This window comes from Streptomyces sp. NBC_01224, from assembly GCF_036002945.1.
Classification (GTDB): Bacteria; Actinomycetota; Actinomycetes; order Streptomycetales; family Streptomycetaceae; genus Streptomyces.
Genome location: NZ_CP108529.1, coordinates 6338623 through 6396293, shown reverse-complemented (window position 1 = coordinate 6396293; position 57671 = coordinate 6338623). Strand labels below are relative to the sequence as shown.

The window sequence follows — 57671 nt, the reverse complement described above, 5'->3', positions numbered from 1 at the left end:
AGTGACCAGATGCCCTCTTGCGGGTTGAGGTCAGGTGCGTAGGAGGGGAAGTGGAAGACGGCGCCTCGTCCTCGCAGACGATCCAGGCTCCGCGGACCGCCGCCGTGCCTTTACCTGCGGCCACACCTCCCTCTTCCACAACTCCACCGCGCTGTCGTCACGTTCGATCGCCCGCCGGGCCGGCTGCTGCCAGGACCAAACCATGACGCCTCAGCAGCCGCCATGCCCCCTCCACCGTGTAGCCGACGTGGAACAACCGCCCGATCAACGTCTTTACCCGCGCCAGCGTCCACCCCTGGCCCGCCCACCGTGAGCCAGCGGACCACGCTCCAACTCCCGCTCACGCTTCGCTATTTGGGCTACAGAAAGCCTCGGACGCCCTGGCGAACCCTTCGACCGGACATCCTCCTCACCCCGCTCCCGCCACTGACGGCGCCAGCGTTCCACCGACCGCTCACTCACCCGCAGCGCGGCTGCGATCTCCCTGTTCTTCGCGCCGCCCTCGAAACGAGCGACTGCCTCCAGCCGGACCCGCCCCCTCGCCGCCCTCTTGGCATCGCTCAAACCGCCGCCCTGTGCGCATCTAGTGTCCTGCGCCGGAGATCCGTCGGCAGAAGCGGGCGAGGGAGTCGAGGATCTCCTCGGCCGTCTTGGTCCAGATGAACGGTGTTGGGTTTTCGTTCCACTCCTTTACCCACGCACGGATGTCGGCTTCCAGGGAACGCACGCTTTTGTGGGAGCCGCGGCGGATCTTCTGGTCGGCGAGGAAGCCGAACCACCTCTCCACCTGGTTGATCCAGGACGAACTGGTAGGGGTGAAGTGCAGGTGGAATCGGGGGTGTTTGGCCAGCCATGCCTTGATGGCGGGCGTCTTGTGGGTGCCGTAGTTATCGCAGATCAGGTGGACCTGGAGGTGCCCGGGAACCTCCTTTTCGATCTTGATGAGGAACTTCTTGAACTCCGCTGCCCGGTGCCGACGGTGCAGCGAGGTGATGACTTCGCCGGTCGCGACGTCGAAGGCCGCGAAGAGGGTGGTCAGACCGTTGCGGACGTAGTCGTGGGTGCGACGCTCGGGCATGCCCGGCATCATCGGCAGCACCGGCTGAGACCGGTCCAGCGCCTGGATCTGCGACTTCTCGTCCACCGACAGCACCACCGCCCCTTCGGGCGGATTGAAGTACAGCCCGACCACGTCGTGGACCTTCTCCACGAACAAGGGGTCCGCCGACAGTTTGAAGGTGTCCGTCAGATGAGGCTTGAGATGGAACTTGCGCCAGATTCGGCCCACGGTCGACTTCGACAGCCCGCTGCGGTCGGCCATCGACTTGCGCGACCAGTGCGTGGCGTTCTTCGGCATCTCCTCCAACGTGCTGACCACGACGGCCTCCACCTGGTCGACGCTGATGGTGGGCGGTCGACCCGGCCGGGGCTCGTCCATCAACCCGTCCAGCCGGGCGGCCAGGAACCGCCGACGCCACTTGCGGACCGTATCCGCCGCTACCCGAAGATCCCGCGCCACCACAACAATCGGCGGAACGTCAGGGCCTGCACACGCCAGCACGATCCGCGCCCGTAACGCCACCGCCTGCGCAGACGTCGCCCGCCGGGCCCAACGCTCCAGCACCGCACGCTCGTCAACGGACAACAACAACGGTTCCAGCTTCGGACCACGACGCGGTGCGGGCACACCCGCAGAAACACTCATACAGGAACTAACGATAGATCTCCGGCGCAGGACACTAGCACCACACAACTACCGACCCGACTCAGCAGCTGTCAGGCGAACGGCCCGGCACCCAATCAAGTTCAGTATTCACATCACACGATATCAACTGCCGCTGCGCGCCATCCAGATCGCGCCTGCACCTGCAATGGCAGCACACAGGATAAGAGACGCGTCAGCGCTCCAGCACCGTGTCCAGCGGACCTGCGGAGCCGCTGCCTTCGGTTCGCTTACCGTACGGGCGGAATGCAGCCACGTACTAATCTTTCGCTCCGCCTCTTCGCTGGAACCTTTAAAGCGATCCACCAGAGATCCACCAAATGCAAAAACCGAGACGGCTCGGTTTTTTTTGAGATGCACCTCAAGTGTGCCGTCATCGGAGACTGAGACATCGCGAATCGCAACATTCGGAAGAATGTGACTACGCAGAGGGTTCACCACCACGAGTGCATCCTCAAGCAGGATAACTTTACAGTTGGCGATTCGCCCACAGATGCCCGCAAGCGCCAAGTAGATTGGCATTCCCTGCCAACCGGTCCGGAATCCATTCACCGAGGTGACCTTGCACACTGCCGCAAGCATTCCAACCCCGAGTCCCACAATTACAATGCCGCAAAGAATGGGCCAGGAACGCCGCCGGAGTACATCTTGCCTCATTGCGGATACCATTACTCTCCCGTTCCCGGCCGTTCACGCAATTCAGGCTATCAGGCCACCCTCAGCACCACACTGCAGAGTTCCCTGGGCTCGCAGCGCCCACTCCGCAAAATGTTCCTAGATTTTCGACATTGAGGCTTATGTTCGCTTGGGTGGCGCCCCGGTCAATGGTCTTCCGGTATCCGTAGATGGTGGCGTTCTCCATCTCAGACACAGACACAGTCATGACTCGTATGCGGCTCACGAAAGCCTACCCGCGCCAACTCCCCGCGAGACCTCTTGCCGCATACCCTCCCGCGAGGGTCCACGCCAAACTCTTGCCAGCAGCGGCGCTCCCGGATCCGCACACCCGCAGCGTCATGCGACGACCCACCTCCGCATCCGGCTCTCCAGTGGTGCTACTGCGTGTCCGGCCGCTGGTGGATGGTGCCATGGCAGCGGGTGCAGACGATCAGGGTCTTCCGTCGGCTGGTCCGCATGGCATTCACCCAGTCCGGGGCGGCCGTGGTGCTGTATCGGTTGAGGTCTGCGAGTCGTTTGACGTGGTGGACGGTGATCCCGTCAGGCGAATCGCACAACTCGCAGGTCCCAGCTGTCAGGCGGGCGATGAGCTGACGTCCGCGCCGGGTCGGCCAGGCCCCGTCGATCAGACGGGTGTGCTTGCGGCGACGCAGCGGGATGCCCTTGGCCATCACGGCCTTGAGGGCCTTGCGTGAGGGGTAGGTATAGACGTAGCACCGGTCGGTGCCCCGTTTGCGGTGACGCTGGATGTGCCACCCGAGGAAGTCCAACCCGTCGTTGATATAGGTGACCAGGGTCTTCTCCTGTGAGAGACGCAGGCCCATCCTGGTGGACAGGACCTCTGCGATCTCCTCCCGCAGCGCCTCCGCGTCGGCCCTGGTGCCCGAGACCATCAGGCACCAGTCGTCGGCGAAACGGACCAACTGGTGGTTCGGCTGCCCGTGACGGCGGCGCTTTGCGCGCTCCACCTGGCTGGACGCGGGACCTCCCGGGCCCTGGGCGATGTGCTCGTCCAGGACCGACAGGGCCACGTTGCTGGGGAGGGGCGACAGGGTCTAACCCTGAGGGGTTCCGGCGCTGTTCTCCCGCAGCACGCGGTCCTCGCCGAGGATGCCCGCCTTGACCCGATCGTTGATCTATCAGGTGGTCCCGTTGCGCTGTTCAGCAGGGCTTGACGTACAGCTCAAGGGCCAAACGCAACGGTGTTGATCCTGAAGTTTCCCCGTGATCACGGGGAAACTTCAGCTGGCCCTTTCTGACCGTGTCCGCACCGCAGAACCGTCACCTGCTTCCGGAACAGGCGGGGGCACAGCCCGGTGAACGAGGATATGGCGGTCACCGCGGCGCCCTGGCGGCCGCCCGGATTCTATCGCCCTCTACGCCCCGCAGCCATGAACGCCCCAACAGCGCAGAAGGCCGCTCCCCATGCAAACATCGAAACGGCGAGACTCTCCCCGAAGCTGGCCTTTGCCAGACCGAGCGCGACCAGCACTCCAGCAACCACCATCACGAACAAGCCCGCTAGGAGTGGAGCCAAGCTAATCCGGTCCCGTGCTGGCGATGGATGCGGACGGCGTGTCCGGCTGATTGCCAACGCGATGAAGGGACCGGAGACAAGAGCGACGCCGGCCATTTGCCAGGGAGGCCCCACCCAGAGTGATGTCGCCGTGGTTCCGCAAGCCCACCCTAGGAGCCCTGTCGTCAGAGTGCACTCGGACACAGCAGCCGATCGCTCAACATGTGCCATCAGTCTGCCCACCGCGTGCCGAATCCCATGTGATTCACGACCTTGCGGCCGTATTCACCACCCTTCCAGAAGGCCCCGCTGTTGTGAATAGCCGAGGACGTCATAGTTGACACCGTGTGATACGGGGCGCTGCCTGTCCTGCCCCCCCCCATGAGCATGGCGGCCTTGCCAACACCAGCAGCCAACCCGCCACTGCCTGCTCCTATGGCCGCTTGCGTCACATATCCACTCGTGGTGTGCTTCCCACCAGAGACGCCGTAGGTTGCAATCCCCTGTGCCGCGCCGATTGCGGCAGACATGATGATGCCTCCTGCCCCTGCGCACACTCCCGCTGTTGCGGCAGTGCACACGCCAATGGCAATTATTCCAACAATTATGATTCCCGCCTGAGCCAAGCCGCGCCAATGGTCCTCGAAAAATCCTCCGATGGCGCCTGCAGCGTCGGCAGCTCCTGACACGACCTTGCCGCCGGTGCTGTCCCAGGCCTTACCGAGGCCGCTCTTGATGCTGCCCCAGATGTCGTTCTGCTTGCGCTGCTGTTCAGCCTTGCGTCGCTGCTCAGCGAGCTTGGCCTGTGCCCGGTACTCCGCTGCCTTGTTCGCCCGCTGCTTCGCGTAGTAGTCGTTGATCAGGTAGCCGGTGGTGTTCTGGCGGTACGCGGCGTAGAGGAACTGGGACTCCGGGTGCTTCTTGGGAGTCTGGCGCCAGACCCACTTGCTGCCCTTCAGGGTGTAGCCGGCGTTCATGCCGCGGTCCCGTGCCCAGGCGTCGTCGTTGTATGAAGCGCCGCCGGCCGGGCCGTCCGGGCGGAGGCCGTCGGGGTCGGACTTGGTGAGGGGGCTGTTGTGGGCGTAGCTGTAGGCGTTCATCTGCGCCGGGTCGTTGATGTCGATAACGGGGTCGACGGAGAGGAAGCGGCCGAGGGTGAGGTCGTATTCGCGGGCGCCGAGGTGCGTGAGACCGGTGGGGTCGTTGGTGCCGCCGACGAAGCCTCGGGTGCCGAAGGCTGTCGACTGGGTGGTGCGGAGCTGTCCGAAGGGGAGTTGCTTGCGGCGGGTGAGGGCGAGAGTTCCGACCGTGATGGCGGTCATCGCCGTGCCCTGGTGGTCGCTGGCCGTGGCCGTCCGCACGGGGGCGACCAGGGTGCGGGCGCCGTCCACGTGGGGCACCTTTCTGCGTGCCTTCACCTGGGGCGCGTCCGCCAACTGGAGTCGGCGGCCCGCGTGTTCACCTGCCACCTGGCCGCGCACACCGGGTTCGTGCCGCAGGGCGACGAGGTGGTGTTCGTGGACATCGACTCCAAGGTCAAGCAGGTCTACGGCCCGGCCAAGCAGGGCGCCTCCTTCGGCTACACCAAGGTCCGGGTTCTCCACTTCCAGATCGTCACCGTCAAGACCGCCACCTGCACGCCGGTTATCGTCGCCACCCGCCTGTGTAAGGGTGCGGTCGGCTCGGGCAGGGCGCCGCCTCGCTGCTGCGGGAGGGGTTGGCCACGGTGTGGGCGATGGGCATCACCGCACAGATTGTCGTCCGCGCGGACTCCGCCTACTTCTCCCGCAAGGTCGCCGCCGCTTGCCGGAAGGCCAAAGCGCGCCTCGCTCTGGCCGTCGCGGTCACCAGGACCATCCGCACAGCGATCGAGACGATCGGGGCCGACGCCTGGACGCCGATCCAGTACACCGACACGATCTGGGACGACGAGGAACAGTGCTGGATCTCCGACGCAGAGATCGCCGAGGTGCCGTTCACCAGCAAGAAGAAGCAGTTCCACACCACCGTCCGGCTCATCGTGCGCCGCGTGAAACGGCTGAACCCGAAGTCGGTGCCCGAGAGGCAGAGCGAGCTGTTCGCCGTCTGGCACCACCACTCGATCTTCACCGACAGCACGCTTCCTCACCGACGCCGAGCCGATGCACCGTGCTCACGCCGCGGTGGAACAGGTCTTCGCCGACCTGGAGGACTCCGCCCTGGCCCACCTGCCCTCGGGCAAGTTCACCGCGAACGCCGCCTGGCTCACCCCGGCCGCCGTCACCTACAACCTCCCCCGCGCCACCGGAAAGCTCGCCCCCACCTTCCACGCGCGGGCCCGCCCCGCCACCAACGCGGCCACCGCCCGCAACCGCAGGGCCTCCTGCGCCGACGGCGACAGATGCCGCGCGTCCCCCACCAGATCACTCACACCCGTGCAACGACCCAGAACCCAAACCGTTTCGGATCAATAGGCAAAACCCATTCCGGGGCCCTGTATTAAGCGCAGAGCCCCGGAAACTATACGAGAATTCTATTTTTTGAATCCTGCCAGACGCTGGCGTCTACACCCAGACCGCCCCCCCGACGCCAAGCCTGCCAGCGCCCCTCCCAGACGAGTTGCCCCCGCAGCAGCCGACCTGCCGAGATAACTTGCCCCCCGAATGGCCCCCTTACTCACGACAGTCGCAGGTCTTGATCTGGTCTTGATCCAGGCTCAGGCCAGAACGGAACCCGTCACCTCGCGGCCCGCTGCCAGTACTCACGCAGCAAGGCCAATTTCGCTTCGAATTTATGGTCATACCGATTGCTCGTGAAGGCGCCCGGAACTGCCAAGTCTCGTCCATTCGCACGCACGAGACGCAGATCCCACCACTCACTACTTCGTGCAGTATGATGCCGCTTCTCAATTTCAGTAATTTCCGCCCACGGAATCGACCTCCTCCGGAATGGGCCCTTGAAGAAGATTCCATCAGGAGTGAGCAGCGCTCGACCATACCCCCGGCCGATTATGTAGGTCATCGAGACAAGCCACGTACAGGAAATCGCGACTCCCCACCAGAGTGAGCCGGGCCCCTCGGAGAGCGTCACTGCAACGACCATCCCGGCACAAATGATGGTGAAACACCCAGATACCCTCCAGTTCTTGCGCCGCTCTGCAGCATCCAGAGCAATCCAAACTTCAGCCACGACTGACTCCTAACGCAAGCCCAGCTGCGCATTTTAACCGAGGTCATCGGCTGGGATGTGCACGCTCATTCAAACTACCTCCGGCAATAGTGGCAGCCCCGGTCAAGCTTATGGAGACCCCATCACTCATTCGAGAAAGCCCTCGAGCTGCACCTGATATCGCTGCATGCATAAGTTGCTGCTTGAAGGGCAGCTCTGGAGAATTTGCCAGCTTCGCCGCCTCCTTAGCCTTGATCCACCGATCTGATGGCTGTGGATGACTCTTCGAGAAACAAGGAAGTGCCTTGTGACCTGCGATGATGGGAGTTCTTGAGGCTTCCAGCACGCACGATCGGCAAGGCACTTCCGAGATGCAAGTTTCCCATACTCCAGCGGCGGTCTCCGCTGCGTTCGATGACCCGAATCTGGTCGCGCATGCCGGGCTGGTTCCGGTGATGCGGCTGGCCGAACGGTGCGGGCTGTCGGGCCTGGTGGCGCAGAAGGTGAAGCTGAGCGGGACGAGGAACGGCGCGGGTGCGTCGGCGGACGTCAAGGTCAGCAGCATCGTGGCCGGCATGGCGGCGGGCGCGGACAGTATCGACGACCTCCATATCCTGCGGCACGGCGCGATGCCGGCCCTGTTCCGGGGGCCCGTGCGCCGTCCACGCTGGGCACCTTCCTCCGTTCGTTCACCCACGGTCACGCACTCCAACTCCACGCTGTCCACCGCAGGTTCCTCGGTCAACTGGCCGCGCACGCCCCGCTGCTGCCCGGTGCCGGCGACAAGGCGTTCATTGATATCGACTCCACCCACAAGCGGGTCTACGGCCGGGCCAAGCAGGGTGCCGAGTACGGCCGGTTCAAGGGCATCCGCACCCTGCACCCCCTGCTCGCCACGATCTGCACCCCGCACGCGCGGCCGGTGATCGCCACAGTACGGATGCGCCGCGGCAAGGCAGCCGATTCCCGTGGGGCCCCGAAGTTCGTCAGTGAGGCGCTGTCCACCGCCGTCGAGGCGGGCTGCACCGGCACCCGGATCCTGCGAGCGGACTCGCAGTTCTACAACGCCGGGGTGATCTCGGCCTGCCGCCGGGCCGGAGCCCACTTCTCGATTACCTGCGGGTTGAACCCCTCCATCAAACGGGCCGTCCTCGGCATTCCCGACCAGGCCTGGCAGCAGATCACATACCCGACCGCGGTGCCCGATCCTGCAACCGGTGAGCTCGTCTCGGACGCCGAAGTCGCCGAGATACCCGCCTACACCGCCTTCGCCAGCCGCACGAAAGCGGAGCGGGTCACCGCGCGGCTGATCGTGCGCCGGGTCCGTGACCTGGCCAAACCCGCCATTGTGGGTGAGCAGGGCGAGTTGTTTCCCGTCTGGCGCTACCACCCGTTCTTCACCGACCAGCCTGCACAAACCCTCCAGGCCGAACGCGAACACCGCCACCACGCGGTCATCGAGCAGGTCATCGCCGACAGCAAAGCCTCCGCCCTGGCCCACCTGCCCTCCGCACACTTCCACGCCAACGCAGCATGGCTCACCCTGTGGGCGATGACCTACAACCTGCTGCGGGCCACCGGCGCACAAGCCTCCGCCTTCCACGCCAGGGCCACCACCGCCACGATCCGCACCCACCTGGTCCATGTTCCGGCCCGGATCGCCCACTCCGCCCGCCGCATCACACTGCACCTACCGCACAACTGGCCCTGGCAGCACGCCTGGACACACCTGTTCTCCACGGCCCACGGACCGGCCGGCTGATACGAACAGCCCCTGCCCACCCCGCCCGCAAGGGCCCGACCGGAACCGAACCGTGGAAATGCTGGGCAGACCAGCGGAAACAACCTGCCCTCACCCGACCACCCGACCCCAAGCCGATCAAAAGACCACTCTCAAACCACCTCGGTGGATCAAGGCTTAGCTGCCCTTCCCAGCCCAACAGCGGCGCCTGCTCCGCCGAGGCTGATCACGCCAAAGGCACAGCTACCCCATTGTTTCGACGCGCACGCATCTGCTGTAGTTGCCCCAGCCGAGGCAAACCCGGCCAGCATCGCCCCTGTGACTACCCAGGCCACCGGGCTGAACATTGCAACTACGCCTAGCCCAACCCCGATCCAGCCCAACGCTGTACTGTGATCCTGTATGAAGTTGTGGGCCGCACTAACCACCTTGCCGCCGCTGGCATCCCAGGCCTTGCCGAGGCCGCTCTTGATGCTGCCCCAGATGTCGTTCTGCTTGCGCTGCTGTTCAGCCTTGCGTCGCTGCTCAGCGAGCTTGGCCTGTGCCCGGTACTCCGCCGCTTTGTTCGCCCGCTGCTTCGCGTAGTAGTCGTTGATCAGGTAGCCGGTGGTGTTCTGGCGGTACGCGGCGTAGAGGAACTGGGATTCCGGGTCCTTCTTGGGTGTCTGGTGCCAGACCCACTTGCTGCCCTTCAGGGTGTAGCCGGCGTTCATGCCGCGGTCCCGTGCCCAGGCATCGTCGTTGTACGAAGCACCTCCCGCCGGGCCGTCGGGGCGGAGACCATCCGGGTCGGACTTGGTGAGGGGGCTGTTGTGGGCGTAGCTGTACGCGTTCATCTGCGCCGGGTCGTTGATGTCGATGACGGGGTCGACGGAGAGGAAGCGGCCGAGGGTGGGGTCGTATTCACGGGCGCCGAGGTGGGTGAGGCCGGTGGGTTCGTTGGTGCCGCCGACGAAGCCTCGGGTTCCGAACACTGTCGACTGGTTGGTGCGGAGCTGTCCGAAGGGGAGTTGCTTGCGGCGGGTGAGGGCGAGAGTTCCGACCGTGATGGCGGTCATCGCCGTGCCCTGGTGGTCGCTGATGAGGTACGAGGTGGTCGCACCCGTGCGGACGGCTACGGTTTCGCCGTTGTGCGTGTAGTAGCGGGTGCCGGTCTTGGTGCCGTTGGCGGCGACGGTGAGTTCGTTGCCCTGGGGCAGCGTGAGGGTGCTGGAGCCGTCTGCGTTCTTGGCGATGAGCCGGTTGCCGTCGGCGTCGTAGACGTAACTGCTGGTCTTGCCGGCCTCGGTGAGGGTCGCGAGGTGGCCCTCGGCGTCCCACTTCAGGTCCTGGACATTTGAGCCGGTGGTGCGCTTGGTGGTGTTGCCGTTGTTGTCGTACTCGAAGGTGGTGGTCCGGCCGTTGTCGGGGCCACCGGTGACCTTGGTCTGCTGGACCGCGTGGGGGCGCTTGGAGCCGGGAGCGGGCTGGGTGTAGTCGGTCGTGACGTCTGTGCCCGTCGGGGTGGTGGCGTGGTCGGTCTGGCTGGTGCGGTTACCGAGCTTGTCGTAGCCGTAGCTCTGCCAGTACGCGTCGGGGCCACCGACCGTGGCCGCGGTCGGGCCGGTTGTGGGGTCACAGCCGGTCTTCGCTGTCCAGGCTTCGGTGAGTCGGCCCAGCAGGTCGGTGGTGAAGCACTGGGTGTCCACGGATTTCTGGGTGTCCTGGCCGCTGGCGGTGGTGACTCCGGTGACGTTGCCGGCCGCGTCGTACGCGTAGGTGGTGTCGTCCACGCGTTGCGGCGCCAGGTCACGGTCGGTGGTCTGCTGTACCACCCGGCCCGTGTGCTCGTCGTACACCAGGGACTTGTAGGCCTTCTTGCCCAGGGTTGCGCTGTACTCCAGACGGGTCGGGCGGCCGAACACGTCGTACAGGGTGTTGCCGACCAGAGCACCGATCTGCCCGCTGGTGCGGAACGGCTGGTCGTCACCGTTGTAGTTGGTGATGACCCGCTCCGAAGGAACGTTGCCGACCGCCGGGTTGAGCGTCCAGAGCAGGGCGCCCGTCTCGTCCTTGTAACCGTACGTCCAGGTGTACGCGCCAGCAGTGCTGCCGGCCTGTGACGGGACAGTGACGGTGGTGGAGGTGGGCTGGTAGCGGTCGTTGAACGCGTCGGTTGCCGTGGTGTAGGCGGCACCGTCGACGTAGCGCGTGCTGCTGGTCAACTGCCCCTTGGCGAGGGAGTCGTAGTCCCAGGAGGCAAGCACGGAGTCACCCTGCTTGACCTTCGCCTTGCGTCCGAGCTCGTCGTACTCCGTGGTCAGAGTGGTCTCACTGGCGTCGGTAACGGTGGTCGCCCTGCCGAGCTTGTCGTATGCGGTGCGGGTGATCCCGGCGTCGGGGTCGTCGACGACCGTCTTCTGGCCGCGGCTGTCGAACGTGTAGCGCCAGGTGTTGCCGTCCGGGTCGGTGACGGTGGTGGGCTCGTCGTACTTGCCGTAGCCGTACGTGGTGCTCTGCGAGGTGGTACGTGCGGCGTCGGTGTACTGGAGCAGTTCGGTGGTCCGCCGCGGGCGTCGCTCACGGTGGTCGTGGCCGTGCCGCCCTTCGGCGGAATGACCGTGGTGCGGTCACCGCCGTACACCGTGGTGGTGCGCCACTGCTCGTCGCCGAACTTGACGGACAGCGCGTCGGTGATCCGGCCGGTCCCGTCGTAGAGGTTCTGGGTCGCGGTGGGGACGGTGTTGACGGCGGCGGTTGTCAGTTTGGCCTCGGGCAGGCCGTTGGCGTAGTAGGCGGCGTACGACTGCCAGGCCCAGCCACGGGTGTCGTACATGGTTTCCGTCATGATCCGGTTCTGGGTACCGGTGGCCGGGGCCTGCGTCTGGCGCTCGCGCAGGAGCCTGTCGTACAGGCTGTAGGTGGTGCGGTAGTCGCCGTTCTGCTTCAGCGTCTTGGTGGTGACGGCGTTGTCGGCCGTCTTGGAGATGGTGTAGCTGTATTCGGCCGACGGCTTGCCCGCGTGGTCCGCCATGGCCCAGCCGGGCTGCCATACCTTGAGCAGTCTGCCGAGTCCGTCGTACACGGCGTCGGTGCGCTTGTTGTTCGGGTCGACCTCGGCGATGGCCACTCCGCGCGCCGGCTCATAGGTCGTGGTGGTGACGTGGCCACGCGGATTGGTGACCGTGACCGACGTCGGGGCCTCGACGGTGGTCGGTACGTAGTCGGTCTTCGTCGTCTTCAGGAGTGCGTCGGTCGAGGTCTTCTCACGGCCGTGCTGGTCGTAGGTGTGGGTGGCGGTGGTGAGATAGCCGGTGCCCTTGTCGTCCTGCTCGTCCAGCCGGGTCACATCACCCTTGACCGGCGCGGCGGTCAGGCTGGTCGCGTTGTCGTAGTAGTGACGTTCGGCCGAGACCAGGTCGTCGGGAAGCTTCGGGGCCGTACCGCAAGGCTTGGCCACGGTCCTGGTTTCGGCGACCAGGTTGAGGATGTTCTTGGCCGCATTGCGGGCGTAAGTGGTGGTGGTGCACTCCTCGTCGCCGCTCTTGGCCGTGTCGCCGAGATCGGACTCGGTCAGGACCTGGCCGACATCGTCGAAGGTTCGCTCGACCCTGGTGGTGCGCCAGCCCGATCCGACGGCGGTCCTGAGCTGTTCGCTCTTTCCACCAGTGGCATACGCCTTGCGGTCGGGCAGCTTCTCCGGCCGCTTCTCGGTGGCCGTTGCGGCGGACAGCCAAGGTTCGTAACTGGTGGTGGACTCCAGTTTCCCGCCGTCACCGTTGTACACCGCCAGCTCGCGGGTCATGCCGGCGAAGGGTTCCTTGTCGGTGACCGAGACACCTTCCTGGTCCTTGACCGAGGCGCCGTCGATGCCGCGGAAGTAGCGGTATTCCTGCAGGGTGCGCTTGTCGGGTGCGGCTCCGGTGCGTACCTGTACGCGGCCGTATCCCTTGCGGTCGCTGTAGGTGAGGTGCTTGGCCTGGGTGAACTCGTCGTCCTTGGACTTGGCCCAGGCCATACCGTCCAGGTAGGAGTAATCCGTCTGCTTGGCTACGGCGCCCGTGGTGTTCGGGTTCTCCAGGATCTGTGTGACCACATAGGAGTGGAACCAGTCGAGGTAGGGCTCGTACTCCGCGCCCGGAGCGTCCGGCGGCGACCACTTCACCGGGTAGCAGCGCCGAGTGTTGGACTCCGGGGTCGGCACGCTGCCTGCTTTGCAGTCCGTCGGCGAGTAGGTGATGCCGAGGGATCCGCCGCTCTCGGTGTCTATGCCGTAGATGCGGTAGCGCCACATGGAGGGTACGGGGTCGGGCTTGCCGCCGGTGGTGGCGCCCTCGACCCGGTTGGGGAGGGTGAGGCCCTTGAAGTTCACGGCCGGCAGGGTGACGTCGCCGGTTCCGGTGTGGCCGGTGCGGGTGACGGAGGTCAGCCACAGGGCCGGGTCGCTGCCGTCGCCGGTGGGGGGGAAGGAGTGGTCCAGCTTCCAGGTGTCGGCCGGTTTGTACGTCCCACCGGTCAGGACCGATGTGGCGATCGCCGTCAGTCGCTTACGGCTCCAGAAGGACGGGGAGTAGCGGTCCTTGCACTCTGTGCCCGAAGCGCAGTAACGGTCAAAGGGTACGTCCGGCCAGTTCTTCGCATGCGCCTTGTCGAAGGTTCCGCAGTCGCTCAGGCACCGTTCGGATTGGGTGAAGTCAACCTTGGCTGCCGCCTTGGCCGAGTACATGGTGTTGGAACGCAGCCCGTACTCGATGCGTTTGAGATATCCGCCCCGGTCGTAGGGGGTGGCGGTGGAAGCGCCCGTCGTAGGGTTCACGTTCCGGCCGTAGTAGTTGGGCTCCTTGTCCCAGTAGTAGACCATCGCGTCGTCGTGCGTGTCGATGACCACATCGAGGTTCCAGCGCCATGCCTGCTGACACCAGGAGTCCTTGAAGGCCGCGGCATGACAGGGCTCGTCGGCCTGGTTACCGAAAACGGGCACGGTCCAGGCGGAGTTGGTCTCGTCCTTGCCTGCGGCCCAGCCGTCGGGCCTGTTCTGGCCGAAGAAGTAGCGAGTGCCGTCCGGGGTGGTCACCTGCCAGTACTCACCGTCGTTGTCGCCGTTGGCGAGGGCGGTGTTCTTGAGCTTTACGATCTTGGTGCCGTCGTCGCTCTCCAGGCGCCACTCACCCGAAGTCGAGTCCTTGACCAGGGTGTTGGACTGCCCGCCGAGGTTGATGACCGCGTTGTCCGTCTTCCAGCACAGGTCACCAACCTTGGCGGTCGTGTTGCTGTTGGCGGTGTCGTCGGCGCACGAGATGTACTGGCGCTCGATGTATCCCGGCTCCATCGACCAGCCGTCGCCGATGCTGTTCGCCTGGTTGTTCGTGGCGGCGGTGCGTCCGTCGACCGACTGAGAGGAGTACCCGAGCTTCAGGTCGGGGGCCGTCCCTCCAGGGACCTTGGGGACGCCGATCGGGTAGTTCCAGGAGAAGGCGCCGTTCGAGCCGCCGGCGGCCCATGAGGCGGACGGTGCGAGGGAAGTCGCGCTGAAACTCCCCGAGGGGCCCGAGTCCGCAGCGGTGGCCGCCAGCAGCACGGTGCCCTCGGCGACGGCCGGCGTCGAAGCGAGGCGGACCGGAGTGTCGCCCGGGTCGGCGATCCGGAGCGACGCAGCCGCGGCAGGCAGGGAGACCTCGGCAGTGAGGGAGCCCGCCTTGGTGTCATTGCCCGTGGGCAATGCGCTGCCAGTGGTGCAGCCCTTATTACTCGGGGCGGTGAGGGCGCAGACCGGCAGTGTGCGCAAGGTCAGGCGGGAGGCCCAGTCACCGCCGTAGGCGTGGCGGAAGCCGGAGTAGTCGAGTTCCACGTTCACGGAGCCCGAGGCGCCGGCCGTCGGACGGACGGCGAGCAGGACCCCGTCGACACCGGCCTTCTCGGTCGTCGCACGGTCGAGCACCTGGATCTGAACTCGATCCGGTCCTGCCACACGGGGGGCGGCCTTGAGGCCCTGGACCTTCTTGGCACGGTCGGTTGTGCCCCTGCTGTCGGCGCTTTCCGGACGGCCGACGCGGATGGGCAGAGCGCCTACCTTGCCGGAGCCTGCGTCGGGGACGGCCGACGTCACGGTGCCGGGTTGAGGCCAGCTGACCCGTGGTTCCTTCCAGGGGTGCTTGACCGTCTGATCCGGCTTGGAGGCGGATCGTTTCTCCACAAGCGAGGTCTGAACGGGATCCGGCTTCTTGAGATTCAGCAGACTCAGCTCCGCAGCGGCCACGACGGGACCGGCAAGCAAACCTGCGAACAGGAACACGATCAAGGACACAGCGATCAGCCGCACCCGCCGCCCTATGCGTCCAGCACGGACGCGCCCACCCCACACCATATTCCCCATATGGGACATTATGAAAAAATAGGACGAAGGGCAGCGAATGGCGCTGTTGCTTCGACGGTACTCGCGCTCACGATTGCTCTTTCCATTCCGCAACATGCGCAGACCGCCACGGCCGCACCAAGCGCAGGTCCGCCCAGCAGCGGTCCGATCTCGGAGTCGTTCGAAGCGGAAGAAAACGCGCTCACCGAAGCGGCCGACACCGGGGAGCGAGTGGAGGTCCTGTCTCAGCGCACCGAGACGTCGCAGGTCTTCGCGAACCCTTCCGGGACATTCACTCGGGACAGTTACGCAATGCCCCAGTGGACCCGGCAGGGCCACAAGCTGGTCGACATTGATACCGGTCTTGCATTCGAAACGGGTGGACGAATAAGAACGAAGGCCACCACAGTCGGGGTGAGCTTCTCGGGCGGCGGTAACGGCCCATTGGTCACGGTGGTGCGTGACGGCCGGAGCCTGTCCCTGAACTGGCCCACGGAACTGCCAAAACCCACGGTTTCCGAGGACACAGCCACCTACCCCGAAGTGCTGCCCGGGGTGGACCTGAAGCTCAAGGCCGATAATTCCGGCTTCAGTCAGCTATTGGTCGTCAAGTCCGCCGAAGCGGCCGCCAATCCGGAGCTCAAGTCGATCGGGCTGAGAATAGCCGCCGACGGGCTGGACGTCACGACCGATGGTGACGGCAACCTGACTGCCGTCAATCCCGCCGACCAGAAGGTGTTCGTCGCCCCCGCGCCACGCATGTGGGACAGCAGTACGGCCACGCCTCCGGCCACTGTTCGCGCAGACACACCGCCGGACGGGGGGCCGGCACCGAGCGGCGAGTTCGAGCCCGGTCACGGTGCCCGCGAATCGGTCATACCCATCCAAGTCACCGGCGGCCGGATGACGCTGTCACCGGATCAGTCGCTGCTCACAGGTGGGGGAACGAAGTACCCCGTCTACATCGATCCGGCCGTCACCGGAGCGCGTGAGGCTTGGACAATCGCCTACAAGAAGACACCGACCACCGGATACTTCAACGGAGCGGGCTGGGACGGGGCAACAACGCCCACCGCACGTGTGGGATACGAGAATATGACCAATGGGCTGGCCCGCTCCATGTTCCGTATGGACACCAATAATCTCTGGAACACGAAAAAGCAGGTCATCAAGTCGACGTTCAGGGCAAACAATTCCTGGTCGTGGTCATGTACCAAGAAAACGGTAGAGGTTTGGCTTACGGGTTCCATCTCGGCATCCACCAACTGGAACAGCCAGAACAGCACATCGTTCTGGAAGAGAAAACTCGACGACGTAACCGACTCCAAGGGGTACAACTCGTCCTGCCCGGGCGGAAACCTCGCCTTCGACGTGACATCCGGAGTCACAGAGGCCGCAAGCAAGAAATGGCCCAACATCACGCTCGGCCTGCAGGCGACCAATGAGGCAGACGTGTACAGCTGGAAGAAGTTCGACGCCAAGTCGGCTGTGCTGTCCACCGAGTACAACACCGTGCCCAACGCCCCGACCAGCCTGGATACCAGCCCCAGTTCGGGCGGCTGCCTGACCTCGGCCCCGTTCGTCTCCATCGGCAACACGGACGTGACGCTCAACGCCAAGGTCAGCGACCCCGACGGTGGCACAGTGAAGGCCCGGTTCGACCTCTGGGCCACAGGCCATCACCCCAACGACGACCCCAACGGGGTCCTGATCGTGAGCACCAAGGTCTCAACGACCTCAGGCAAGGTCGCGACTCTCAAGGTGCCCAAAGCCACACTTCAGAAGTATCTCGCCACCGGCAACGGCAACTTCTCCTGGAAGGCCCGGGCAGAGGACGCCACGGCGGAGTCCGCATGGACACCGGCCGCCGGTCAGCCCGGCTGCCGGTTCGTCTTCGACCCGAACCGCCCGAGTACCCCGCCGACCATCACGTCGACCGACTTCCCCGATGGCTCGGACGGCTGGCCGCAGCAGACAGGAGAAGCCCGGAAGCCTGGCTCGTTCATCATCGGCAACGGTGGCGTCAATGACGTGACGTCATACGAGTACTGGACCGACTGGGACCTCACCGTCCGCACAGTCATACCCACGGCCGACCTGGACGGGGACGGGAAGAAGGACGGCAAAGTCACCCTGACTCCTCCTGCGGCCGGTTCTCAGAGGCTGTACGTGCGCAGCCTCGACGCGGCCAAGAACCGGTCCGACGGCGCGCACTACCTGTTCTATGCCAACAGCCCTGGCGTGCCGGACAAGCCCGGAGACCTCAACGGCGACGGCAGCGCCGACCTCTACGGTGTGCGAACCAATGGCGAACTATGGCTCTACCCAGGGCAGGGAAACGGCCGAGTCGGAACAGCCACCTCAGCAGGCAACACCGACTTCAGCGGAGCCTCCATCACCCACCGCGGCGACTGGACGGGCGACGGATACGAAGACCTGATCGCGGCGCTGCCCGGGGACGGGGGCAAAACGCTGTACGTGTTCCCCAACAATGGAGTGGGTTTCGCCTGCACAAGCCGTGACGAACAAGCGGACGGGCAGTCCCGGTCCTGTCAGATCGACGCACAGGAACTCCAGGCCCTGGACGAGGCCAACAACCACTGGGCGGCAGCCGATCAGATCCTCGCCATCGGGGATGTCGACGGGCCGCTCGACACCGACGGCGACGGCACCATCGACGTACCCGGCTACCCCGATCTCCTGGTCAAGGAGGGAAACCTGCTCTGGCTCTACTTCGGCTCCGAGTCCTTCTACCTCGACCAGAGCCGGGCCCCTGTCCTGGTCGGCGACGGATCATGGTCCAACTACGACCTTGCCGCACCAGGAGACCGCACCGGGAACGGCCACGTCGACCTGATCGCACGCCACAAGACCAGCGGCGAACTACGCCTCTACCAAGGCACGGGGAACTCCGGCGAAGGACTCGGTACCGGCCCCACGTCCGTCGCCATCGGGTCCGGTTGGGCCCGCGCCAACCGTCCGCTGATCACGGCTGTCCCCGATGCCGACGGCGACGCCAAGGCTGACATCTGGGCAACCGGAGGCGACGGACAGCTCTACTTCTACCCGAACATCTCGGGCAGCGGAGTCGCCGTGGGCACTTCGGGATGGCAGAACTTCCAGGCACTGAGCTGATCTCAGAGGTCGTTAAGCCCTCTCAGGAGTACGTGGAAGAGGTGGCCCGTACCGGTTTCGTTCCGGTACGGGCCACTCACGTGAGAGGTGGATGCGGCGCGCCCGGACCGGACCGCGCGGGAACCCGTACCGTTCCGTCCGCATCGCCCGAGGCGTCCGGGTACTGCGCCGGGCTCGGCACCCGTCAGGTGGTGGGCGGGAGCGCAGGACCTCTACTCCTCCGGTGGGAAGACGACCTCCCCCGATCCGATCAGCGTGATCGTGATCGCCTCGACCGGGCATCCCTCGGCCGCGGCGAGGACCTTCTCGTTGGCGTCGGTCTCCGGGACCGCCGGATGGGACTGCCGGGCGGAATCCAGCGCGAATCCGCCCGGGGCGTGGTTCACACACATCCCGGAGCCGATGCAGACCCCGCGGTCGACCTCCACGGCCCAGCGGTCCCCCATCACGCACCGCCCTGGTAGCCGGCCGGCAGGTGGATCATCTTGTGCTCGAAGTACTCGCCGTATCCCTCGGGCCCGAACTCCCGCCCCAGACCGGAGTTCTTGTAGCCGCCGAACGGACCGAGCATGTCGAGGCTGAAGGTGTTCACGCTGTACGTGCCCGTCCTGACCCGGCGGGCGATGTCGATGCCGCGTTCGGTGTCGGCGCTCCAGACGCTGCCGCTGAGCCCGTAGTCGGAGTCGTTGGCGATCCGTACGGCCTCGGCCTCGTCGCCGTACGGCAGGAGGCAGATGACGGGGCCGAAGATCTCCTCGCGGGCGATGCGCATGGAGTTGTCGACGTCACCGAAGAGGGTCGGCTCTACGTACCAGCCCCGTTCCTGGGACGCCGGACGACCGCCACCGGTAAGGATCTTGGCACCCTCGTCCTGGCCGATCCGGATGTAGTCGAGCGAGCGCCGCTGCTGGCGCTGCGCGACGAGGGGACCGAGTTCGGTGGCGGGGTCGAGCGGGTCGCCGACCTTCAACCCACCCGCCGCCGCGGCGAACGCCTCGGCCATCTCGTCATAGCGCGAGCGCGGAACGAGGATGCGGGTCTGGGCCACGCACGCCTGGCCGTTGATCATCCAGGCGAAGGGAACGATGCCCGCGACGGCCGCGTCCAGATCCGCGTCCGGGAGAATCACGGCGGCGGACTTCCCACCCAGCTCCAGCGTGACCCGCGTGAGGTTGCGGGAGGCGACCTCCATCACCCGGCGCCCCGCGGCCACGGACCCGGTGAACGACACCTTGTCGACGCCCGGATGCCCGACCAGGTACTCGCTGACCTCACGGTCGGCCGGAAGGATCGAGAGCACTCCCTCCGGCAGCCCGGCCTCGGCGGCGATCTCGGCCAGGATGTAGGCGTCCAGCGGCGATTCGGGCGAGACCTTGAGCACGGCGGAGCAGCCGGCCAGCAGCGCGGGCGCGAGCTTGGCGGCGGCGGTGAACTGCGGAACGTTCCACGGCACCACGGCCGCGACCACCCCGACCGGCTCCCGGCGCACCAGCAGCGGCCCGAGCACCCCGTCCCGCCGCTCCTCGTACGGGAAGGTGCGGGCGACGGTGATCGCCGCGTCCCACACCATCATCGCGGCGAGCGCCTGGACCATGATGCTGGACGTGTACGGGGTGCCGTTCTCCGAGCTGATGACCCGGGCGATCTCCTCGTACCGCACGGCGAACGCGTCCTTGATCCGGGTGATCACCTCGATCCGCTCATCGAGGGACGCCCGCGGCCAGGGCCCCTCGTCGAAGGCCCGCCGGGCGGCGGCGACGGCCCGGTCCACATCCCCCTCGCAGGCGTGCGGCACCCGGCCGATGACCTGTTCGGTGTGCGGGGAGATGACCTCGATGACATCCCGGCCCAGTGGATCGACCAACTCCCCGCCGATGAACAGTTTTCCGTGTTCGACAAGCTCGGTCATGGCTGCTGCCTCCCGCGGCCCGGCGCGTCAGACCGACCGGCACATGGGGGGGGCGGCGTCGCGGGGCTGTCCACGCACACCTGCGGCGTTGTCGTCAGTCAACAACGCTCCGCGTTGCCTCCCTCCTCCGCCTTGCAGCTGCACGCACCCAGCCCCGCTCCTTCTCCCACCCCCATGTGCCGGTCGGTCTTACCCGACTCATTGTCTGACTCTGTGTCAGAACTGATACCAGTTCCAGTTCCAGGAGTCCACGGCTGCGACAGCACCCGCCCGGATCACCGGCGGACCGGCCCGCGTCACCTCCGGCGCACAGCACGTACCGCGCCTGACAGATGGTCGACCGGGGCTACTACTGAAACAAGTTCTCGTTACAGTGGGCGCTACGCACCACAGCTGCACGTCGCCGAGAGAGATGGGGACCCATGACACAGGTGACCGACCACGGCGGGGGCGTGCACAGCATCAAGGTCCCCATCCCTGACAATCCGCTCGGCCACACTCTTGTGCATGTTCTCGACACCGATCGCGGGCCGGTCCTGATCGATACGGGCTGGGACGATCCGGAGGCGTGGGACACGCTCACCGACGGGCTCGCCGCCGTCGGTGTGGATATCGGCGACATCCACGGTGTGGTCATCACCCACCATCACCCGGACCACCACGGCCTCTCCGGGCAGGTGCGCGAGGCGTCCGGCGCCTGGATCGCCATGCACGCGGCGGACACCGCGATCGTGCGCCGCACCCGGCAGTCGGAACCAGGCACCTGGCTGAAGTACCTCGTGGCGAAGCTCACCGCGGTCGGTGCGCCCGAGGAGCATCTCGCGCCGTTGCGGGCCGCCGCGGCCGACGGGGGCCGGATGCGTACCCTGCCCGGGTTGCGGGCCGCGATGCCGGACCGGGAGATCGTGCCCGGTGAACTCCTGGACCTGGCAGGGCGCAAGGTGCGGGCGATCTGGACCCCCGGTCACACCCCCGGTCACGTCTGCCTCCACCTGGAGGAGCACCACCCCGCCGACCTGCCCGGCCGGGGGCGCCTCTTCTCCGGAGATCATCTGCTGCCGGGCATCAGCCCGCACATCGGGCTGTACGAGGACCCGGACGACGCGACGGTGACCGACCCTCTCGGGGACTACCTCGACTCCCTGGAGCGCATCGGCAGGCTCGGGGTCGCCGAAGTGCTGCCCGCCCATCAGTACGCGTTCGCGGATGCCGCGGGGCGTGTGCGGGAACTCCTGGACCATCACGAGGAGCGGCTGACCGGGCTGCTCGGACTGCTGGCCACCCCGCTGACACCGTGGCAGCTGGCCGAGCGGATGGAGTGGAACCGGCCCTGGGAGCAGATTCCGCCTGGATCACGGAACATCGCCGTCTCGGAGGCCGAGGCGCATCTGCGTCGGCTGGTGAAGCTGGGTCGCGCGGAGGCGGTGGCGGGGAGCGAGCCCGTGACGTACGTCGCAGTGTGAAGGCGGCCCACGCTCCAGCGGGCCGGAGGGCGGGCGGTGGCGCTCCTCCCGGCCCGGAACCGCTCCGACCGCGCCCGGTACAGTGGGCGAGTCGTCATCATGCCCGTTCAGGGGGAAGCCGGTGCAAATCCGGCACTGACCACGCAGCCGTGAACCGTCGTAGGAGACGGTGAGTCGGAATGCCCTGTCCGCGGTCGTGACCGGCTCGCACCACCGGAACCCCGGTGGTCGGCACCGTCGAGGTATACGGAGCCGGAGCCTGGTGCGTGAGCGTGCCTGTGCCCGGTTCCCCCGCAGGAGAGGCCCCGCCCGCCATGACCGTACGCCGCAGCGCAGCAACGCTCGCCGCCACCGCCACCGTGCTCTGTGCGGCCGCTGCCCCGGTCGCGGTCGCAGCGCCGTCCCCGTCGCCCTCGCCGTCCGCCGCACTGCCTGCCGGGCTGTACGGGACGAAGGACCCCACGTACGACGGTGTCTGGCGGCAGTCGCTGGCCTTCCTCGCTCAGCGGGTCGAGGGCGTCACGCCCGCCACGAAGTCGGTGGACTGGCTGATCGCCCAGCAGTGCGGCAACGGCGCCTACGCCGCGTACCGGCCCGACGTCTCCCAGCCGTGCACCGAGAAGACCATGCTGGACACCAATGCCACCGCGGCCGCCGTCCAGGCGCTCGTCGAGGTGGGCGGGCACCGGGACACCGTGAACAACTCGGTGCGCTGGCTGAAGTCCGTACAGAACGAGGACGGCGGCTGGGGCTACACCGCGGGCGGGGCCAGTGACGCCAACTCCACCTCGCTGGTGATCGGCGCCCTTGCCCGGCAGGGCCAGCGGATCGCGGACATCACGACCCCGGGCGGCAAGACCCCCTACGACGCACTGCTGGGGCTCGCGATCCCGTGCGACAGCAAGGACGGCGGCGCCTTCGCCTACCAGCCCGACAAGGCCGGGAAGCTCGCCGCCAACGCTGACGCCACCGCGGCCGCCGTGCTCGGCACGATGGGCAAGGCCCTGGCCGTCGGGAACAACGCCGCGGTCAAGGCGCCCAGCTGCCACCCGGGGTCCGGTCTCACGCCCGAGCAGGCCGCGCAGAACGGCGCCCACTTCCTCGCAGACGCCCTCGCGACCAGCGGTCATCTCAACCTGGCGCCGATGCCCGGCGCCACCGACTCCACCCCGCAGCCCGACTTCGGCAATACCGCGGACGCGGTCGTCGCACTGTCGGCCGCGGGCCACCAGGACAAGGCGGCCAAGGCCGTGGCCTGGCTGAAGAAGAACTCCGGGGCCTGGGCCGAGCAGAACGGTCCCGCCGCCTACGCGCAGCTCGCCCTCGCCGCGCACGCGACCGGCGCCGACGCCCGCGACTTCGGCGGCGTCGACCTGGTCGACAAGCTGAACGCGACCGGTCCCGCCCCCGCGGCCATCACGACGCCCGACCCGTCCGCCGACACCGGGTACGTGGCCACGGAGAAGGACCAGGTCCACAGCGGGGACGACGTGATCGGCGGCGTGTGGTGGTACGTCGGCATCGGCCTCGTCGTCGGTGCGGGCGCCGGCTTCCTGATCAGCGGCCGCCGGAAGAACCAGCAGCTGTGAGGCGGGTGGGAAGGGCCGCCGCTCTCCTGGCGGTCCTGGGCGCCGTCCTGGCCGTGCTCGGCGCGGGGACGGCTCAGGCGGCCGGGTACCGGTACTGGTCGTTCTGGGAGGGCTCCGGCACCGGCTGGACGTACGCCACCCAGGGCCCGTCCCTGGTCCGGCCGGACGACGGCGCGGTGCAGGGCTTCCGGTTCTCCGTGAGCGAGGACTCCCAGGACTCGGCGAAGCCGCGCCGTTCCCCCGGTTTCGCGAAGATCTGCGCGGACACCCCGGCCGAGGACGGCACCAAGCGGGTCGCGCTGGTCATCGACCCGGGCACGGCGGCGGACGCCCCGACCGGCCAGACTCCGCCCTCGCTGCGCACCGCGTGCGCACGGGTCGCCCCGGACGCGAGCACCGCGGAGGCGCTCGCCTCGGTGGCCAAACCGCTGCGCTACAACAGCGACGCGCTGCTCTGTGCCATATCCGACTATCCGGGCTCGGGCTGCGGTGAACAGGTCTCGGGCAACGGTCACGAGGCGCCTGCCGCGTCCGCATCCGCGTCCCCGGCCGATTCCGCCGCCGGCTCGGGGGACTCCGGTGGCTCCGGTGGCGGACCGTCCGCCGGGGTGCTGGTCGGGGTCGGCGCCGTTGTTCTCCTCGGCATAGCCGCAGTCGTGCAGGCCCGCCGCCGCCGCGGATGACCGCCTCGACCACCGGCCCGGTCCGGCTGCGCCGCCCGCTGCGCGCCCCCGGGGCGACCCGGAGCAACGCCCTGCCCGCCGGGGCCTGGTGGCTGTGGGCGCTCGGCCTCGCCACCGCCGCGTCCCGGACCACCAATCCGCTGCTGCTCGGCCTGTTGGTGGGGGTGGCGGGCTATGTGGTCGCGGCGCGCCGTACGGATGCGCCATGGGCCCGTTCGTACGGGGCGTTCATCAGGATCGGGCTGTTCGTCGTCGGTGTGCGGCTGGTCTTCTCCGTCTTTCTCGGTTCGCCGATCCCCGGTACGCATCCCGTGTTCACACTCCCCGAGGTGCCGCTGCCCGACTGGGCGAAGGGCGTCAGGATCGGTGGCCGGGTCACCGCCGAGCAGCTGGTCTTCGCGCTGTACGACGGGGCGAAACTGGCCACCCTGCTGATCTGCGTCGGTGCGGCGAACTCGCTCGCCAACCCGGCCCGGCTGCTGAAGTCGCTGCCGGGTGCGCTGTACGAGGCGGGGGTCGCCGTCGTCGTCGCGATGACGTTCGCGCCGAACATGGTCGCCGATGTCGCGCGGCTGCGCACCGCACGCCGACTGCGTGGCCGTCCGACCGGCGGCATCAAGGCGGTCCTCCAGATCGGACTGCCGGTCCTGGAGGGCGCGTTGGAGCGGTCGGTCGCGGTGGCGGCCTCGATGGACGCGCGCGGATACGGGCGCACCGCCCAGGTCCCGCCCGCCGTCCGGCACACCACGAACGTCCTCACGCTCGGCGGGCTGCTCGGGGTGTGCGCGGGTACGTACGGTCTGCTGGCCGCGCAGGGTGCGGTGTACGGCCTGCCGCTGCTGATCGCCGGGCTCGTCGCCGCGATGGCCGGGCTGCGGCTCGGCGGGGCCCGCTCGGTCCGTACCCGCTACCGGCCCGACCGGTGGGGTGTGCGGGCCTGGCTGGTGGCGGGTTCGGGGGTCGCGGTGGCCGTGGCGATGATCTGGGCGGGCGGTGTCGACGGGGAGGCGCTGCGCCCCGGGGTCGTACCGCTGGTCGCACCGGTGCTTCCGCTGTGGCCCGCGGCCGCGGTGCTGATCGGGCTGCTGCCCGCGGTGGTGGCGCCCGTGCCGCCCCCGGTGGGCGCCCCGAACTCCAAGGAGAGCCAGTGATCCGGTTCGAGCACGTCTCGGTGCAGTACGAGGGGACGGAGCGCCCCACCCTCTGCGGGGTCGATCTGACCATTCCCGAGGGCGAGTTGGTGCTGCTCGTCGGTCCGTCCGGGGTCGGCAAGTCGACGCTGCTGGGCGCCGTGTCCGGTCTCGTACCGCACTTCACCGGCGGCACACTGAGCGGCCGGGTCACCGTCGGCGGGCGCGACACCCGTACCCACAAACCACGCGAACTGGCCGATCTGGTCGGCACGGTGGGCCAGGACCCGCTCTCCCACTTCGTCACCGACACGGTCGAGGACGAGCTGGCGTACGGGATGGAGTCGCTGGGCCTCGCCCCCGATGTGATGCGGCGGCGGGTCGAGGAGACCCTCGATCTACTGGGCCTGGCCGGGCTGCGCGACCGGCCGATCGCCACACTCTCCGGCGGGCAGCAGCAGCGGGTCGCGATCGGCTCGGTCCTCACCCCGCACCCGAAGGTCCTGGTCCTCGACGAGCCGACGTCCGCGCTGGACCCGGCGGCGGCCGAGGAGGTCCTCGCCGTGCTGCAACGGCTGGTGCACGACCTGGGTACGACGGTCCTGATGGCGGAGCACCGGCTGGAGCGGGTGGTGCAGTACGCGGATCAGGTCGTCCTGCTGCCGTCGCCGGGCGCCGCACCGGTCATGGGCTCGCCCGCGGACATCATGGCCGTCTCCCCGGTCCACCCGCCGGTCGTCGCGCTGGGCCGGCTGGCGGGGTGGGAGCCGCTGCCGCTCTCGGTCCGCGATGCCCGGCGCCGGGCGGCGGGCCTGCGCGAGCGGCTGGCGCAGGCACAGCAGCCCGCCCCGTCGCCCGCGCCGGCCGGCGCAGCCGTGGCCCCGCTGCCCACCGCCCCCGCGCGGCGCGGCGCCCTCGCCCGGCTGCTGGGCCGCGGCGCACCGACCACCACCGCCGCTTCCGGGCCCGTCGCCGATGCCACGGCCCGGGTCGAGCGTCTCGGTGTACGGCGTGGGCGCGTCGAGTCGCTGCGCCGGGTGACGCTCACCGTCGCCGCCGGCGAGACCGTCGCCCTGATGGGCCGTAACGGTGCGGGCAAGTCCACCCTGCTGGCCGCGCTCGTCGGCATGGTCGAGCCCACCACGGGCACAGTCCTCGTCGGTGGCCGGACCCCGCACCGTACGCCGCCGCGCGAGATGGTGCGCCGGGTCGGCCTCGTACCGCAGGAACCACGCGATCTGCTGTACGCGGACACGGTCGCCGCCGAGTGCGCCGCGGCCGACGCCGACGCGGGCGCCACAGCGGGCAGCTGTCGGGCCCTGGTCTCCGAGCTGCTGCCCGGTGTGCCGGACGACACACACCCCCGCGATCTCTCCGAGGGGCAGCGCCTCGCGCTCGCCCTGGCCGTCGTGCTCACCGCGAGGCCCCCGCTGCTGCTCCTGGACGAGCCGACCCGCGGGCTGGACTACGCGGCGAAGGCCCGACTGGTAGGGGTCCTGCGTGGCCTCGCGGCCGAAGGGCATGCGATCGTCCTGGCCACGCACGATGTGGAACTCGCCGCCGAGCTGGCGCACCGGGTGGTGATACTCGCCGACGGGGAGACCGTCGCGGACGGGGAGACCCGGCAGGTGGTGGTCTCCTCCCCGGCGTTCGCCCCGCAGACCGCGAAGATCCTCGCCCCGCAGGAGTGGCTGACCGTGACGCAGGTGCGCGGCGCGCTGGGAGCCACGTCATGAGCGGGCGCGGCACACGGCCGGTACGTCTCGGGCCGCGTGCGATCGCCGCGCTCGTCCTCATCAGTGCGATCGGTGTGGTCGCGTTCGGCTGGCCGCTGCTGGCCGGTGCGGACTCCGGTCTGGCGCACTCCCAGGACGCGCCGTGGCTGTTCGCCGCGCTGCTGCCACTGCTGGTCGGCGTGGTCGTCGCGATGATCGCGGACTCCGGTCTCGACGCGAAGGCGGTGGCGATGCTCGGGGTGCTGGCCGCGGTCGGCGCCGCGCTGCGTCCGCTGGGCGCGGGCACGGCGGGGCTGGAACCGATGTTCTTCCTGATGGTGCTGAGCGGCCGGGTGCTCGGGCCCGGCTTCGGCTTCGTGCTCGGCTCGGTGACGATGTTCGCGTCCGCGCTGCTCACCGGTGGGGTGGGGCCGTGGATGCCGTTCCAGATGCTGTCGATGGGCTGGTTCGCGATGGGCGCGGGCCTGCTGCCGGGCCCGGACCGGCTGCGCGGGCGGGCCGAGCTCGTGATGCTCGCGGTGTACGGGTTCGTGGCGTCGTTCGCGTACGGCACGGTGATGAACCTGTACGGCTGGACGATCGTGCCCGGACTCGGTTCGGGGATCTCCTTCCAGCCGGGTGACCCGCTGCCGGAGAACCTGGTCCGCTTCCTCGCGTACTGCACGGCCACGTCGCTCGGCTGGGACCTGGGCCGGGCCGTGCTCACCCTGGTGCTGACCCTCACCATCGGCGCGACGCTGCTGAAGGCGCTGCGCCGGGCCACCCGCCGCGCCGCCTTCGAGGCCCAGGTCACATTCGACGCCCCCGGCAAGTGAGGCCTCCCACAGGGCCTTGGCCCTCCACGACCCGGGGTAGTAGCCGCACCCACTCGGTGCGAACCACCCCATATACCCCCTGAGCTGCTACAACACCTTTGAGGCAATTCAGCCGGTTTGAGACCTCCGTCTCCGGGTGCGAAGCGGGCTCGTATCGGGGGTCATTGCCACGGCCGAACGGCGCCGCTAACACTGGAGCCCGTCGCCGAGCACCGCTTGGTCCACCGAAACGGACCGCGGTCGGACGAGGCCGGTCCACCCGCACCACCGCACGATCCGGATCGGCCCGCGACTCCCCCGTACCCGACGTCAGGACTCCTGTGTCGTTCGCCTGTAACATCCTCACCCTGCCCCGCACCGCCCGCCGCAAGTCCGCCGTCGCCGGCACCGCCGTACTCCTCGGCACCACCGGCCTGGCCCTCGGCGTCACCCCGGCCATGGCCGCACCGGCCACCGCGCCGACCGCCGTCACGGCAGGCGCGCAGGACACGGCGAAGTCAATGATCGGCAACGCCGCACAGTTCCAGTGCTTCAGCAACATCGTCCACCACGAGAGCGGCTGGAACCCCAGCGCGACCAACGCCTCGTCCGGCGCCTACGGCCTCGTCCAGGCCCTGCCCGGCTCGAAGATGGCCTCCGCCGGCTCCGACTGGAAGACCAACGCCAAGACCCAGATCAAGTGGGGCATGGACTACATGAACTCCCGCTACGGCAGCCCGTGCGCCGCCTGGTCGTTCTGGCAGGCCAACCACTGGTACTGAACCGACGCCCCCTGAGCTCGCACGTAGGCCCCGACCACCGGTCGGGGCCTACGTCACGCCCTGGTGCGGGTCAACACTTGGCAAACGATCTACATTCATATAACTGGGCCAGCTTAATAACCCGTTGGTCCATTTAGGCGCATTTTGCTTGGGTGTCCGTTCCCGTCAGCCGCCGGAGCGTTGTCACGTACGTGGAACCTCGAGATTTCTGGGATCGGAACGCCGTACTGGCGGAAGCATTCTGCGCCAGCGACGAACGCATGCGTCTGGCGCAGGCGCTGCTGGACGAGGCGCAGGCGGAGCGGAGCCGAACGCTTGCGGCTTTCGCCGTCACAGTCGGCGACGACGGCTCGATCGCAGACATGATGGGCCTCAACGAACGCGAAGTGCGATTAGCGCGACGCACGGTGGGCCGCGGTGACGCCCGGTCCCTTGCCCAGGAACTCCTGAGCCAACCCCCGCAAGCGACGAGGGAAGCACCGGCCGAACCCGCACCCGAGATCCCCGTGCCTCACCCGCACGAAGAGGTGATCGTTGCGCCGCTGGACACGCCACCGCCGACCCCGGCCCCGCCCCCTCCCCCTTTGCCGCCCGTCGAGATGGAGAACACGGTCGTCTGGTCGCCCAGCATGGATTCCGTGCTGCTGTGGAGCTGGGAGTCCGGCCTCGACGTGCAGACGGTCGCCGCCGAACTCGGTCTGGACGTACGGGCGCTGCTGATGCGCGTTCAGGAGCTCGCCAACGACGGACTGCTCACGCTCGCGACCCCGGTCGCCGAGGTGAGCCGGTCCGGGCGGCACCGCCGCCAGCACGAGGACGGGTACGCCGCACTTTTCGGCCCCACCACCACCTTCCCCACCCACGTGCCGTACTGAGCGGGCACACCCGTCCGTCGCCCCGGCGGCATGGACCCGGCCGTTGTCCCTGCCGGGTCCATGCTGCCGGGGCGCACGGTTCAGTGCCGCGCGGCGACCGTGTCGAACCAGCGCACGATCTGCGGCCCCGACTTCATGTACGTGGCGTTGTGGCCGGCAGAACCCTGGTCGATCACCGGGGCCTCGACGCCGTGTGCGGCCAGATCGGCGGCGCAGTTACGGGCGTTGGCGATCGGCACATCGGTGTCGCCGGACGAGGAGTAGAGGCGCACGGGAACGTCCGGCTTCCAGGCGCAGTTGCCGTCCTGGGCGCGCACCGCGGCCAGCAGTGCGCCGGTGGGGTGCTGGACCTGCCGGTAGTAGTCGTCGGTGAGCAGCTCCTTGAGCGTCGCGGGCAGCGCCGGGATGATCTGCTCCTCGGTGTGGTTGGTGTCGAAGAGGTCGTCGACGATTCCCGCGTACGGCTCCCGGAACACTTCGGAGGGGTCCTTGTAGAGCGGGTGGAGCCTGTTCTGTGCGGTGAGGAAGTAGGTCATGTAGAAAATGCCGCTGGTGTCGTTGACGCTGCCGTCGAACAGGCCGGGTGTCTCGGCGTGCTCGATGTCGTACGGCCCGGAGACGGGGGCGAGGGCCCGGAGCCTGAAGTGCCGGTCGACGCCGTTGTCGAGGGCCCTGCCCAGGGCCATCGCGACCTGGCCGCCCTGGGAGAAGCCACTGGCGTACACATCGCCGGTGAGCGGGCGGTCCAGGCGCAGCGCGGCGGTGCGGGTGGCCCGCAGCATGTCCACGGAGGCCGTGACGGAGGACTTGGTGTCCATGTACGGGTGACGACCCGGCCCCTTGCCGAGGCCCAGGTAGTCGGGGGCGGCGACGGCACGGCCCGCCGAGGCGTGGAGGTAGGGCGCGAAGCGGCCGAAGTCCTCGCCGACGGAGGGCGCGTAGTCGCGGTGGGCCATCGTGCCGTGGGTGTCGGAGACCAGGTCCAGGCGGTGCGGGCCGCCCTTGGGGAGGGCGAGAAGGCCGGTGGCGATGGTGGGTGCGCCCTGCGGGGTGATGGTGCGGTAGGTGAGGCGGTAGGCCCGCAGGCCGTGGCGGACGGTGTCGGTGTCCATCCCTCCGGAGGCGAGGAAGCGGGCGACGTCGGCACGACCGAGGTCGGCCACGGGGGTGATGTCCAGCAGGGCCCCTCTGCCGTGCGCCGCGGCTGAGGCGGGCGACTCGGTTGCGCCGGTGGACTGTTGGGCCACGGCCGGTGCGGTGCCGAGTGCGGCGAGGACCAAAACGGTGGCGGCCGCCAGACCGCGGCGGGTGGCGCGGTGTCGCGTGTTCCAAGTTGGGTGGTTCATACGGCTGTTGTCGTCCATGACCACGACGCTATGCAGCCGCGCGCGGCTCCGGTAGCGGCGTGGGCCCCCGGCCAAAGGTGCATCTGGCAACACCCCCGGCCGGGGGGGCTTCCTCCACAGTGCCGCGTTACAGCCGCTGGATGATCGTGCCCGTCGCCAGCGCTCCGCCCGCGCACATCGTGATCAGCGCGAACTCCTTGTCGCGACGCTCAAGTTCGTGCAGGGCCGTGGTGATCAGCCGGGCCCCGGTGGCGCCGACCGGGTGGCCCAGCGCGATGGCTCCGCCGTTGACGTTGACCTTTTCGAGGTCCTGCTCGAAGACCTGGGCCCAGCTCAGCACCACTGATGCGAAAGCCTCGTTGATCTCGACGATGTCGATGTCCTTGAGTGACATCCCGGCCTTGCCGAGCACCGCGCGGGTCGCGTCGATCGGTCCGTCGAGGTGGAAGTGCGGGTCGGAGCCGACCAGTGCCTGCGCAACGATCCGGGCGCGCGGCTTGAGCTTGAGCGCGCGCGCCATCCGCTTGGACGCCCACATGATCGCGCAGGCGCCGTCGGATATCTGCGAGGAGTTGCCCGCGGTGTGGATCGCGGTGGGCATGACCGGCTTGAGCCGTCCGAGCCCCTCCGTCGTGGTGTCCCGCAGTCCTTCGTCCCGGTCGACCAGACGCCACATGCCCTGCCCGGCCGCCTGCTCCTCCTCGGTGGTCGGCACCTGGACCGCGTACGTCTCCCGTTTGAACCGTTCCTCGGCCCAGGCGACGGCGGCCCGTTCCTGCGAGATCAACCCGAGCGAGTCGACGTTCTCCCGGGTGAGTCCGCGATTGCGGGCGATGCGCTCGGCCGCCTCGAACTGGTTGGGCAGGTCGACGTTCCACTCGTCGGGCCAGGGCTTGCCCGGTCCGTGCTTGGAGCCGCTGCCCAGCGGCACCCGCGACATGGCCTCGACACCACAGCTGATGCCGATGTCGATCACTCCGGCCGCGACCATGTTGGCGACCATGTGGGAGGCCTGCTGCGAGGAGCCGCACTGACAGTCCACAGTGGTGGCGGCGGTCTCGTACGGAAGGCCCACGGTGAGCCAGGCGTTGCGTGCCGGGTTCATGGACTGCTCCCCGGCGTGGGTGACCGTACCGCCGACGATCTGTTCGACGCAGTCGGCGTGGATGCCGGTGCGGCCGAGGAGTTCTCGGTAGGTCTCGCCCAGCAGATAGGCGGGGTGCAGATTGGCGAGCGCGCCTCCGCGCTTGCCGATGGGGGTGCGTACGGCTTCGACGATGACGGGTTCCGCGGCCATGAGCTCGTCCTCTCCTCGCACTTCCGCAGGGGCGTCCCGGCGCCCGCGGAGGGGAACTAGTACGCGTTCTAGTTCTGTAGGCAGTCTTGTGGGGCTTACCCCGGGTACGCAAGGGTCTTGCACGCACCTTGCGCCCGCTTCATGCCTGCCTCACCCACTCTTCACGCAACAGATCGGGCCACCCCTCTTGCCAGTTGTAGAACTCGTTACTACCTTTCGGGCAACTTCTGATGGGTCGTCAGACATCGTTCGGGCGACTCTCGGCCCGACCTGGAGTTGCCGATGCCCTGCCCCCATCTGCCCGAAGGGTTCGACTTCACCGATCCCGATCTGCTCCAAGCCCGCATTCCGCACCCGGAGTTCGCACAGATGCGGCAGACCGCACCGGTCTGGTGGTGCACCCAGCCGGCCGGTATCTCCGGCTTCGACGACGAGGGCTACTGGGTCGTCACCCGGCACGCGGACGTCAAGTACGTCTCCACCCATCCCGAGTTGTTCTCCTCGAACACCAACACCGCGGTCATCCGGTTCAACGAGTCGATCAGCCGCGACCAGATCGAGGTCCAGAAGCTGATCATGCTGAACATGGACCCGCCCGAGCACACCCGGGTCCGGCAGATCGTCCAGCGGGGGTTCACACCCCGGGCGATACGCTCCCTGGAACAGGCCCTTCGCGACCGCGCCCGCCAGATCGTCGAGAACGCTCTCGCCGCCGCAGGCGACGACGGTTCGTTCGACTTCGTCACCAACATCGCCGTCGAACTGCCGCTCCAGGCCATCGCGGAGCTCATCGGCGTACCGCAGGAGGACCGGTCCAGGATCTTCGACTGGTCCAACAAGATGGCCGCGTACGACGATCCCGAGTACGCGATCACCGAGGAGGTCGGCACCGAGGCGGCCATGGAGATCGTCTCGTACTCGATGAATCTGGCGGCCGCCCGCAAGGAGTGCCCGGCCAAGGACATCGTCTCCCAACTGGTCGCCGCGGAGGGCGAAGGGAACCTCTCCTCCGACGAGTTCGGCTTCTTCGTGATCCTGCTCGCCGTCGCCGGGAACGAGACCACCCGCAACGCCATCAGCCACGGCATGCACGCCTTCCTCACCCACCCCGACGAGTGGGAGCTCTACAAGCGCGAGCGGCCGGAGACGACCGCCGAGGAGATCGTCCGCTGGGCCACCCCTGTGGTCTCCTTCCAGCGGACGGCCACTCAGGACGCCGAGCTGGGCGGGCAGCAGATCAAGAAGGGTGACAGGGTCGGGCTGTTCTACTCCTCGGCCAATAACGACCCCGAGGTCTTCGAGAACCCGGAGGCCTTCGACATCTCCCGCGATCCCAACCCCCACCTCGGCTTCGGCGGCGGCGGTCCGCACTTCTGCCTCGGTAAGTCCCTTGCCGTGATGGAGATCAACCTGATCTTCAACGCGATCGCGGATGTGCTGCCGGACCTGCGGCTGGTCGGCGACCCGCGGCGGCTGCGCTCGGCATGGCTCAACGGGATCAAGCAGCTTCAGGTCAGCACCGCCGCGAGCACCGCGGGCGTCGGTACCGCCGGGAGCTGACCGCTTCCGGCAGCTTCGGACGGCGGGGGCCTCCCCCTCACGCCCCGGCCCCCGCCGTCCGTACCGACAAACCGTTCCTGGGCGGTGAGCAGGAGTGAGTCCTGTCTCACCGGTACGCCCCGAACGGTGTTGGGCGCACTGGTCCTCCGCTTTCTCGCCCCGGGCGGCGACGCATATCACGTATGCGGTCCGTCCCAGGTGGGCGGAATCCCTACGACCTGGCCATGTGGGTGCGGCCAGAGGCGACGGGGAGGCCCCGAACCATCTCTCTGGTGATAGGGGGGCCCCGACTGCTGACGCCACACCCGGCGCCCCAGATCGCTTCACACACGTTACGCACACCCCGCCAGGCACACCCACAGACCAGAACACCGTTCACTCAATCGTGTCCATGTTCGCCAAACAAGGTACTGGACCAGCAGTTGTAAACCCCGAACCCCAGCGCGGGACGCGTACAACAGCGCGAGGATGATGGCGGGCATGCACGCCCTGCTCTCCGCTTTCGCCCCCATCTGGACGCTCACGGCCATCGGTTACGCGGTCGGTCGCAGCGGTCTCCTCGGCGAACAGGCAGACGCCGTGCTCGGCCGGTTCGTCTTCCATGTGGCGATGCCCGCCGCCCTGTTCACCATGGTTTCCGGGGCACGGCCGGCCGCCTTCGCCAACTCCTCGATGGTGGCCTTCGCGGCGGGTACGGCACTGGTCTGCGGCCTCGGCTTCGTGGCGGCCGGCCGCCTCTTCGGCCGCGGCACGGCCGACCGGGCGATCGGCAGCATGGCGTCCGGCTACGTCAACTCCGCGAATCTCGGTATTCCGGTGGCGGTCCAGGTGCTCGGCGACGCGTCGTTCGTCGCCCAGATCATCCTGTTCCAGGTGCTGTTGGTCTCCCCGGTGATCCTGACACTGCTGGACACGGGCACGGGCACGGGCACGGGCTCCGGAAAGGGCGTCGTGCTCCGGCGGATGCTGACCATGCCGGTCCGCAACCCCATCATCATGGCCTCGTTGCTGGGTGTCGTCGTCTCCGCACTCGGACTGCGGCTGCCGCACGCCCTCGCCCACTCCTGCGACCTGCTCGGCGCCGCCGCCGTGCCGACGGCCCTGATCACACTGGGCCTGTCCCTGAACGGCCGTCCGGCGGCCGACGGTCCGACGGAGCACACGGGGCCTGCCGAGTCCACGGTGCGTACGAAGCGTGCGGAGGTCGTTGTGACGGTCGCCCTCAAGACGCTGGTCCAGCCCCTGATCGCCTTCGTCGTCGGCGGCCCGCTGTTGCATCTGCCGGACCACCAGTTGATGGCCGTCGTGCTCTGTTCCGCGCTGCCGACCGCTCAGAACGCCTTCATCTACGCCCAGCAGTACGGCCTGGACACCCGCGTGGCCCGCAACTCCGTGGTGGCCTCGACGGTGGTGTCCATGGCCACGCTGTCCTTTGCCACCTGGGCGCTCGGGACGACCGGCCCCTGAGCCGTTCGAGTGGCGGACCGGGGCCGATGGGCGGACGCTGGTCACGCGGCGATCCATGCCGAAGGGGTGCCGGGACGATGTGTTCGTCCCGGCACCCCTTCCGCCCCTCACGGGCTCCGTGTCACTGGTGCTGCTTGCTGCTCACCGCATCGTCGGTCGACCTCTGAACCGGCACCGGCACCGGCACCGCGATCCCGTCCTGCGGCTTCGCCGCCGCAGGCACGGCCGGCAGCCGCAGCCTCCGCGGCCCCGACAGTACGTAGGTCAGCCCGAAGCCGAGCGCGACGACGACCGCGCCGCCCACCGCGTCCAGCACCCAGTGATTGGCCGTGGCCACGATCGCGGAGACCGTGAACAGCGGGTGCAGCAGCCCCAGCGCCTTCATCCACATCTTCGGGGCCAGCATGACGATGACCACACCGCACCAGAGCGACCAGCCGAAGTGCAGCGAGGGCATCGCCGCGTACTGATTGGTCATCGAGGTCAGCGTTCCGTAGTCCGGCTTCGCGAAGTCCTGCACGCCATGGACCGTGTCTATGAAACCGAGTCCCGGCATCAGCCGCGGCGGGGCCAGCGGGTAGAGCCAGAAGCCGACCAGCCCGAGGATCGTGGCGAAGCCTATGGAGCTGCGGACCCAGCGGTAGTCCGCGGGGCGTCGTACGTACAGCACACCGAGAATCGCCAGCGGCACGATGAAGTGGAACGTCGAGTAGTAGTAGTCGAAGAAGCCCCGCAGCCAGGGGACCTCGACGACCGCGTGGTTGGCCCAGTGCTCGATGTCGATGTGCAGCCACTGTTCGAGGGAGTGGACCTGCCGGCCGTGGTGTTCGGCGGTGGCGCGGCCGGCCGTCGCCGCGAGTCTGACATGTGAGTAAGCGGAGTACACGACCCTGATCAGAAGCAGTTCCAGCAGCAGATTGGGCCGGCTGAGCACCCGCCGCCAGAACGGCAGCAGGGGGACGCGTCCCCAGCGGGCCGCGACCGGGGCCGCGTGGTCCGTCGGGACCGGGTGTTGCCAGTACGGCGAGGTGCGCGGCAGGAACGGTGCGGCGCAGGCCGCGCCGAGCGCCGCGATCAGCAGCACGTTGTCGCGTATGGGGAAGACCACCGCCGTGTTCGGCAGCAGCATCTTCCCCGGCAGTGTGAGCACGAGCACCACGACGGCCGGCCACACCAGCCGGTCGGAGGCCCGCTTGCCGACACGGCCGACCACGGCGAGCAGCACCCACAGCAGCTGGTGTTGCCAGGCGGTGGGTGAGACGGCGACGGCGACGCAGCCGGTCACGGCGACGGCGAGCAGCAGTTGCCCGTCGCGTGCGTACCGTACGGCGCGGCGCAGTCCGAGGTAGCAGACGGCGGCCGCCAGCACCACGAACAGCGCGATCTCGAGCGGGCCCTCCAGGCCGAATCGGAGCAGCGCGCCGTGCAGGGACTGGTTGGCCAGGCTGTCCGCGTTGTCGCCGAGCCCGGCGCCCGCGACATGGTGCACCCAGTAGGTCCACGAGTCGTGCGGCATCGCGGCCCAGGCAAGCGCGGTGCAGGCGGCGAACGCGGCGGTGCCGGTCAACGCCGCCTGCCGGCGGCCGGTGAACCAGAGCAGGACCGCGAAGAGCAGCACGGTCGGCTGGAGCGCGGCCGCGAGCCCGATCAGGAGGCCCGAGGCGCGTTCCCCGCGGACCGCGAAACAGGCCAGCAGTACCAGCAGGACCGGCAGGATGCTCGTCTGCCCCAGGTTGAGTGCGTTTCGGACCGGCAGGGAGAGCATCAGCAGGCTGATCGCGACGGGGGCGGCCAGCAGTGAGGTGCGGCGGGTGACCGGGCCCGGCAGTGCGCGGGCGGCGATGATGCCGAGGGCGGCGACGAGCAGCAGCGAACCGAAGGTCCAGGCGACGCCCAGGCTCTGTTCGGCGGTCCGGGTCAGCGGCTTCAGCACCAGCCCGGCGAACGGGGTGCCGGTGAACCGGTCGCTGTCGTACAGCGAGCCCGTCACATGCAGGACACCGTTCTCACCGATCCAGGTCTCCAGATCGGTGAGCCGTTCGCCCGGCGGTTGCCGTAGCACCACCGCCATCTGCCGTACGGCCAGTGCGGCCACAACCAGCCAGAGCAGAGCCCGGGCAGCCCCGGTCCTCGTCCCCGTCGCCGCATTTCCGCGCATACTGTGCTCCGCATTCGCCACGCTGCGCCGACCCTCCCGCTGTTTCCGTGCCCGTCCCTCGACCTGGGCGTGCTGTGAAACCTTCGCATTGCGCTACGAGGTAGACACAATCAACCCCCTCTTCGCCTGACTGTCATCATCCTTTTTTCCGAAAGAACGGCTGAAGGGCCTGCCGGCCGGGCCTCGGCGCCGGAACCGGACCGGTGGTTCCCACGTCCTCTCCCGTGTTCGTCGATCGCGGGGAGGAAGACGGGACATGCGGTACGCAGGGGGGATGCGGAGCGTGCGGGGTGAGGGGCGCGCGTGGGTGGTGCGTGCGCTGTCGCTACTGCTGATGCTGGTGTCGCTGCAGCTGGGATCGCTGATCAGCCCGGCTTACGCCTGTGGCTGCGGGGCGATGGTCCCGAGCAGGGCGACCCAGGTCTCGGTCGACCGGGAGACGTCGGTGGTGGACTGGGACGGTCGTACCGAGCAGATCGTCATGCGGCTCACGGTCCGCGGGGACTCCCCCGAGGCCGCCTGGATCATGCCGGTGCCGCACCGGGCGACCGTGGAGCTCGGTGATCCGTCGCTCTTCTCCGAGCTCGCCACCCTCACCGCGCCGGTGCAGGCGACCAGGCACTACTTCTGGCCGCGCTCCGACGACTGGCCGTTCGCCGGTTCGGGCAACGGCGCGGACGGAGCCGGGGCCCCTTCGAGCGCCGCGCCGCCGGTCGAGGTGGTGGGCCGGGAACGGCTCGGCCCGTTCGATGTGGCGCGGCTGGCAGCGACCGACCCCGAGGCGCTGCAGCAATGGCTGCAGGACAACGGCTTCGAGCTGCCCGACCGGCTGGCGACGGCGCTGAAGCCCTATGTCGACCAGAAGTGGGAGTATGTCGCGATCCGTCTCGCTCCCCGGGACAGGAACAGTCCCCTCGGCGGCGACCTCGATCCGCTGAGGCTGCGCTTCGCCAGCGACCGGCTGGTCTACCCGATGCGGCTGTCGAAGCTCGCCTCGACGCCGCAACAGCTGGGCCTGTACGTCCTGGCGGCGCACCGGATGGAGCCGCGCGACGCGATCGGCGGCAATGCGCCGCAGGTGACGTACGCGGGCCGGATCGACCCCCGGTCGGTACAGGACGACACCGGAGCGCTGGAGGAGGTGACGGGCAGGAAGCCGGTGTTCGTCACCGCGATCGAGCAGTCCTTCCCGCATCCGGAGCGGATCGACGGCGATCATGAACTGCGCGCGGTCGAGGCCGACACCCCGTACCGGACCATGGTGTACACGGACAGGCTGCTGACCGTGGGCGGTGTCCCCGTCTGGGTGCTGTCGCTGCTCGGGGCCGTACTGCTGGTGGCCGCGGTGGTGCTGCTGGTACTGCGGGTCCGACGGCACCGGCCGGTGGTTCCCCCGCCGCCGGTCATGGTTCCGCCGCCACTGGGGTGAGCGCCGGGGCCGCTTGCCGTAATCCGAACGCTTGCGTGCGGAGTGAAGCGCCGGCTCCACCGATCCGTTCGTTGCTCCCTGCCGAGCAGGCCAATCCGTTCGCTCCTCTGTCGTGATCAAGTCAGAATGACCGGCATGACCTGGACCGTGGCCTTCGAACCCTTCGACTCCCCCGACGCCGCGCTGCTGCGTCGCGACTATTACGACGAGGTCGCCAGCCGCTACTGGGGGCGGCCCGCGACCGCCGAGGAGATCGCCGAGGGGCTCACCGACGACGGCGCCGAGCGGCTCGCTGCGCCCACCGGCCAATTCGTCGTCGGCCGGTTCGAGGGGAAGCCGGCGGCCTGCGCCGGACTGCTGGTGGTGGACGCGGACATCGCGGAGCTGACCCGGGTGTTCGTACGTCCCGAACACCGCGGTACGGGCGGCGGCGGGCTGCTCCTGGCGGCCGTCGAGAGCGCGGCGCGCGCCTTCGGCGTACGCACGGTCAGGCTCGACACCCGCAATGACCTGGTCGAGGCACGGGGGCTGTACGCCAAGCACGGCTATCGGGAGGTTCCGGCGTTCCACCGGCGGCAGTACGCGGAGCACTGGTTCGCCAAGGAGCTGTAGCGGGAGCGGGAGCTTGCAGGAGGCGCGGGAGGTGTCCGCCGAAGCGGCTCACCCGGGTCGGGCCGCATGGTCCCGCACCGGCTCGGGCCTGTGCGGCCGCTCCTTGCTCGACCCGTTCGTCTCGGCGGTCAGCTCCGCCACGAGTTTGACCAGGTCAGTCGGCCGTTCCGGCCCCCACCAGTCGCCCAGCAGTTCGGCCATCGATTCCTCACGGGCCTCCGCGAGCTTCACCACCACTTCCGCGCCGGTCTCGGTGAGCACCAGCTGTACGCCTTCACGCCGGACCAGTCCGCGCTCCTCCAGCTGACGCGCTGCCTCGGTGACCACCCGTAGCGGCACCGGGGCGACCTCGGCGAGCATGGCCGGTTCGACCGTGCCGTGCCGGGCTATGCGCAGCAGCATCCAGCTCGCCGCGGGCAGCAGGTCGTACCCCGCCCTCTTGGTGATCTCCTCGTAGATCTTGCGGCGCCCCGCGCGGGTGGCGAGCACCGAGAGGGCCCGGGCGCATTCGTCGTACGAGGACCGCTCGACCGGGTTCGACGCCAGGGTCTCGGTGGGCTCCGGCGCGGTCACCGAGCCGCGCAGCTTGTCCTCCTTGAGGAACCACGCGAAGACGAAGGCGACCAGGACGACGGGTGCCGCGTACACGAACACATCGGTGATCGAGGTCGAGTACGCGTGGAGCACCGAGGGCCGCAGCCCGGGTGGCAGCCGGCCGATGGCGCGCGGGTCGGCGGCCAGCCCGTCGGCACTGACCCCCGGGGGCAGGGAGCGGCCGGCGAGCGCCGCGCCCAGTTTGTCGATGAGCCGGTTCGTGAAGATCGTGCCGAAGACGGCGACACCGAACGAGGCGCCGATGGAGCGGAAGAAGGTGGCTCCGGACGTGGCGACGCCGAGATCCTCGTACGTGACGGCGTTCTGCACGACCAGCACCAGGACCTGCATCACCAGGCCGAGCCCGGCACCGAAGACGAAGAAGTAGATGCTCATCTCCAGGGTGCTGCTGGTCTCCGTGAGCCGGTGCAGGAGCTGCAGTCCGATCGCGGTGATGCCGGTGCCCGCGATCGGGAAGACCTTCCAGCGGCCGGTGCGGCTGACGATCTGCCCGGAAACGGTCGAGGTGAGGAGCAGACCGAGCACCATCGGAAGCATGTGCACACCGGACATCGTCGGCGTGATGTTGTGCACCACCTGCAGGAAGGTCGGCAGATAGGTCATCGCGCCGAACATCGCGAAGCCCACGACGAAGCTGATGACGGCAACGAGGGTGAAGGTCCTGATCCGGAACAGCTTCAGCGGAATAACGGGCTCCGCGGCGCGGCGCTCCACGTACACGAAGGTGATCAGCAGCAGCACGCTCAGGACGGCGAGACCGATGATCTGCGCCGAGCCCCAGGCCCAGGTGGTGCCGCCGAGCGAGGCGACGAGGACCAGACAGGTGGCGACGGAGGCGATGAGGAAGGTGCCGAGGTAGTCGATGATGTGCTGCGTACGGCGGACCGGGATGTACAGCACGGCGGCGATCACGAGGAGCGCGACGACACCGATCGGCAGGTTGATGTAGAAGACCCAGCGCCAGCTGAGGTGCTCGGTGAAGAAGCCGCCGAGGAGCGGCCCGAGGACGCTTGTCGCGCCGAAGACCGCTCCGAACAGGCCCTGGTACTTGCCTCGTTCGCGCGGCGCGACGATATCCCCGACGATCGCCATCGAGAGCACGATGAGGCCGCCTCCGCCGAGGCCCTGAAGGGCCCGGAAGCCGATGAGCTGCGGCATGTTCTGGGCGACGCCGCAGAGCGCCGAGCCGATGAGGAAGATGACGATGGCGGTCTGGAAGAGCTTCTTGCGCCCGTACTGGTCGCCCAGCTTGCCCCAGAGCGGCGTCGCGGCTGTCGACGCCAGCAGATAGGCCGTGACAACCCAGGAGAGATGTTCCAGACCGCCGAGGTCGCTGACGATGGTCGGCAGCGCGGTGGAGACGATGGTCTGGTCGAGCGCGGCCAGAAGCATGCCGAAAAGAAGCGCACCGATGGCCACCATGACCGACCGCGTGGAGCGGTCCTCGCCGGGGGCCGGGGCCGGGGGGCTCAGATGCTGGGCCATGGAACATCTCCTCGGATCCGCTACATCCCCATCCTGGCCGTTCCGCACGGTTATGGCCTGCCGAGCGGGACCGGGCCGGGACCTGCGGCGACGGGCCCGCGGCGGGTGTCGCGGCGGGATTCATACCGGGTACCGCATTTCGGTACGGCATTGGGCATCCCGGCAGCGGGCTGCATAATCGCAGGCAGTTCAAGGGGAGGGGCCCACAGTGACCGGACATATGTGCCCGGAGTGCGGTATGGACAGCAGACCGGACGAGAGACGGAGATCTGGTGAAAGACCGGACGGGGGGCCGGACCGGGGGCCGGGCGGAAGACCCGGGGCCGGTTCCGGCTGCGCGTGCGGGGAGCGGGCAGCACAGCGGGCCGCCGAGCAGCACCGGGCCGCCGAACAGCAGCGGGCCGAGCGGTCGGCGGCCGACTTGGCGGAGATCGCGGCGGCGGAGGATTTCGATCCGCTGCGTATCCGGCCGTACGTGACGCTGGGGGGCGACGAGACACCGGCCGCAGACGACGAGCAGCACCACCGACCGGCGGGGGACGCGGCCACAACGATGCCGCTCCTTCTCGGCCCGGCGACGGCAGGTCCGCTGCCGGACGCCGCCGAGCCGGCCGAAGCCCCCGGCACCACGGCCCTCGCACCGCATCTCGCACCGCATCTCGCACCGGCCTTCGCACCCGCCGACGATCCCGTTCAGCCCCGCCGCCGACGGCCCTTCGGGGCACTCGCCGTAGGAGCGGCCGTGGCCGCGGTGGTGGGCACGGCGGCGTTCGCGGGCGGGCTGTTCGACAGAAACGGCAACGGGGACGCCGACGGGGAACAGCCCCTGCCGAGCATGGTGGCGAGCGCCCCGGCGGAGAAGACGGCATCAGCCTCCGCATCGGCCTCCGCATCGACCGCATCCTCCGGACCGGCTTCCACGTCACCGTCCGCGTCCACGTCCGTCTCCACGTCCCCCTCGGCGAGCACCTCGCCGTCCCCCTCCGCATCCGCCGCCTCACGGCCGGCCACCGCCTCGTCCTCCGCGTCCACGCCGCACGCGAGCCGTCCGGCCTCGTCCGCACCGCCCGCTTCACTGGCCGGTCCCACGCTGCGCCTCGGCGACCAGGGGCCCGCGGTGGCCGAGCTGCAACGCCGGCTGGAGGAGATCTGGCTGTTCCACGGGCGGGACGACGGCGACTTCACGGGCCAGGTCGAGCACGCCGTGAGCGTCTACCAGTCGTACAAGTCCATCGAGGGCGACCCGTCGGGGGTGTACGGCCCCAACACGCGCCGCGCCCTGGAGGCGGAGACGACGGGCCGGGGACGCTCCTGACCACCCGGCCCGACGACCCCGCCCGGGACGGAATTGGCTTTCCCGGACAGGTTTTTGTATCGTGATGGAACAAAGTAGCCTCCGCCCGCCACTCCCTGACCGGCGGGCGAGGCTGCTTGTTCTCTTTCCTGCGTCTTTGCTTCCCCCCGCGCCCTGGAGCCCGCCCATGCCGGCCACCGTCCTCACTGCCCGCGCCCTCCTTCTGGACATGGACGGCACCCTCGTGAACTCCGACGCCGTCGTGGAGCGCTGCTGGCGGCGCTGGGCACTGCGGGAGGGGCTCGACCCGGAGGCCGCGCTCAAGGTGGTTCACGGGCGTCAGGGGTACGCCACCATGGCGGTGCTCCTCCCGGACCGTCCGATGGAGCAGAACTACGCGGACAACCGGGTGATGCTCGCCGAGGAGACCGCCGACACCGACGGCGTCGTCCCGATCGCCGGCGCACCCGCCTTCATGGACGCGATCGCCGGGCTCCCGCACGCCCTGGTCACCTCGGCCGACGAGGCGCTGGCCCGGACCCGGATGACCGCGTCCGGACTCCGGATGCCGGTCACGCGCGTCACCGCCGAGAGCGTCGGCGCGAGCAAGCCGGACCCCGAGGGCTTCCTCAAGGGCGCGGCCGAGCTGGGCTTCGCCCCGGCGGACTGCGTCGTCTTCGAGGACTCGGAGGCGGGCATCGCGGCCGGCCGGGCGGCGGGCATGCGTGTCGTGGGCGTCGGCCCGCGGGCCGCGGCACTCTCGCCCGACGCGCACGTCGAGGACCTGACTCAGCTCCGGGTGGAAGCGGCGGCCGACGGTTCGATCCGGCTGCACATCAGCGCGCGATAGCCGGCCCCCGGCGGGCCTCGGTCCGCGGCAGCCGGCCTCCGGCAGTCCTCAGTCCCGGTGCAGCCGTCCCCGTGCCACCAGTTCGAGCACGGTCGTGACGGCCACCGCCTGTACGGCCATGAGCGCCACCAGTACGAACAGCTGCACGGCCCCCGCCTGGACCGGCGAGGCGCCGCCCAGCAGCATGCCCACAAAGGCGCCCGGCAAGGTGACGAGCCCCACCGTCCGTGTCTGATCGAGCCCCGGCAGCAGCGCGTCCGCCGCCGCGGGCCGGGCGATCTCCAGCCTCGCGTCACGGTCGAGCAGCCCGAGCGCCATGCCCGCCTCCACCTCCCCGCGCCGGGTCGTCAACTCGTCCAGCGCGCGTCGCCCGCCGAGCACGGTCGCGGTCAGCGCACCCCCGATGAGGATGCCGGTCACCGGGATCAGCGCGATGCCCCGGACCGGGACGAGTCCGGTGAGCAGCAGCAGGGCGACCACCGGCGCGACCCCCGCCCCGATCGGCAGAAACGCCCACCACCAGGTGCGATTGCGGGTGATCCGGCGGCCCGCGGTCCGTACCGCCACGGCGTACATCAGCACCAAGAACGCGAGCAGCGGCGGCAGCGAACGGACCACCCAGCCAATGAGCAGGGAAACCGCGCCGAGTTGGACCGCGGCCCGCAGCCCGGCCAGCAGGATCTCGCGCGACCGGCCGAGCGAGGCCAGGGCGGCGACGGAGGCCGCCGCCGCGAGCAGCAGGGCCAGGACGACCCCGAGCGTGATGTTGACCCGTAGCAGCACGCCGTAACCCTACGACCGGCCAGGCTCGGAGTCCCTGCGCGAATCGGCCTACCGCACCGCCGAATTGCCGGTGCGTCAGTAAGTGCGCCCGCGCAGATGCGGACGTACGCCCCATGCCTCGGCCCTGTTCGTCAGAACTCTTGATTGTGACGTGCCCATGTCGCCACTCTGTTACCTGGCGCCCACCCCACGGAAACCTGGCGCCGCCACGATGGCCGGGCCCCACGGGTCACCCGTCCAAGGTCCCCCCCACATCAAGGGAGTTCGCATGTCAGGTGTCTACGCGCGTCGCATCGCTGTCGTCGCCGCATCCGCCGCCCTCGCCGCAACCACCGGACTGCTCACCGCCCCCACCGCCCAGGCGGCCATGCCCACACCGGTCTCCGCATCGACCGCCCGTACCTATCTGAGCGAACTGACAGTCGCCGCGGAGGGCTCGTCGACCGGCTACAGTCGCGACAAGTTCCCGCACTGGATCACCCAGTCGGGCACGTGCAACACCCGTGAGGTCGTCCTCAAGCGGGACGGCACGAATGTGACGCAGGACTCCAGCTGCGCAGCCGTCAGCGGAAGTTGGTACTCGGAGTACGACGGCGCCACCTGGACCGCCGCATCCGATCTGGACATCGACCACATGGTCCCGCTCGCCGAGGCCTGGCGATCGGGCGCCAGCAGCTGGACGACCGCCCAACGGCAGGCGTTTGCCAACGACCTGACGCGCCCGCAGCTGATCGCGGTCACCGACAATGTCAACCAGTCCAAGAGCGACCAGGACCCGGCCAGTTGGCTGCCCTCGCGCACCGCGTACCGGTGCACGTACGTGCGCGCCTGGGTGCATGTGAAGCACTACTACAACCTGAGCGTCGACTCGGCCGAGAAGAGCGCCCTGCAGTCTGTCCTGAACGGCTGCTGAACGGCCGCTGCACGACACGGCGAGGACCGCGCCGGGCGACCGCGTCCGGCCCCTCGCCGAAGAGCCGGGGGCCGCTGAGTGGAACCGGCCCGCCCTCCCGCGTCGTTCCGTACCGTACGGAGCCGTGCACGCCGCACGGCTCCGTACCCGTACACCGGGACGACGCGAGGAGGGCACACCATGGCCGGGCTCCGGCTGGGACCACTGCTGCGGTACGTCGACTGGGAGACCGCTGCGACCGCTACCGTCTGGGTCGAGGCGGACCGGCCGTGCACGGCCGAAGTCCGTTGCGCGGACGGCGCGTCGGGCTCCTCCCGTACGTTCGCGGTCGCCGGTCACCACTACGCGCTGGTCGTGGTGACGGGCCTGACACCGGGCTCGACCACGGCGTACGAGGTGCTGCTCGACGAGCGACGGGTGTGGCCGCCCGAGAACTCCCGCTTCCCGCCGAGCACCATCACCACCCCGCCCCTGGCCGAGGAGACGGACCACCGGACCGTACGGGCCGTTTTCGGTTCCTGCCGCTGGGCGGCTCCCCCGGCCGACGAGCGGGACCTCTCCTCCGGCCCCGGTCCGCGTCCGGACCTGCCGGACCCGGCCGGCCCGGACGCCCTCGACACCCTTGCCGCCCATCTCGCCGACGACCCCGACGCGGAACGCCCCGACGTACTGCTGCTCCTCGGCGACCAGGTCTACGCGGACGAGACATCGCAGGCGACCCGCCGCCGCCTCGCCGCACGCCGCGATCTGCGCGAGCCGCCCGGCCCTCAGGTGGCGGACTACGAGGACTACACCTGTCTCTACGACGAGTCGTGGCGCGACCCCGAGGTGCGCTGGCTGCTCTCCACCGTCCCCAGTTGCATGATCTTCGACGACCACGACGTCATAGATGACTGGAACACCAGCGAGGCCTGGCTCACCGCCATCCGGGCCACCCACTGGTGGCACGAGCGGATCGTCAGCGGGCTGATGTCGTACTGGGTCTATCAGCATCTCGGCAATCTCTCCCCCGCCGAACTGGCCGCCGACCCGCTCTACGCCGCGGTCCGCACCACCCCGGACGGCACCGAGACGCTGCGCCGCTTCGCCGCCGGGGCGGACGCCGAACCGACCCGTACGCGCTGGAGCTACCGGCGCGTTTTCGGCCGAGTACGACTGCTGATGGTGGACACCCGCGCGGCCCGCGAGCTCGACGAGCAGCGGCGGTCGATGCTCGACACCGAAGAGGAGCGCTGGGTGCGCGAGGAGGCCCTTGCCGACCCCGGTTCGTACGACCATCTCCTGATCGGCACTTCGCTGCCGTGGCTCCTGCCGCCGCTCGTCCACGACGCGGAGCAGTGGAACGCCGCGCTGTGCCGTGGCGAGCGCGGCGGGCCCGAGGGGCGCTGGGCGCGCTTCGGCGAGAAGCTGCGCCAACGCTCCGACCTGGAACATTGGGCGGCCTTCCCCGACTCCTTCCGGGAGCTGACCGAGCTGATCCGGCAGGTGGGCCGGGGGCCGGACGCCCCGGCGTCGGTATGTGTGCTGTCGGGCGATGTGCACCACGCGTACATCGCGGAGCCCACATGGCCGGCCGGGGTGCCCGGCGGCGCCCCCGAGGCACGCATCCTTCAGCTGACCTGCTCCCCTGTGCACAACTCGATCCCCGGCCCGCTCAGGGCCGGCTTCCGCTTCGGCTGGAGCCGGGCGGGGCGGCGGCTCGGCAGGCTGCTGGCGCGGCACGGGCGGACGGGCACACCTCCGGTCCACTGGCGCAGGACCGGCGGACCGTGGTTCGGCAATCAGCTCATGACACTCACCCTGCATGGCCGGAAAGCTGCGCTGACATTGGTTCAGGCCAGGGCAACCAAGAAAGGTGCGCAGCTGGAGACGGTGCTGGACCGCCCCCTGACCGACAACCATGCGACAACTTTCAGCCAGTCAACCAAATATTGAACTTGCAAGCATTGGTGAGGTTTCCCTAACTTGGGGCACTCAATCGGTTCACGTCCCCACCAGACCGAAGGAGCCCTCCCCCCATGCACACACGTCTGAATCAAGCTCAGCCCTACGCCCTCGGCCTGTTCCGGATCGTCGTAGGCCTGCTCTTCGCCTGCCACGGCGCCGCCTCTCTCTTCGGCGTCCTCGGCGGCGCGATGGGCGGCGGTTCCATACCCGCCGGAACCTGGCCCGGCTGGTACGCGGCGGTCATCCAGCTCGTCGGCGGCAGCCTGGTGGCGCTCGGCCTGGGCACCCGCATCGCCGCCCTGATCTCCTCCGGCTCCATGGCGTACGCGTACTTCAAGGTCCATCAGCCCGAGGCGCTCTTCCCGCTGCAGAACGGCGGCGAGCCCTCGGCCGTCTTCTGCTGGGTGTTCCTCCTGCTGGTCTTCACCGGCCCCGGCGCACTGGCCCTGGACCGGCTGTTCAGCCGGGGCTGCGCGGAGAGCGACGGCCAGGACCGCGCACGCGAGCAGGTACCGGCCGTAACGGTCTGACGGCCGAAGTGGCGGCCCTGCCGACGGCCGTCACGGCCCGATCCGCACGGAGCCGCCCCTTCCGCTCGCGGGCCGTTCCTCACGTACACCCGGAACCTGGGCTTCCCATTTCTGGGTGTACGTGAGCTTTCCAACATCGTCCATATTTGTAGATCACCGGATGAGCCTCAGGCGTACGCTGTACAGCTGGCCCTGCCGCTCCTGCCGCTCCCCTGCGACGTCGCGGCGTTGTTCCGAATCGGGGAGTAGTAGGTGCTTGAGAGTGTGGGTGCGCTGACCGGCAGCCCATGGATCTACGCCGTGGTCGCCGTCTCGGTGCTCCTGGACGTCTTTCTGCCCGTGCTGCCCAGCGGAGTCCTGGTGATCGCCGCTGCCACGGCAGCCGCCGCCGGTTCGACGACCGTCGCAGGCGCGGCCTCCGCCACGCGCGCCGCCGAGCAGGTGCCCGAGGTCCCCTCCCTCCTCGCCCTGATCCTGTGCGCCGCCACCGCCTCGGTGCTCGGCGACCTCGTCGCGTACCGGCTGGCCTGGCGCGGCGGCGAGCGCCTGGACCGGGCCATCGCCCGCTCCCGCCGCCTCACCTCCGCGCAGGAACGCCTCGGCACCGCCCTGGCCCGGGGCGGCGGCATCCTCGTCGTCATTGCCCGCTTCGCCCCGGCCGGCCGCTCGGTCGTCTCCCTGGGCGCGGGCGCCGCACATCGCAAGGTGAAGGAATTCCTGCCGTGGTCGGCCCTGGCGGGCGTGGCCTGGGCCGGTTACAGCGTCGGCCTCGGCTACTTCGGCGCCCAGTGGCTCGGCGCGACCTGGGTGGGCACAGCTGTTTCGGTCCTCGCCCTGTGCGTGGCGGGCACCCTGGCCGCGTACGTCATGCGGCGCCCGGCAGCGGAAGCGGCCGCCCAGGCATCGGCCGCGACGGCCGCTACGACGTCCTGACGGCGCCCCGCATCTCCAGACCGTCCAGCAGCCTGGCGGTCGCTTGGGCGATCTCGTCGACGGCCCGGTCGAACACCTCCTGATTGTGCGCGGCCGGAGCCCGGAAGCCGGACACCTTGCGTACGAACTGCAGGGCGGCGGCCCGGACCTCCTCCTCGGTGGCCTCTTCGGGGAGGGCGGGCGGGCGAAGGGTCTTGATGCTGCGGCACATGTGTCCAGTGTGACCCGAGCCACTGACAACGGGCGGGCGGGTTGATCGTCTGCGACAACGGGCGGGCGAGGCGAGCAGGCCGAGGACATCAGCCACGCCTCACTTCGCCACTCCCGGCTCCGCTCACCTCACCGCTCACCGCTCCGTTCGACGGCGGGGATCTCGTACGTACCGTCGAGGATCTCCGGCCCCGGCGCGTAGAGCCCGAGCACGGGCCGGAAGTCCCCGTCGGGCGCGGGCAGCCAGTTCGCCGCCGCATCCGGGTCGGCCGGACGCTCCCTCTGGATGTGGATCGTGAGCGAACCGTCCTCGCCGTATACGAGACCGGGCGTACGGTCACCGATCGAGTACCGCGCGGCCGGGTTCTCGACGAGGCGGTGGTCCGGCCGGCCGTACATGGTCACGGACCAGAACGCTTCGACCGGCGGCTGCCGCTCGAATCGCAGCACATAGGAGTGAGCGCCGTTGAGCTGCTCACCGTCGGCGTCACGGAAGGCGTGGGCGTACACCGCCTCGTACCCGTGACTCCCCCACAGCGCGGTCCGTGCCGCCACCGCTCTGGCCGGATAGGAGGCCTCGCGGTCCGTGATCCGCCACTCCGGGGAGTCGATGGCCCCGACGCCGTGCCAGTCGAGGTTGTAGTCGAAGAGATGCGGATTCATCTCCCAGCCTTCGCGCACCGCCGCGGGCCGGCTCGCCTCCTCCACCCGCGCCCTGCCCCGCGCGAGGCCCTCGGTCAGTGCGTGTACGAGGGCGGGGTCGATGGACACGTACGGCGAGGGCCCCTCCTCCAGCAGCTCCAGCGGCTGGAACCGGTCCTGGTACGCCTGGTCGGCCGCGGACGGCGGAAAGTCTGCCATCCAGACCCTGAGCTGCTCGAAGAACCTCAGCGACTCCGGTACGTCGGGATCGGGCGCGGGCAGTCCCGTGCGATGAGTACCCGGTTCGAGATATGTGAGGGCGAACTGTGCCTGAAGGGCGCGCACCCGCCCCAGGTCGTCCGGACCGTTGCAGGCGTTGCGGCCGATGACGGAGACAACGGAGGTCGGTGCGTCGATCACCCCGCGCACCCCGTCGGGCACGCTGCCCGACCAGTTCGGCGGTACGACGAGCCAGTCCCCGGCCCCCGTACCGGTGGCACGGCGGCCGACGTACGCGAAGTTGTTGGTCCAGGCGTCCACGAACTGCAGCACGTAGTACGCGCCGCCCGTGTCAGGGACATGGAGCACGACCGGACCGCCGGAAAGGTCGAGGTGCGCGATCGAGTGGACGGTTTCGTTGTCGACGGACCCGAAGTACGTGGAAGGGAAATCCAGTTGAGCGGAGTGCGCGAAGTGATTGAAGGGGGTGGGCGGCAGCGGACCGAAGCCCGTTTGCATGAAGTCCTCGGCTGCCGACAGGCCATGGACCAGCGGACAGCCGTATACATACGCCTCGGCGGCAAGAGCGACAAGCTCTTCCGTGTTCTCCTTCGACACCGCAGTCCTTTCACTCACTGCCCCCGCTCACGGCAGGGCCGGCGTGGACCGACCTCCGCCCGGGAAGGCCGAGTCGGGCCCGTACACCCTGACGGCTCAGATGACCGCCTTCGAGCTCTCCGTGCACAGGGCCCAGATCACGAATGTGTCGATGGCGATGGAGATGATCGCCCAGATCGACTGGTACGGCAGCCACATGAAGTTGATGACCAGGCTGATGGCGGCAAGTACGACACCCGTGACACGGGCCCAGGCGGCGCCCTTGAGGATGCCCCAGCCGACGAATCCGAGCAGGATGCCGAGGACGAGGTGGATCCATCCCCATGCGGCCACATCGAACTTGAACGTGTAGTTGCTGATGCGCGCGTAGACCTGGTCGGAGGCGATACCACTGATGCCCTTGATCACTCCGAAGACGCCGTCGACGAGAAGCAGCACACCGGCGAACGTGATCCCGCCGGCCGCCCAGGGGTTGATGTCCCCCTGGGCGGCGGAACGGGCCGGGCCGGACGTGGGCGCTGAATGTGCCATGGGAACTCCTTGGCCGGAGCAGGACTGCAAGACAGAACCGACCCTGCGTGGCACCTTCCCGGGCGACCACCCGGACGCACCCATAAGGGTGACGCCCCTGGAAGCGCGGCAGTGAAGCCGTGCGTCACGCGAGCAGCGACGCCGTCGCACGCCTCGACATGGTGCGTACGCTGCGCGACCTGGGACTTGACCTTCCCACGATCCGGATGGTCGTGGACCGGGAGCTCTCGCTCCCCGTCGCCGGCAGCGGTACCTGGAGCTGCTCGCAGTGATCGACGCCTGGCCTCCCCCGGACGACTCGGCACCGGCATTCACGTGGTTCACGCGGGCGCTGCGCGCCCGGCTGCGAGGTACGTCTGATGCGGCTGCACCGGGTCGAACCTAGACTGGCGAAGGCCCGAAACATCCTGAATGAGGGAGATGTGCAGCATGGCCAAGCGAGGAAACAAGCGACGCGGCCGCAAGAAGAAGAACGCCAATCACGGCAAGCGTCCCAACGCCTGAGCCGGCCGAGCAGACAGCCCGGGGGGACGCCGCCTCCACGTTTGAGAGGCGTCCCGCCCGTGGCTGCAAGCTGAGCCGGCCGTCCTGTTCATGGAGCACATCGGTCGACGCGATGCCGACGGGTCGGTACCGTCCACGAGCTCATGCCCCATCAGAACCACCACTCCCGCCGGGTCGGGCCCGACAGGATCTCCGGCGAGCCGGTCCAGCCTGCGCTGTCGACACCGGGGTCAGGCCGGACCGCGCCCCGCCGTCGCGGCCCGGCTGCCGCGGCGCAGGCCGATGAGCTCGGCGACCGTGTCCAGCCAGCGTGCGGCGCGCGCCTCGTCATCCGGTGTGCCGGCGACCTGCGCGGCGGTCTCCAGCCAGTCCCGCAGGCATGCGGACGCGGCACCCGACGGCAGGGGCTCGGCCAGCCCGGCCGCGTACGCGAGGCCGCCGGCCCGGACGATCTTCGCGACGTACGTCACCGAGCGTGGCAGCACACCGAGCCGGTCGAGGGTGACGGCGGCGGCGATCGCGCCGTCGCCGAAGAGCGCGGTGCGGAAGGTGTCGCGGCTGAGGCCGTGGCGCAGCAGCGCCTCGATGTCGGTAGCGGCGAGCACCTGGTCGTCGGTGCGTGGGGAGCGGTCGTGGACCATCGTCGTTCCGTTCCGGTCCGGCTCAGCGGACGGTGACCGTATAGAGGTAGTAGGCGGCTGCCTGGTCCGAGTCCTTCGGGGCGCCCGTGGCCGTCGGAACCGGCTTCGACGCGGCCTCGTCGGCGCTGTGGCACCGGCCGTAGGGGCAGAACAGCAGCTTCACCGTCGCCTTCCCGGGCGAGAGCGCCGTGAAGTCGAAGAACTGGGTTCCGTCACCGTCGCCGGTGTCCTCGCGGTCGCCCCGGTACTTCAGGACGTCCGCGTCCGCGCGCGGGCTCGCCAGGTACCAGTTCTGACCGAGCTCGGGGTTGGCCGGGACCTTCAGCGTGAACTTCTCGCCGTGGTCGACGGTGATGGTCCGGTCGTCGGTGCCGTACGCGGCGGGCCCGGAGTCGCCGCAGCCGGTGAGGACGAGGAGCAGGGCAGCCAGGGCGGGCGCCGTACGCAGGGCGGATCGCATGGACACCATCAGTTCTGCTCGATGTAGACGCGGCTGACATCGCCCTCATGGGCCTTGGAGTAGCGGTCGTCGGTGGCCGCGCTGAGGTCGCCGTTGATGAAGTCGTCCTCGCTCACCCACGTCGTGGTGCCCCAGGGGTTGTAGATCTGCAGCTTCCCGTCCTCCTGCCCGATGATCATCAGGCTGTGGCCGTGCATATTGCCGTCCTCGTCCTTGCGGGAGATGTTGAAGGGGACCGGCTTGCCGTCGGCGACGGACTTCTCGATGTCGGGCAGGACGCCGCGCCGGTCGTCGGCGCCGTCCATCTCCTGCGTGTCGTACTTGTCGCCGGTGTGCGGTCCGAGCTCCTTGTTGGAGATCTCCTCCTGCCCGTCGGAGTCCATGCCGGCCGCGTGGCGGTCCCACCACCAGCCGTCGTACTCGCCGTCGCCCTCGTCATTCATCCGGAACTGCTCGTCGTGCAGGCGCTTGCGGAAGTGGTCGGGGTCATTGTCCTGGCCGTCGGGGCCTCCGGTGAGTTCGAGGGCGTAGACCGGGTCGACCAGGGCGCGCGCGGTGACCGTCGAGGACGGGACGCAGGTCTCGTCGTCCTGGGACCAGTGTTCGTCACCGAACTTCTGCTCCTCCTGCCCCGTGCCCGAGCCGGTGGTGACCGGCGCCAGGTGCTCCTGGAGCCACGACGAGTCCTTGCCGTGGATCTTCCCGCCGAACTTCTCGACCTCGCCGACGTCGTAGCCCGAGGCGAGGGCCTTCATGAGGTACGCCTTCTCCTGCGAGCTCGACGCGTTCGCCAGGAGCCGCTCCATACGGGCCCGTTCGGCGGGCGAGAGGTTCTCCATGGCGCGGCCCGAGCGTTCGAGATCGTTGGCGCTGAGGATCTCGTTCAGTTCGGCGTCGCCGCCGACGTTGCTGGTGTCGGCGAGGGCGAGGCGGTCGGCGGCGGTCAGTTCGTCGGTGTCCATCCGGCCTGCGCGGGCCTCGGCGGCGAACTTGTTGAGGTAACGGGCCGCGACGCGGGCGGCGTCGTCGGCGTCGGCGGCCGCCGTGTGCAGGTCGTCGATGCCGTGCGAGGCCAGCGAGCGGGCCCGCAGACGGAGGTCCTCCTCATCGTCGTCCTCGTGCCAGTCGTCGAAGAAGCCGTCCTTGCCGCCGAGCATGGTGCGGGCGTCGCGCAGCTTGCCGCGGCCGGTGCCGTCCTTGGCCTGCGCGGTCTCCAGCGCGTCGGACAGCGCGATCAGAGCCTTGCCGCCGCCCTGGAACGCCTCGATCATCTGCTGGGCGTCGCGGGAGGCGGCGCCCACCACGTCGGAGGCGAGGACGCTCGTGTCGCCGACCCAGACCTGCGGAAGACCCTTGCGGGCGATCTTGTCGATCCGGTCGCTCACCGCGTCGGCCTCGTCGGTCTGGCCGGTGTAGCGCTTGCCCAGGGCCTCGATCACCTTCGGGTCGCCGACCGGTGCCGAGACGCCGAGGGCGTCCTCGATCGCGTCGATGAGGTCGTTCTTGCTGCCGGCCGACGATATGCGCCCGCGCAGGCCGTCGAGCTTCTGCCTGCGGTCGTTCGTGGATTCCGTCATGGACGCGTGCCCCGTCAGTAGGCGGCCAGCGCGGACGGGCGCTGGGCGTGGGCCGGCATCGTGCTGACGCCCGCGTCGGCCGCCGAGCCGACGGAGACGGCGTGGACTCCCGTACGGACGTCGATGTCGGAACCGCGGTACGCGTGGCTGGAGAGGCGGACCTTGTCCGCGAGTTCGTGCAGGGCCGCTTCGAGGACCTTGGTCTCGGCCTCCCAGGCGGTCGCGAACGCGTTGAACGCGGGCCCGGTGTCGGAGCCGCCGAGGGCGTCCTGCGTGTAGCACATCGTGCTGGCGACGGCCTTGCGGATCTTGCCCACGTCGTCGCCGGCACCGTCCAGTTCGCCGGCCTGGCCCGACATGCCCTTGTGCCCGACCTGGTAGCCCTCCGCAGAGGTCATGGCCCTTCCCCCGTTTCCCGCGTCCCCGACCCCGACACACCTTCCGGACAGCGAAGTTGGGCCAGGTCGCAACCGTCAGGAAGTTAGCAGAAGACTGCCATGGACACGCCCAGCACCACAGGTTCCCCACAGGGCTCCCGCGCATGTGCCACCCGGCGACGAGCGTCGCGCCCAACCGTAAAAGCCGAAGGACCGCACCCATATCCAGAAAGCGTCCAACACCCTGGGGTGCGGCCCTTCGGCCGTATCGGGGAACCGCGGTGCTACGTGACCAGTACCTCGTAACTTCCGCCCGTCGCAGAGCCAGCACCCCTCTGGCTCGACACTGGTCAAGAGGCGCACCGGACCCGTCCCGGGAGCTCCCAAGGCTTTTCAGCGGGGCGGGCCCCCTCCTGAAAAGCCACGGCCCACATCCGCAGCCGGTTGCAGACGCCTCGCCAGTTGCCATACTTCTCCGGCAGGTGGACCCACTGCGTTCCGGTCTGGAACCTGAAAGCGATCGCGTCGGTCACCTCGCGGTGGTCCCCCTCCACCGGCCGCCCCGCCTCGATGACCGGTCCGGGAGTGGCGGCTCGATCCGCGCCCACTGCGCGTCAGTCAACGGCATACCCAGACCAACGACCGCAGGACACGGTAGGGACCGGTGCCACTTGTCAGGTCGTTGGCCCCGTGCGAAGTCGCCGCACGTCCCGCACGAGCGTGTACAAAGCACTGAGGAAGATCACAACTCCAGCCGCGATCCAGAGAATCGATGCCCCGGAGCGGTACTCACGAACGGCCCCGACGATCAGCAACATGCCGGCAAGGACACCGAAGGCCGAGATCAGAGCGCTGATGCGGATAGTCACATGGACATCATCAACGACAACCTCGGCCAGCGGGAGCGATCCAAACGAATCGGCCTGGCTCACTTGCGGCCCAGCGCGGCGCGCACGGCCTTGGAGTCCGTGCTCTCGGTCTCGGCGAGGTTGACCGCCTGATCGACGAGCCATCTACCCCGTTCGCCGGGAACGAGCCGCAGCGCGGTGTGAATGGTCATGCCGAGTGCCGCCGTACCGGACTCCAAGGTCACCCGCAGTCCGATTCCCGCCGGGTGCGGACCGAAGGCCAAGACCTCGACCGCCTCACCGGTGCTCACCCGCGCATCCGGGTGGTCGCGGAGCCGGGGCGCACCAGTGATTTCGACGCACTCGGCGATAGTGTCCGCCCCCAAACTCTGCCGCAGGCGTTCGGTCCGGGCTTCGCAGGCGGCCTCCCAATCCTGATCCACCGAGGCCTGCTGATAGGCCCGGGCGGCCTCGGTCGCAGCCGCCGCGCGCTCCTTGCTCCCACCACCGCCGCCGGTGCCGTCGTCACCGTCGCAACCGGCCAGCGGCAGGGTCACCGCCATCACGAGCACCCCAGCGGCACGGCCAAACCGAGCAGCCACGTCCTGTCCCCCTCACCTCGCATCGGCCCTCCCCCAGCACCGTTTGGAGGATTACAACACAGGGCCGGAGTCCGGTGATCCAAACGAAGTGAGCCCGTCGCTCACGGGGCAGGGCCGTTCAGGGGGCAGGAGTTGTTGGGCGGCGTCCAGCTCTCCGTCCGTGTGCCGGCGCCCACTCGAAGCCTTCGCGGGAGATCTCAACGGCGAGAACGGTCTCCTGGCTTTCCTTGGTGCCCCACCAGCAGCGGTACATCCTCCACAGGAACGACGGCTTGATCCATGTCAAGGCTCGTTCACAGCCCTTTCAGCCTCGATCTCTCGTAGTACAGCGGCCTACGGGATGATGTGAGGCATCGGGATGTCGTGCGGTAGGCGTGCTGCTTCTCGTGTCGTCCTTCATCGGTCAGGCGACCGACCGTTAGGCTCGCGTCGCCACAAAAGTCCCGATCTTCACGGAGGGCAGGACGACGGGAATCAATCGAGAGCGCCTCGTCAGAACGCTGACGTTCTGGCTGCGGCCTGCCTTCGCGTTGCGGGTCATCAACCGGTTTCAGAAGATCGTGGGTTTCGACCGCTCGATGGCCCTGGCGTCCAGCGCCCTGACGGCATTGGTCCCGCTCTCCATCCTCCTCGGCGCTGTCTTGAGCAACTTCGTGCACTACGACGCCGCAGAGCGGATCATCAGTCGCTACAACCTCACCGGAGCAGGCGCCACGGCAGTCAACTCGCTGTTCTCTCCTGCCGAAGCGACCAGCGCAAGTGTGGGCATCTTCGGGGTCGTGTTTCTGACGATCTCGGTGCTGAGTTTCGCGCGAGCCGCACAGCGACTCTTCGAACAGGCATGGGAGCTCAAGCCCCTCAGTGTGCGCAACACGCGCAACGGCTTGTGGTGGATCCCCACTCTCGGCGGCTACGTAGTGGTCAACACATTGCTCTCCGCGCTCCATGGCGGGGGCGCGCTGGGTCTGGCCGCCTCGGTGTGTGGGGTACTGGTGACCGCCGCATTCCTCGTCTGGAGCGGCCGGATCCTGTCGGCGAAGCGGATCAGCCGGCCGGACCTGCTTCCCTTCGGCGTCACCGGCGCCGTCCTGACGGCGGCCTATTCAGTGGGCGCAACCATCTACATGCCGCGTCTCTTCAACTCCTCCGCAGCACGCTACGGGGTGATCGGTGCTGTCTTCGCGATGATCTCCGCTCTCTTCGCAGCCATGCTCGTCCTCGTTGCATCGGCGGCACTGGGACGAGAAGTACGAGACGAGCTCAGCCGGATCCGTCAGGGACACCGCCCTTCCGACCATGAGGTCCGCCTGCAGTGGGACAGGGTGGTCGAGCAAACGCGGTCACGGTGGCGCACGGCACGGGAACAGGTCTCTCATCATCGGATCAAGGACTCGAACCGCTGATGGGCACGGCCGGGACGCACCGACGGACGACAGCAACTTCTTCACCCAGGCCTTCGGCGGAGCAGTCAGGAAGAGCCCCCGCGGTGGCACGGCGTTCCCTCATCGCGATGCGCTCTTCTACTCCGAGCCGGGTGCCGGCTCGGGGACCCGTGGAGTACCGGACAGCGGCGACGAGTTGACCCCGCAGGCCCAGGCCTGGATCGCCGAGTTCAGCCAGGCACTGCGGCCCTACGTGAACGGCGCCTACGTCAACGTGCCGAACGTCGGCATGCAGGACTGGGAAACCGCCTACTGGGGATCCGACTTCGACCGGCTGCGCAAGATCAAGGCAAAGTACGATCCCCGCAACGTCTTCCAGTACGAGCAGAGCATCCCGCCCGCGTTCCGCTGACCGACAAGCTGAGCCCCCTCACGACCAGGGAGGGGGCTCAACTGTGACCCCCTCGTCCCGAACTATCGGCACAACGGTCACTGAGGTCTGTCGGCCCGGCCGCACGGGCTGCAGGGATCAGCCACGGTTGTTGGTAGTCGGTGTGGTTGCTGTACTTCTCTGCTGTACTGCTGACCCTGGGGACGGACCGATACGGG

48 protein-coding genes, 4 pseudogenes and 1 riboswitch (1 of these 53 running past the window's edge) are annotated in these 57671 nt (G+C 68.7%); of the genes and pseudogenes, 25 read left to right on the top strand and 27 right to left on the bottom strand.

The genetic code is table 11. From position 1 onward, the window contains the following. The 6 genes and pseudogenes from OG609_RS28760 to OG609_RS28735 form a co-directional block, all read right to left on the bottom strand. Positions 1–564: pseudogene (locus tag OG609_RS28760) on the bottom strand (winged helix-turn-helix domain-containing protein) (it extends 146 nt beyond the left edge of the window). Between the two features lie 19 nt (positions 565–583). Continuing rightward, positions 584–1705: an IS630 family transposase gene (locus OG609_RS28755; protein WP_327275480.1), complete on the bottom strand. Its 1122-nt coding sequence runs from the start codon at positions 1703–1705 to the stop codon at positions 584–586. Positions 1706–1828: 123 nt separating this feature from the next. Further along, complete coding sequence (locus tag OG609_RS28750; protein WP_327275479.1) at positions 1829–2293, bottom strand: hypothetical protein; 465 nt, start codon at positions 2291–2293, stop codon at positions 1829–1831. A 485-nt stretch (positions 2294–2778) separates the two neighbouring features. Beyond that, positions 2779–3432, bottom strand: coding sequence for an HNH endonuclease (locus OG609_RS28745; protein ID WP_327275478.1), 654 nt, complete (start codon positions 3430–3432; stop codon positions 2779–2781). Positions 3433–4147: 715 nt separating this feature from the next. After that, a complete protein-coding gene (locus OG609_RS28740) occupies positions 4148–5308 on the bottom strand; it encodes an RHS repeat-associated core domain-containing protein (RefSeq protein WP_327275477.1) in 1161 nt (386 codons plus the stop codon). A 385-nt stretch (positions 5309–5693) separates the two neighbouring features. Further along, positions 5694–6035, bottom strand: a complete 342-nt coding sequence (locus OG609_RS28735) for a hypothetical protein (RefSeq protein ID WP_327275476.1) — start codon at positions 6033–6035, stop codon at positions 5694–5696. Positions 6036–6058: 23 nt separating this feature from the next. Between OG609_RS28735 and OG609_RS28730 the strand changes: the two genes are divergently transcribed. Beyond that, positions 6059–6370, top strand: a complete 312-nt coding sequence (locus OG609_RS28730) for a hypothetical protein (protein ID WP_327275475.1) — start codon at positions 6059–6061, stop codon at positions 6368–6370. Positions 6371–6632: 262 nt separating this feature from the next. Here the strand turns inward: OG609_RS28730 and OG609_RS46315 are convergent, their stop codons facing one another. Further along, the gene (locus OG609_RS46315; protein ID WP_442818084.1) at positions 6633–6917 is read right to left on the bottom strand and encodes a PH domain-containing protein; all 285 of its coding nucleotides are present in this window, start codon (positions 6915–6917) and stop codon (positions 6633–6635) included. Positions 6918–7435: 518 nt separating this feature from the next. Between OG609_RS46315 and OG609_RS28725 the strand changes: the two are divergent. Further along, positions 7436–8826, top strand: a pseudogene (locus OG609_RS28725) (IS1380 family transposase). A gap of 149 nt (positions 8827–8975) precedes the next feature. On the opposite strand, the gene OG609_RS28720 reads toward OG609_RS28725, so the two are convergent. Both OG609_RS28720 and OG609_RS46310 read right to left on the bottom strand, forming a co-directional pair. Beyond that, complete coding sequence (locus tag OG609_RS28720; protein WP_327275474.1) at positions 8976–11051, bottom strand: RHS repeat-associated core domain-containing protein; 2076 nt, start codon at positions 11049–11051, stop codon at positions 8976–8978. 53 nt (positions 11052–11104) lie between these two features. After that, on the bottom strand, positions 11105–14890 hold the full coding sequence (locus tag OG609_RS46310) for a hypothetical protein (protein WP_442818015.1): 3786 nt from the start codon (positions 14888–14890) through the stop codon (positions 11105–11107). Between the two features lie 42 nt (positions 14891–14932). Here OG609_RS46310 and OG609_RS28710 point away from each other — a divergent pair, with 42 nt between their 5' ends. After that, positions 14933–18271, top strand: a complete 3339-nt coding sequence (locus OG609_RS28710; RefSeq protein WP_327275473.1) for an FG-GAP repeat domain-containing protein — start codon at positions 14933–14935, stop codon at positions 18269–18271. A 212-nt stretch (positions 18272–18483) separates the two neighbouring features. Here the strand turns inward: OG609_RS28710 and OG609_RS28705 are convergent, their stop codons facing one another. Together OG609_RS28705 and OG609_RS28700 are read right to left on the bottom strand one after the other, a co-directional pair. Continuing rightward, positions 18484–18717, bottom strand: coding sequence for a ferredoxin (locus OG609_RS28705; protein ID WP_327275472.1), 234 nt, complete (start codon positions 18715–18717; stop codon positions 18484–18486). Beyond that, on the bottom strand, positions 18717–20180 hold the full coding sequence (locus tag OG609_RS28700) for an aldehyde dehydrogenase (RefSeq protein WP_327275471.1): 1464 nt from the start codon (positions 20178–20180) through the stop codon (positions 18717–18719). Before OG609_RS28700 ends, OG609_RS28705 begins: the two co-directional genes overlap by 1 nt. 422 nt (positions 20181–20602) lie before the next feature. Here OG609_RS28700 and OG609_RS28695 point away from each other — a divergent pair, with 422 nt between their 5' ends. From OG609_RS28695 to OG609_RS28660, 8 genes are all read left to right on the top strand, one after another. Continuing rightward, entirely contained in the window at positions 20603–21643 is a 1041-nt protein-coding gene (locus tag OG609_RS28695; protein WP_327275470.1) for an MBL fold metallo-hydrolase, read from the top strand. A 64-nt stretch (positions 21644–21707) separates the two neighbouring features. After that, a riboswitch (cobalamin riboswitch) is annotated at positions 21708–21845 on the top strand. A gap of 112 nt (positions 21846–21957) precedes the next feature. Next, complete coding sequence (locus OG609_RS28690; protein WP_327275469.1) at positions 21958–23232, top strand: prenyltransferase/squalene oxidase repeat-containing protein; 1275 nt, start codon at positions 21958–21960, stop codon at positions 23230–23232. Beyond that, positions 23229–23915, top strand: a complete 687-nt coding sequence (locus OG609_RS28685; protein WP_327275468.1) for an SCO2322 family protein — start codon at positions 23229–23231, stop codon at positions 23913–23915. Before OG609_RS28690 ends, OG609_RS28685 begins: the two co-directional genes overlap by 4 nt. Further along, the gene (locus tag OG609_RS28680; protein ID WP_327275467.1) at positions 23912–25066 is read left to right on the top strand and encodes an energy-coupling factor transporter transmembrane protein EcfT; all 1155 of its coding nucleotides are present in this window, start codon (positions 23912–23914) and stop codon (positions 25064–25066) included. The genes OG609_RS28685 and OG609_RS28680 overlap by 4 nt, the downstream gene beginning before the upstream one ends. Further along, positions 25063–26781, top strand: a complete 1719-nt coding sequence (locus OG609_RS28675; protein ID WP_327275466.1) for an ABC transporter ATP-binding protein — start codon at positions 25063–25065, stop codon at positions 26779–26781. Before OG609_RS28680 ends, OG609_RS28675 begins: the two co-directional genes overlap by 4 nt. Continuing rightward, the gene (locus tag OG609_RS28670) at positions 26778–27596 is read left to right on the top strand and encodes an ECF transporter S component (RefSeq protein WP_327275465.1); all 819 of its coding nucleotides are present in this window, start codon (positions 26778–26780) and stop codon (positions 27594–27596) included. The genes OG609_RS28675 and OG609_RS28670 overlap by 4 nt, the downstream gene beginning before the upstream one ends. Before the next feature lie 320 nt (positions 27597–27916). Continuing rightward, the gene (locus tag OG609_RS28665; RefSeq protein WP_327275464.1) at positions 27917–28357 is read left to right on the top strand and encodes a transglycosylase SLT domain-containing protein; all 441 of its coding nucleotides are present in this window, start codon (positions 27917–27919) and stop codon (positions 28355–28357) included. A gap of 260 nt (positions 28358–28617) precedes the next feature. Beyond that, on the top strand, positions 28618–29232 hold the full coding sequence (locus OG609_RS28660) for a hypothetical protein (protein ID WP_327275463.1): 615 nt from the start codon (positions 28618–28620) through the stop codon (positions 29230–29232). An 80-nt stretch (positions 29233–29312) separates the two neighbouring features. On the opposite strand, the gene OG609_RS28655 is transcribed toward OG609_RS28660, so the two are convergent. Beyond that, positions 29313–30596 carry an alpha/beta hydrolase gene (locus tag OG609_RS28655; protein ID WP_327275462.1) on the bottom strand — a complete coding sequence of 428 codons (1284 nt, stop codon included), beginning with the start codon at positions 30594–30596 and terminating at the stop codon, positions 29313–29315. A gap of 109 nt (positions 30597–30705) precedes the next feature. Beyond that, positions 30706–31875 carry a steroid 3-ketoacyl-CoA thiolase gene (locus OG609_RS28650; protein WP_327275461.1) on the bottom strand — a complete coding sequence of 390 codons (1170 nt, stop codon included), beginning with the start codon at positions 31873–31875 and terminating at the stop codon, positions 30706–30708. A gap of 282 nt (positions 31876–32157) precedes the next feature. Between OG609_RS28650 and OG609_RS28645 the strand changes: the two genes are divergently transcribed. Both OG609_RS28645 and OG609_RS28640 read left to right on the top strand, forming a co-directional pair. Continuing rightward, a complete protein-coding gene (locus OG609_RS28645; protein WP_327275460.1) occupies positions 32158–33435 on the top strand; it encodes a cytochrome P450 in 1278 nt (425 codons plus the stop codon). 480 nt (positions 33436–33915) lie between these two features. Next, a complete protein-coding gene (locus tag OG609_RS28640) occupies positions 33916–34902 on the top strand; it encodes an AEC family transporter (RefSeq protein WP_327275459.1) in 987 nt (328 codons plus the stop codon). A gap of 121 nt (positions 34903–35023) precedes the next feature. Here OG609_RS28640 and OG609_RS28635 read toward each other — a convergent pair whose 3' ends face one another. Then, entirely contained in the window at positions 35024–37060 is a 2037-nt protein-coding gene (locus OG609_RS28635) for a bifunctional glycosyltransferase 87/phosphatase PAP2 family protein (protein ID WP_327275458.1), read from the bottom strand. 334 nt (positions 37061–37394) lie between these two features. Here OG609_RS28635 and OG609_RS28630 point away from each other — a divergent pair, with 334 nt between their 5' ends. Together OG609_RS28630 and OG609_RS28625 are read left to right on the top strand one after the other, a co-directional pair. After that, positions 37395–38489 (top strand): DUF2330 domain-containing protein, encoded by a 1095-nt coding sequence (locus OG609_RS28630; protein WP_327278214.1) that lies wholly within the window; start codon positions 37395–37397, stop codon positions 38487–38489. 135 nt (positions 38490–38624) lie between these two features. Further along, positions 38625–39101 carry a GNAT family N-acetyltransferase gene (locus tag OG609_RS28625; RefSeq protein ID WP_327275457.1) on the top strand — a complete coding sequence of 159 codons (477 nt, stop codon included), beginning with the start codon at positions 38625–38627 and terminating at the stop codon, positions 39099–39101. A 48-nt stretch (positions 39102–39149) separates the two neighbouring features. Here the strand turns inward: OG609_RS28625 and OG609_RS28620 are convergent, their stop codons facing one another. After that, positions 39150–41201 carry an MFS transporter gene (locus OG609_RS28620; RefSeq protein ID WP_327275456.1) on the bottom strand — a complete coding sequence of 684 codons (2052 nt, stop codon included), beginning with the start codon at positions 41199–41201 and terminating at the stop codon, positions 39150–39152. Positions 41202–41409: 208 nt separating this feature from the next. On the opposite strand from OG609_RS28620, the gene OG609_RS28615 reads away from it, so the two are divergent. Next, the gene (locus OG609_RS28615; RefSeq protein ID WP_442818014.1) at positions 41410–42516 is read left to right on the top strand and encodes a peptidoglycan-binding domain-containing protein; all 1107 of its coding nucleotides are present in this window, start codon (positions 41410–41412) and stop codon (positions 42514–42516) included. Positions 42517–42682: 166 nt separating this feature from the next. Further along, positions 42683–43345 carry an HAD-IA family hydrolase gene (locus tag OG609_RS28610; RefSeq protein ID WP_327275454.1) on the top strand — a complete coding sequence of 221 codons (663 nt, stop codon included), beginning with the start codon at positions 42683–42685 and terminating at the stop codon, positions 43343–43345. Between the two features lie 48 nt (positions 43346–43393). Here the strand turns inward: OG609_RS28610 and OG609_RS28605 are convergent, their stop codons facing one another. Next, on the bottom strand, positions 43394–44128 hold the full coding sequence (locus OG609_RS28605) for an ABC transporter permease (RefSeq protein ID WP_327275453.1): 735 nt from the start codon (positions 44126–44128) through the stop codon (positions 43394–43396). A 268-nt stretch (positions 44129–44396) separates the two neighbouring features. Between OG609_RS28605 and OG609_RS28600 the strand changes: the two genes are divergently transcribed. The 4 genes from OG609_RS28600 (at position 44397) to OG609_RS28585 (ending at position 48451) form a co-directional block, all read left to right on the top strand. Beyond that, on the top strand, positions 44397–45041 hold the full coding sequence (locus tag OG609_RS28600; protein ID WP_327275452.1) for an HNH endonuclease family protein: 645 nt from the start codon (positions 44397–44399) through the stop codon (positions 45039–45041). Positions 45042–45221: 180 nt separating this feature from the next. Further along, positions 45222–46976, top strand: coding sequence for an alkaline phosphatase D family protein (locus tag OG609_RS28595; protein WP_327275451.1), 1755 nt, complete (start codon positions 45222–45224; stop codon positions 46974–46976). Between the two features lie 83 nt (positions 46977–47059). Beyond that, on the top strand, positions 47060–47518 hold the full coding sequence (locus OG609_RS28590; protein WP_327275450.1) for a DoxX family protein: 459 nt from the start codon (positions 47060–47062) through the stop codon (positions 47516–47518). Positions 47519–47770: 252 nt separating this feature from the next. Beyond that, positions 47771–48451 (top strand): DedA family protein, encoded by a 681-nt coding sequence (locus OG609_RS28585; RefSeq protein ID WP_327275449.1) that lies wholly within the window; start codon positions 47771–47773, stop codon positions 48449–48451. Here the strand turns inward: OG609_RS28585 and OG609_RS28580 are convergent. From OG609_RS28580 to OG609_RS28570, 3 genes are all read right to left on the bottom strand, one after another. Further along, positions 48438–48662, bottom strand: coding sequence for a DUF2277 domain-containing protein (locus tag OG609_RS28580; protein ID WP_327275448.1), 225 nt, complete (start codon positions 48660–48662; stop codon positions 48438–48440). The two genes, OG609_RS28585 and OG609_RS28580, sit on opposite strands and share 14 nt — an antisense overlap. Before the next feature lie 128 nt (positions 48663–48790). After that, positions 48791–50140: a DUF1254 domain-containing protein gene (locus tag OG609_RS28575; protein WP_327275447.1), complete on the bottom strand. Its 1350-nt coding sequence runs from the start codon at positions 50138–50140 to the stop codon at positions 48791–48793. Between the two features lie 96 nt (positions 50141–50236). Continuing rightward, entirely contained in the window at positions 50237–50671 is a 435-nt protein-coding gene (locus OG609_RS28570) for a DUF7144 family membrane protein (protein WP_327275446.1), read from the bottom strand. Between the two features lie 131 nt (positions 50672–50802). Here OG609_RS28570 and OG609_RS28565 point away from each other — a divergent pair. Both OG609_RS28565 and OG609_RS46305 read left to right on the top strand, forming a co-directional pair. Then, positions 50803–50907 (top strand): annotated as a pseudogene (locus OG609_RS28565) (MerR family transcriptional regulator); the annotation flags it as partial. A 193-nt stretch (positions 50908–51100) separates the two neighbouring features. Further along, entirely contained in the window at positions 51101–51175 is a 75-nt protein-coding gene (locus OG609_RS46305; protein WP_373302405.1) for a 50S ribosomal protein bL37, read from the top strand. 230 nt (positions 51176–51405) lie between these two features. Here the strand turns inward: OG609_RS46305 and OG609_RS28560 are convergent, their stop codons facing one another. The 8 genes and pseudogenes from OG609_RS28560 to OG609_RS28530 all read right to left on the bottom strand — a co-directional run. After that, positions 51406–51816 carry a hypothetical protein gene (locus tag OG609_RS28560; protein ID WP_327275444.1) on the bottom strand — a complete coding sequence of 137 codons (411 nt, stop codon included), beginning with the start codon at positions 51814–51816 and terminating at the stop codon, positions 51406–51408. Positions 51817–51838: 22 nt separating this feature from the next. After that, complete coding sequence (locus tag OG609_RS28555) at positions 51839–52285, bottom strand: protease inhibitor I42 family protein (protein ID WP_327275443.1); 447 nt, start codon at positions 52283–52285, stop codon at positions 51839–51841. Continuing rightward, positions 52285–53853: a peptidoglycan-binding protein gene (locus tag OG609_RS28550; RefSeq protein ID WP_327275442.1), complete on the bottom strand. Its 1569-nt coding sequence runs from the start codon at positions 53851–53853 to the stop codon at positions 52285–52287. The genes OG609_RS28555 and OG609_RS28550 overlap by 1 nt, the downstream gene beginning before the upstream one ends. Before the next feature lie 14 nt (positions 53854–53867). After that, positions 53868–54251 carry a hypothetical protein gene (locus OG609_RS28545; RefSeq protein WP_327275441.1) on the bottom strand — a complete coding sequence of 128 codons (384 nt, stop codon included), beginning with the start codon at positions 54249–54251 and terminating at the stop codon, positions 53868–53870. A gap of 329 nt (positions 54252–54580) precedes the next feature. After that, complete coding sequence (locus tag OG609_RS46300) at positions 54581–54838, bottom strand: transposase (RefSeq protein ID WP_385653046.1); 258 nt, start codon at positions 54836–54838, stop codon at positions 54581–54583. 66 nt (positions 54839–54904) lie between these two features. Beyond that, positions 54905–55162 (bottom strand): hypothetical protein, encoded by a 258-nt coding sequence (locus OG609_RS28540; RefSeq protein ID WP_327275440.1) that lies wholly within the window; start codon positions 55160–55162, stop codon positions 54905–54907. Beyond that, entirely contained in the window at positions 55159–55641 is a 483-nt protein-coding gene (locus tag OG609_RS28535) for a hypothetical protein (RefSeq protein ID WP_327275439.1), read from the bottom strand. Before OG609_RS28535 ends, OG609_RS28540 begins: the two co-directional genes overlap by 4 nt. Positions 55642–55840: 199 nt before the next feature. Then, positions 55841–55966: pseudogene (locus OG609_RS28530) on the bottom strand (DUF4291 family protein); the annotation flags it as partial. Positions 55967–56240: 274 nt separating this feature from the next. Between OG609_RS28530 and OG609_RS28525 the strand changes: the two are divergent. Further along, positions 56241–57083 carry a hypothetical protein gene (locus OG609_RS28525; protein WP_327275438.1) on the top strand — a complete coding sequence of 281 codons (843 nt, stop codon included), beginning with the start codon at positions 56241–56243 and terminating at the stop codon, positions 57081–57083. Between the two features lie 175 nt (positions 57084–57258). Next, positions 57259–57474, top strand: a complete 216-nt coding sequence (locus tag OG609_RS28520; RefSeq protein ID WP_327275437.1) for a BBE domain-containing protein — start codon at positions 57259–57261, stop codon at positions 57472–57474. Positions 57475–57671: the final 197 nt, after the last annotated feature.

Excerpts from the sequence above, each read along its gene's own strand:
- OG609_RS28755 (WP_327275480.1), bottom strand. The coding sequence starts at position 1,705 with ATGAGTGTTTCTGCGGGTGTGCCCGCACCGCGTCGTGGTCCGAAGCTG.
- OG609_RS28730 (WP_327275475.1), top strand. The coding sequence starts at position 6,059 with ATGCACCGTGCTCACGCCGCGGTGGAACAGGTCTTCGCCGACCTGGAG.
- OG609_RS46315 (WP_442818084.1), bottom strand. The coding sequence starts at position 6,917 with ATGACCTACATAATCGGCCGGGGGTATGGTCGAGCGCTGCTCACTCCT.
- OG609_RS28705 (WP_327275472.1), bottom strand. The coding sequence starts at position 18,717 with ATGGGGGACCGCTGGGCCGTGGAGGTCGACCGCGGGGTCTGCATCGGC.
- OG609_RS28700 (WP_327275471.1), bottom strand. The coding sequence starts at position 20,180 with ATGACCGAGCTTGTCGAACACGGAAAACTGTTCATCGGCGGGGAGTTG.
- OG609_RS28695 (WP_327275470.1), top strand. The coding sequence starts at position 20,603 with ATGACACAGGTGACCGACCACGGCGGGGGCGTGCACAGCATCAAGGTC.
- OG609_RS28690 (WP_327275469.1), top strand. The coding sequence starts at position 21,958 with ATGACCGTACGCCGCAGCGCAGCAACGCTCGCCGCCACCGCCACCGTG.
- OG609_RS28680 (WP_327275467.1), top strand. The coding sequence starts at position 23,912 with ATGACCGCCTCGACCACCGGCCCGGTCCGGCTGCGCCGCCCGCTGCGC.
- OG609_RS28670 (WP_327275465.1), top strand. The coding sequence starts at position 26,778 with ATGAGCGGGCGCGGCACACGGCCGGTACGTCTCGGGCCGCGTGCGATC.
- OG609_RS28660 (WP_327275463.1), top strand. The coding sequence starts at position 28,618 with ATGCGTCTGGCGCAGGCGCTGCTGGACGAGGCGCAGGCGGAGCGGAGC.
- OG609_RS28655 (WP_327275462.1), bottom strand. The coding sequence starts at position 30,596 with ATGGACGACAACAGCCGTATGAACCACCCAACTTGGAACACGCGACAC.
- OG609_RS28650 (WP_327275461.1), bottom strand. The coding sequence starts at position 31,875 with ATGGCCGCGGAACCCGTCATCGTCGAAGCCGTACGCACCCCCATCGGC.
- OG609_RS28645 (WP_327275460.1), top strand. The coding sequence starts at position 32,158 with ATGCCCTGCCCCCATCTGCCCGAAGGGTTCGACTTCACCGATCCCGAT.
- OG609_RS28640 (WP_327275459.1), top strand. The coding sequence starts at position 33,916 with ATGCACGCCCTGCTCTCCGCTTTCGCCCCCATCTGGACGCTCACGGCC.
- OG609_RS28635 (WP_327275458.1), bottom strand. The coding sequence starts at position 37,060 with ATGCGCGGAAATGCGGCGACGGGGACGAGGACCGGGGCTGCCCGGGCT.
- OG609_RS28630 (WP_327278214.1), top strand. The coding sequence starts at position 37,395 with ATGCTGGTGTCGCTGCAGCTGGGATCGCTGATCAGCCCGGCTTACGCC.
- OG609_RS28625 (WP_327275457.1), top strand. The coding sequence starts at position 38,625 with ATGACCTGGACCGTGGCCTTCGAACCCTTCGACTCCCCCGACGCCGCG.
- OG609_RS28620 (WP_327275456.1), bottom strand. The coding sequence starts at position 41,201 with ATGGCCCAGCATCTGAGCCCCCCGGCCCCGGCCCCCGGCGAGGACCGC.
- OG609_RS28610 (WP_327275454.1), top strand. The coding sequence starts at position 42,683 with ATGCCGGCCACCGTCCTCACTGCCCGCGCCCTCCTTCTGGACATGGAC.
- OG609_RS28600 (WP_327275452.1), top strand. The coding sequence starts at position 44,397 with ATGTCAGGTGTCTACGCGCGTCGCATCGCTGTCGTCGCCGCATCCGCC.
- OG609_RS28595 (WP_327275451.1), top strand. The coding sequence starts at position 45,222 with ATGGCCGGGCTCCGGCTGGGACCACTGCTGCGGTACGTCGACTGGGAG.
- OG609_RS28590 (WP_327275450.1), top strand. The coding sequence starts at position 47,060 with ATGCACACACGTCTGAATCAAGCTCAGCCCTACGCCCTCGGCCTGTTC.
- OG609_RS28580 (WP_327275448.1), bottom strand. The coding sequence starts at position 48,662 with ATGTGCCGCAGCATCAAGACCCTTCGCCCGCCCGCCCTCCCCGAAGAG.
- OG609_RS28570 (WP_327275446.1), bottom strand. The coding sequence starts at position 50,671 with ATGGCACATTCAGCGCCCACGTCCGGCCCGGCCCGTTCCGCCGCCCAG.
- OG609_RS28560 (WP_327275444.1), bottom strand. The coding sequence starts at position 51,816 with ATGGTCCACGACCGCTCCCCACGCACCGACGACCAGGTGCTCGCCGCT.
- OG609_RS28555 (WP_327275443.1), bottom strand. The coding sequence starts at position 52,285 with ATGGTGTCCATGCGATCCGCCCTGCGTACGGCGCCCGCCCTGGCTGCC.
- OG609_RS28550 (WP_327275442.1), bottom strand. The coding sequence starts at position 53,853 with ATGACGGAATCCACGAACGACCGCAGGCAGAAGCTCGACGGCCTGCGC.
- OG609_RS28545 (WP_327275441.1), bottom strand. The coding sequence starts at position 54,251 with ATGACCTCTGCGGAGGGCTACCAGGTCGGGCACAAGGGCATGTCGGGC.
- OG609_RS28535 (WP_327275439.1), bottom strand. The coding sequence starts at position 55,641 with ATGGCGGTGACCCTGCCGCTGGCCGGTTGCGACGGTGACGACGGCACC.